Source organism: Streptomyces poriferorum, assembly GCF_019399235.1.
Taxonomy (GTDB): Bacteria; Actinomycetota; Actinomycetes; order Streptomycetales; family Streptomycetaceae; genus Streptomyces; species Streptomyces poriferorum.
On the sequence record NZ_JAELVH010000002.1, the window covers coordinates 57,672 to 114,790 of the forward strand.

The 57,119-nt window shown below is 71.4% G+C and carries 49 protein-coding genes and 2 pseudogenes (2 of these 51 cut by a window edge); 20 read left to right on the forward strand and 31 right to left on the reverse strand.

What is annotated here, in order from left to right; genetic code table 11:
* The 3 genes from JGS39_RS00580 to JGS39_RS00590 all read left to right on the forward strand — a co-directional run.
* Positions 1-395, forward strand: the 3' portion of a protein-coding gene (locus tag JGS39_RS00580; protein WP_219566502.1) for a bifunctional glycosyltransferase/CDP-glycerol:glycerophosphate glycerophosphotransferase. The gene continues 3,430 nt to the left of window position 1, outside the view; 395 of the gene's 3,825 nt are visible here — the last part of the coding sequence; the start codon falls outside the window, past its left edge; the stop codon is at positions 393-395.
* 90 nt (positions 396-485) lie between these two features.
* Entirely contained in the window at positions 486-2,486 is a 2,001-nt protein-coding gene (locus JGS39_RS00585; protein ID WP_219566504.1) for a glycosyltransferase family 4 protein, read from the forward strand.
* Between the two features lie 53 nt (positions 2,487-2,539).
* Positions 2,540-4,090 (forward strand): hypothetical protein, encoded by a 1,551-nt coding sequence (locus tag JGS39_RS00590; RefSeq protein WP_219566506.1) that lies wholly within the window; start codon positions 2,540-2,542, stop codon positions 4,088-4,090.
* A gap of 27 nt (positions 4,091-4,117) precedes the next feature.
* Here the strand turns inward: JGS39_RS00590 and JGS39_RS00595 are convergent, their stop codons facing one another.
* The 6 genes from JGS39_RS00595 to JGS39_RS00620 all read right to left on the reverse strand — a co-directional run bounded on the left by JGS39_RS00595 (position 4,118) and on the right by JGS39_RS00620 (position 11,720).
* Entirely contained in the window at positions 4,118-4,942 is an 825-nt protein-coding gene (locus tag JGS39_RS00595) for an endonuclease/exonuclease/phosphatase family protein (RefSeq protein ID WP_219566508.1), read from the reverse strand.
* Between the two features lie 215 nt (positions 4,943-5,157).
* Positions 5,158-7,299, reverse strand: a complete 2,142-nt coding sequence (locus JGS39_RS00600) for a 3-hydroxyacyl-CoA dehydrogenase NAD-binding domain-containing protein (protein WP_219566510.1) — start codon at positions 7,297-7,299, stop codon at positions 5,158-5,160.
* A complete protein-coding gene (locus JGS39_RS00605; RefSeq protein ID WP_219566512.1) occupies positions 7,296-8,516 on the reverse strand; it encodes a thiolase family protein in 1,221 nt (406 codons plus the stop codon). Before JGS39_RS00605 ends, JGS39_RS00600 begins: the two co-directional genes overlap by 4 nt.
* A gap of 244 nt (positions 8,517-8,760) precedes the next feature.
* Positions 8,761-10,035, reverse strand: coding sequence for an HRDC domain-containing protein (locus tag JGS39_RS00610; protein WP_219566514.1), 1,275 nt, complete (start codon positions 10,033-10,035; stop codon positions 8,761-8,763).
* Between the two features lie 115 nt (positions 10,036-10,150).
* A complete protein-coding gene (locus JGS39_RS00615) occupies positions 10,151-10,813 on the reverse strand; it encodes a helix-turn-helix transcriptional regulator (RefSeq protein WP_093899280.1) in 663 nt (220 codons plus the stop codon).
* A gap of 247 nt (positions 10,814-11,060) precedes the next feature.
* Positions 11,061-11,720 (reverse strand): DUF3000 domain-containing protein, encoded by a 660-nt coding sequence (locus JGS39_RS00620; RefSeq protein ID WP_219566516.1) that lies wholly within the window; start codon positions 11,718-11,720, stop codon positions 11,061-11,063.
* Between the two features lie 92 nt (positions 11,721-11,812).
* Between JGS39_RS00620 and hemE the strand changes: the two genes are divergently transcribed.
* The gene (gene hemE / locus JGS39_RS00625; protein WP_219566518.1) at positions 11,813-12,886 is read left to right on the forward strand and encodes a uroporphyrinogen decarboxylase; all 1,074 of its coding nucleotides are present in this window, start codon (positions 11,813-11,815) and stop codon (positions 12,884-12,886) included.
* Positions 12,887-12,911: 25 nt separating this feature from the next.
* Here hemE and JGS39_RS00630 read toward each other — a convergent pair whose 3' ends face one another.
* Positions 12,912-14,294, reverse strand: coding sequence for an FAD-dependent oxidoreductase (locus JGS39_RS00630; protein WP_219566520.1), 1,383 nt, complete (start codon positions 14,292-14,294; stop codon positions 12,912-12,914).
* 84 nt (positions 14,295-14,378) lie between these two features.
* Positions 14,379-15,341 carry a DUF4349 domain-containing protein gene (locus tag JGS39_RS00635; RefSeq protein ID WP_219566522.1) on the reverse strand — a complete coding sequence of 321 codons (963 nt, stop codon included), beginning with the start codon at positions 15,339-15,341 and terminating at the stop codon, positions 14,379-14,381.
* Positions 15,342-15,468: 127 nt separating this feature from the next.
* Between JGS39_RS00635 and hemG the strand changes: the two genes are divergently transcribed.
* Both hemG and hemQ read left to right on the forward strand, forming a co-directional pair.
* Entirely contained in the window at positions 15,469-16,968 is a 1,500-nt protein-coding gene (gene hemG / locus JGS39_RS00640) for a protoporphyrinogen oxidase (protein WP_219566527.1), read from the forward strand.
* A gap of 4 nt (positions 16,969-16,972) precedes the next feature.
* Positions 16,973-17,707, forward strand: a complete 735-nt coding sequence (hemQ, locus tag JGS39_RS00645) for a hydrogen peroxide-dependent heme synthase (protein WP_219566529.1) — start codon at positions 16,973-16,975, stop codon at positions 17,705-17,707.
* A gap of 134 nt (positions 17,708-17,841) precedes the next feature.
* Here the strand turns inward: hemQ and JGS39_RS00650 are convergent, their stop codons facing one another.
* The 5 genes from JGS39_RS00650 to JGS39_RS00670 all read right to left on the reverse strand — a co-directional run bounded on the left by JGS39_RS00650 (position 17,842) and on the right by JGS39_RS00670 (position 23,068).
* A complete protein-coding gene (locus JGS39_RS00650) occupies positions 17,842-18,648 on the reverse strand; it encodes a TIGR04222 domain-containing membrane protein (RefSeq protein WP_219566531.1) in 807 nt (268 codons plus the stop codon).
* Between the two features lie 64 nt (positions 18,649-18,712).
* Positions 18,713-19,774 (reverse strand): TIGR04222 domain-containing membrane protein, encoded by a 1,062-nt coding sequence (locus JGS39_RS00655; RefSeq protein WP_219566533.1) that lies wholly within the window; start codon positions 19,772-19,774, stop codon positions 18,713-18,715.
* 6 nt (positions 19,775-19,780) lie between these two features.
* Positions 19,781-21,100 carry an MbnB/TglH/ChrH family RiPP precursor modification enzyme gene (locus JGS39_RS00660; protein ID WP_219566535.1) on the reverse strand — a complete coding sequence of 440 codons (1,320 nt, stop codon included), beginning with the start codon at positions 21,098-21,100 and terminating at the stop codon, positions 19,781-19,783.
* 123 nt (positions 21,101-21,223) lie between these two features.
* Entirely contained in the window at positions 21,224-21,961 is a 738-nt protein-coding gene (locus tag JGS39_RS00665) for a DUF4142 domain-containing protein (protein ID WP_219566537.1), read from the reverse strand.
* A gap of 339 nt (positions 21,962-22,300) precedes the next feature.
* Positions 22,301-23,068 carry a peptidyl-tRNA hydrolase gene (locus JGS39_RS00670; RefSeq protein WP_219566539.1) on the reverse strand — a complete coding sequence of 256 codons (768 nt, stop codon included), beginning with the start codon at positions 23,066-23,068 and terminating at the stop codon, positions 22,301-22,303.
* A 71-nt stretch (positions 23,069-23,139) separates the two neighbouring features.
* Between JGS39_RS00670 and JGS39_RS00675 the strand changes: the two genes are divergently transcribed.
* The 4 genes from JGS39_RS00675 to JGS39_RS00690 are packed head-to-tail and all read left to right on the forward strand — an operon-like array spanning position 23,140 to position 25,560.
* Positions 23,140-23,817, forward strand: coding sequence for an AIM24 family protein (locus tag JGS39_RS00675; protein WP_219566541.1), 678 nt, complete (start codon positions 23,140-23,142; stop codon positions 23,815-23,817).
* A gap of 11 nt (positions 23,818-23,828) precedes the next feature.
* Positions 23,829-24,686, forward strand: coding sequence for an ATP-binding cassette domain-containing protein (locus tag JGS39_RS00680; protein WP_219566594.1), 858 nt, complete (start codon positions 23,829-23,831; stop codon positions 24,684-24,686).
* Positions 24,683-25,354, forward strand: coding sequence for an ABC transporter (locus JGS39_RS00685; RefSeq protein WP_219566543.1), 672 nt, complete (start codon positions 24,683-24,685; stop codon positions 25,352-25,354). Before JGS39_RS00680 ends, JGS39_RS00685 begins: the two co-directional genes overlap by 4 nt.
* A 14-nt stretch (positions 25,355-25,368) precedes the next feature.
* Positions 25,369-25,560, forward strand: coding sequence for a hypothetical protein (locus JGS39_RS00690; RefSeq protein ID WP_219566547.1), 192 nt, complete (start codon positions 25,369-25,371; stop codon positions 25,558-25,560).
* Between the two features lie 16 nt (positions 25,561-25,576).
* On the opposite strand, the gene JGS39_RS00695 is transcribed toward JGS39_RS00690, so the two are convergent.
* From JGS39_RS00695 to zapE, 6 genes and pseudogenes are all read right to left on the reverse strand, one after another.
* A complete protein-coding gene (locus tag JGS39_RS00695) occupies positions 25,577-26,440 on the reverse strand; it encodes a polysaccharide deacetylase family protein (RefSeq protein ID WP_219566549.1) in 864 nt (287 codons plus the stop codon).
* A gap of 245 nt (positions 26,441-26,685) precedes the next feature.
* On the reverse strand, positions 26,686-28,059 hold the full coding sequence (locus tag JGS39_RS00700; RefSeq protein WP_219566551.1) for an alkaline phosphatase PhoX: 1,374 nt from the start codon (positions 28,057-28,059) through the stop codon (positions 26,686-26,688).
* A gap of 81 nt (positions 28,060-28,140) precedes the next feature.
* Complete coding sequence (locus JGS39_RS00705) at positions 28,141-28,596, reverse strand: sensor histidine kinase (protein WP_219566553.1); 456 nt, start codon at positions 28,594-28,596, stop codon at positions 28,141-28,143.
* A gap of 14 nt (positions 28,597-28,610) precedes the next feature.
* Positions 28,611-29,222: pseudogene (locus JGS39_RS00710) on the reverse strand (VTC domain-containing protein); the annotation flags it as partial.
* A 204-nt stretch (positions 29,223-29,426) separates the two neighbouring features.
* Positions 29,427-29,852 (reverse strand): OsmC family protein, encoded by a 426-nt coding sequence (locus tag JGS39_RS00715; protein WP_148021515.1) that lies wholly within the window; start codon positions 29,850-29,852, stop codon positions 29,427-29,429.
* 85 nt (positions 29,853-29,937) lie between these two features.
* Positions 29,938-31,032, reverse strand: coding sequence for a cell division protein ZapE (gene zapE / locus JGS39_RS00720; protein ID WP_219566555.1), 1,095 nt, complete (start codon positions 31,030-31,032; stop codon positions 29,938-29,940).
* 35 nt (positions 31,033-31,067) lie between these two features.
* Here zapE and JGS39_RS00725 point away from each other — a divergent pair, with 35 nt between their 5' ends.
* The 4 genes from JGS39_RS00725 to msrB all read left to right on the forward strand — a co-directional run bounded on the left by JGS39_RS00725 (position 31,068) and on the right by msrB (position 34,283).
* Positions 31,068-31,838: a pyrimidine reductase family protein gene (locus JGS39_RS00725; RefSeq protein WP_219566557.1), complete on the forward strand. Its 771-nt coding sequence runs from the start codon at positions 31,068-31,070 to the stop codon at positions 31,836-31,838.
* 142 nt (positions 31,839-31,980) lie between these two features.
* Positions 31,981-32,433 carry an indole-3-glycerol phosphate synthase gene (locus tag JGS39_RS00730; protein WP_219566559.1) on the forward strand — a complete coding sequence of 151 codons (453 nt, stop codon included), beginning with the start codon at positions 31,981-31,983 and terminating at the stop codon, positions 32,431-32,433.
* A 40-nt stretch (positions 32,434-32,473) separates the two neighbouring features.
* Complete coding sequence (gene murC / locus JGS39_RS00735) at positions 32,474-33,868, forward strand: UDP-N-acetylmuramate--L-alanine ligase (RefSeq protein ID WP_219566561.1); 1,395 nt, start codon at positions 32,474-32,476, stop codon at positions 33,866-33,868.
* A 10-nt stretch (positions 33,869-33,878) separates the two neighbouring features.
* Positions 33,879-34,283: a peptide-methionine (R)-S-oxide reductase MsrB gene (msrB, locus tag JGS39_RS00740; protein WP_148021520.1), complete on the forward strand. Its 405-nt coding sequence runs from the start codon at positions 33,879-33,881 to the stop codon at positions 34,281-34,283.
* Between the two features lie 48 nt (positions 34,284-34,331).
* Here the strand turns inward: msrB and JGS39_RS00745 are convergent, their stop codons facing one another.
* From JGS39_RS00745 to JGS39_RS00760, 4 genes are all read right to left on the reverse strand, one after another.
* The gene (locus JGS39_RS00745) at positions 34,332-34,793 is read right to left on the reverse strand and encodes a hypothetical protein (RefSeq protein ID WP_219566563.1); all 462 of its coding nucleotides are present in this window, start codon (positions 34,791-34,793) and stop codon (positions 34,332-34,334) included.
* A 99-nt stretch (positions 34,794-34,892) separates the two neighbouring features.
* A complete protein-coding gene (locus tag JGS39_RS00750; RefSeq protein WP_219566565.1) occupies positions 34,893-37,340 on the reverse strand; it encodes a GTPase-associated protein 1-related protein in 2,448 nt (815 codons plus the stop codon).
* A 239-nt stretch (positions 37,341-37,579) separates the two neighbouring features.
* Complete coding sequence (locus JGS39_RS00755) at positions 37,580-38,485, reverse strand: hypothetical protein (RefSeq protein ID WP_219566567.1); 906 nt, start codon at positions 38,483-38,485, stop codon at positions 37,580-37,582.
* A 12-nt stretch (positions 38,486-38,497) separates the two neighbouring features.
* Positions 38,498-40,324, reverse strand: coding sequence for a hypothetical protein (locus tag JGS39_RS00760; RefSeq protein ID WP_219566569.1), 1,827 nt, complete (start codon positions 40,322-40,324; stop codon positions 38,498-38,500).
* A 344-nt stretch (positions 40,325-40,668) separates the two neighbouring features.
* On the opposite strand from JGS39_RS00760, the gene JGS39_RS00765 reads away from it, so the two are divergent.
* The 3 genes from JGS39_RS00765 (at position 40,669) to JGS39_RS00775 (ending at position 46,700) form a co-directional block, all read left to right on the forward strand.
* A complete protein-coding gene (locus JGS39_RS00765) occupies positions 40,669-41,589 on the forward strand; it encodes a LysR family transcriptional regulator (RefSeq protein WP_219566571.1) in 921 nt (306 codons plus the stop codon).
* A gap of 444 nt (positions 41,590-42,033) precedes the next feature.
* Positions 42,034-42,654: a hypothetical protein gene (locus JGS39_RS00770; RefSeq protein WP_219566573.1), complete on the forward strand. Its 621-nt coding sequence runs from the start codon at positions 42,034-42,036 to the stop codon at positions 42,652-42,654.
* Positions 42,655-42,881: 227 nt separating this feature from the next.
* Positions 42,882-46,700 (forward strand): S8 family serine peptidase, encoded by a 3,819-nt coding sequence (locus JGS39_RS00775; RefSeq protein ID WP_219566575.1) that lies wholly within the window; start codon positions 42,882-42,884, stop codon positions 46,698-46,700.
* A gap of 153 nt (positions 46,701-46,853) precedes the next feature.
* Here JGS39_RS00775 and JGS39_RS00780 read toward each other — a convergent pair whose 3' ends face one another.
* The 5 genes and pseudogenes from JGS39_RS00780 to JGS39_RS00800 form a co-directional block, all read right to left on the reverse strand.
* Positions 46,854-47,624, reverse strand: coding sequence for an SDR family oxidoreductase (locus JGS39_RS00780; protein WP_219566578.1), 771 nt, complete (start codon positions 47,622-47,624; stop codon positions 46,854-46,856).
* Between the two features lie 136 nt (positions 47,625-47,760).
* Positions 47,761-48,078 carry a DUF397 domain-containing protein gene (locus JGS39_RS00785; RefSeq protein WP_219566580.1) on the reverse strand — a complete coding sequence of 106 codons (318 nt, stop codon included), beginning with the start codon at positions 48,076-48,078 and terminating at the stop codon, positions 47,761-47,763.
* 26 nt (positions 48,079-48,104) lie between these two features.
* Positions 48,105-48,515 carry a RidA family protein gene (locus tag JGS39_RS00790; RefSeq protein WP_219566582.1) on the reverse strand — a complete coding sequence of 137 codons (411 nt, stop codon included), beginning with the start codon at positions 48,513-48,515 and terminating at the stop codon, positions 48,105-48,107.
* 80 nt (positions 48,516-48,595) lie between these two features.
* Entirely contained in the window at positions 48,596-49,216 is a 621-nt protein-coding gene (locus JGS39_RS00795; protein WP_219566583.1) for an L-threonylcarbamoyladenylate synthase, read from the reverse strand.
* A gap of 120 nt (positions 49,217-49,336) precedes the next feature.
* Positions 49,337-49,885: pseudogene (locus JGS39_RS00800) on the reverse strand (MFS transporter); the annotation flags it as partial.
* A gap of 171 nt (positions 49,886-50,056) precedes the next feature.
* Between JGS39_RS00800 and JGS39_RS00805 the strand changes: the two are divergent.
* Positions 50,057-50,503, forward strand: a complete 447-nt coding sequence (locus JGS39_RS00805) for a MarR family winged helix-turn-helix transcriptional regulator (RefSeq protein ID WP_219566584.1) — start codon at positions 50,057-50,059, stop codon at positions 50,501-50,503.
* A gap of 75 nt (positions 50,504-50,578) precedes the next feature.
* Here the strand turns inward: JGS39_RS00805 and JGS39_RS00810 are convergent, their stop codons facing one another.
* Complete coding sequence (locus tag JGS39_RS00810; RefSeq protein WP_219566585.1) at positions 50,579-52,570, reverse strand: RICIN domain-containing protein; 1,992 nt, start codon at positions 52,568-52,570, stop codon at positions 50,579-50,581.
* Positions 52,571-52,850: 280 nt separating this feature from the next.
* Between JGS39_RS00810 and JGS39_RS00815 the strand changes: the two genes are divergently transcribed.
* On the forward strand, positions 52,851-53,687 hold the full coding sequence (locus tag JGS39_RS00815) for an alpha/beta fold hydrolase (RefSeq protein ID WP_219566586.1): 837 nt from the start codon (positions 52,851-52,853) through the stop codon (positions 53,685-53,687).
* A 3-nt stretch (positions 53,688-53,690) separates the two neighbouring features.
* Here JGS39_RS00815 and JGS39_RS00820 read toward each other — a convergent pair whose 3' ends face one another.
* A complete protein-coding gene (locus JGS39_RS00820) occupies positions 53,691-55,481 on the reverse strand; it encodes a flavin-containing monooxygenase (protein WP_219566587.1) in 1,791 nt (596 codons plus the stop codon).
* Between the two features lie 180 nt (positions 55,482-55,661).
* On the opposite strand from JGS39_RS00820, the gene JGS39_RS00825 reads away from it, so the two are divergent.
* Positions 55,662-56,681: an SMP-30/gluconolactonase/LRE family protein gene (locus JGS39_RS00825; RefSeq protein ID WP_219566588.1), complete on the forward strand. Its 1,020-nt coding sequence runs from the start codon at positions 55,662-55,664 to the stop codon at positions 56,679-56,681.
* A 21-nt stretch (positions 56,682-56,702) separates the two neighbouring features.
* Here the strand turns inward: JGS39_RS00825 and JGS39_RS00830 are convergent, their stop codons facing one another.
* Positions 56,703-57,119, reverse strand: partial view of a TetR/AcrR family transcriptional regulator gene (locus JGS39_RS00830; protein ID WP_219566589.1) — the 3' portion only. The gene runs 174 nt beyond the window's last position; only the last 417 of its 591 coding nucleotides appear in the window; its start codon lies beyond the right edge, outside the window — the gene reads right to left on this strand; the stop codon is at positions 56,703-56,705.

Consider the following 57,119-nt stretch of genomic DNA (forward strand, 5'->3'; position numbering starts at 1 on the left):
CCAACAGCGCGCCGGGTCCGCTGCTGTACGAGTCGGCCGAGTTGATCTCCGCGATCCGCGACGTCGACCGCATCCAGGCCGTCTACGCCGAACGCTACCGCTGGTTCCAGGGGGAGTTCTGCGATCTCGACGACGGTTACGCCTCGGCGCGTCTGGCGGACCGCATCCTCGTCGCCGGCGGGGACCTGGCACCGGACCGGGCGCAGGCCCCTGCCGTCGGTACGGTGCCCGTCCACCACGGCGCGACGACCAGGGCCATGCTCCCGCAGGGGCCGGCCCCCCGGCGCGAGGAGTCCCCGTACTCCGCGCAGGGCCAGGGCAGGGCGCTGCAAGGAATGCAGCAGGGCATGGGGCATTCCGGCGGCGACCGCGTCTACGAGGGCGTGATCGTGTGAGGCCACAGCCGCCGGCCGCGGCACGCCGACGCCGTATCGAGCCCGCCTCGCGCGCGACACCCGCCGCCTGACCATGGAGACCGAACGACTGTGAAGATCGCCTTCCTGCTGCACGACGCCTACGGGATCGGAGGCACCGTCAGCGCCACCCTGAACCTCGCGGGTGCGCTGGCCAAGCGTCATGAGGTCGAGATCGTGTCGGTCTTCCGCACCCGTGACACTCCGCAGGGGAACCTGGAATCCGGCGTCCGGCTGACTCCGCTCCTCGACATCCGGGCCAACAGCGCGGACAAGGATCATCAGCTGTCGCGCCAGCCGTCCGTCGTGAGCCCCCGCAGCCCGTCGTTCTCACCTTTGTACAACGCGCTCACGGACCAGCGGATCGGTCAGTACCTGGACCAGACGCTGGCAGACGTCGTCATCGCCACGCGGCCGGTGCTGCTGATGTACCTGGCGCACTTCGGCGAGCGCGCGTATCTCAGGATCGGCCAGGAACACCTCACGCACGATTCACAGATTCCCGAGCAGCGTGAGCGACAGAACCAGATCATTCCGGACATGGACGCGTTCGTGACGGTGTCCCACGCGGATGCCGAGATCTACCAGCGGGTCCTGCCGCACGCGGCCTCCCGCATCCTGTCCATCCCCAACCCGGTGACCCCGCCCAGCTCCATGCCGGCCCAGAGCGGTCAGCGGATCGTGGTGGCGGCGGGGCGGCTTGTGAAGGTGAAGCGGTACGACGTACTGGTGCGCGCCTTCGAACAGGTCGTCCGCGTCCGACCCGACTGGTGTCTGCGCATCTACGGCTCGGGCAAGGAGGAGCAGGCGCTGCGCGAGCTCGTGATGGAGCGCGGACTGTACAACCACGTACGCCTGATGGGGGCCCACGCACCCATGGAGACCGAGTGGGCCAAGGGTGACATCGCGGCCGTCACCTCGGACAACGAGTCCTTCGGTATGACCATCGTCGAGGCGATGCAGGCCGGCCTTCCGGTGGTCAGCACGGACTGTCCCCTGGGCCCACGCGAGATCATCCAGCACGGGGCCGACGGCTTTCTCGCGCTGCCCGGGGACCCCGACTCCGTGGCCCAAGCGCTGCTCGCGGTCATGAACGACGACCAACTGCGTCACCGGATGAGCGAGGCAGCCCGGCAGAACTCGTACCGTTTCGCGCCCGAGGTCATCGCCCAGCGCTACGAGGAGCTCTTCGCCCGGCTGGGGAACGGCCGGGTGCACCGCGAAGTGGTTCCAGCGTCCCGGATCCTGGCGCAGGGACGTCTCATGGCCGAACCCGGCGGGATGTTCAGGCTTCGGCTGAAGGTCATCGGCGAAGCAACCGCGGGCTACGAGGTGGCGGTCAAACTCCGCGACAGTCCGGAGGTCCGCACGGTTCCGGTGATCCCCGGTGGGCTCACCAAGGATGCCCGCGACCAGTTGTGGACGGACGTCGTCATCGATCCGCGCCTGCTGCGCCCGCACGAGGGCACCTGGGATTTCCGGCTCCGCACCCCGGAGGGACTGGACGAGCGCATCGTGGCCGAGGGTGTGGAAACGCAGCACCTCAGCGGCCAGTCCCCCTGGTTGGACGGACAGGGGGTCTCCTCCGCGATTCCGTACCGGACCATGGACGACTTCATCGCCATCCGTACGTGGTACAGGGCGGCCCACGCGGAGATAGGCCAAGTCGTCGTCGACCAGGGCGGTACCGGTTTCCACGTCGGTCTGCTGTTGCCGCAGCCCGCTCCGGCGGGGACCGCTCTCCAAGCGGTACTGCGGCACCGGAGCGACAGGTCCGTCGAGTTCGCTGTCCCGGTCCAGCCGACCGGTGGGGCCGGAGTCGCGTTCACCGTTCCGCACCGTGAGTTCCTGCTGCGCCGCATTGCCGCGACCGACATCTGGGACCTGTGGCTCAGAGTCGGTGCCGGAGGCCCCGAGGCGAGGGCCGGACGCATCGGCGGCGACATCATCCGCCGCAAGCACACCGACCGGTTCCCCTCGTCGCTCGACCAGTCGGACCAGGGCGTCGCGCACCGGACCGTCGCCTATGTCACCGACGACAACGACCTGTCCTTCTCGGTGAAGCATGCGTGACAGCAGGCCCGCACGTCGGGCGGACGGATCCCGTACCAGATTGGAACCGACGAGTGGCGACTAAACCAGCCCCGGGCCGCACCCTTCACACGGGAATCGACACGACCGGGACGTTCCCCGTCGAGTACCGGTTCGCACATGCACGAAACGGCAATCAGCACCTGGTGGTCGTGTTCGCCAACTTCTCGGTGCCCAACGACTACGGATGGTCGAACGGCGTCTTCGATACCCTCCGGTCCAACGTCCTGTGGATCCGCGACCGGTTCCACGGCAAGAACAGCTATTACCTGTGCAAGGACATGGACTTCGGCCTGGAGAGGTCGGTCGCCACCCTCATCTCCAACGTGCTGAACTCACTGGGGCTGACGCCCGATCAGTGCACCATGTGGGGTGGTTCCAAAGGCGGCAGCGCTGCCCTCTACTTCGGTCTGAAGTACGGCTTCCGGAATATCGTGTCGATGGTTCCCCAGTTCCGGATCGGGACCTATGTCTCGCAGTACCCCTCCATAGCCCAGCACATGATGGGTGAGGCCACCGAGCAGAACATCCAGATCATCGACGACGCAATTCCCTCGCTGGTCCGGGCCGGCGCGAACCGCACGGCCAACATCTACTTGCTTTCGTCGCCGCAGGACGAGCAGTTCGAGACACAGGTCGAACCGTTCCTCCCGCTGTTCGTCGGCTACGAGAACCTCAACTTCATCTTCAGCGACTCCCCCCACATCGTGAATCACGCCCATGTCACCGGCAGGAACCTGCCGATGCTGATGGGGCTCGTCAACTTCCTCATCGACGGGATGGCGCCGAGAATCGGGTTCGTGCGCAGCGGCGGTGAACTGCCCGACGCCGACCGTTCCGCCATCGACGCCTACCTCAAGGCCACGTCCGAGGTGCAGGAGGACTTCGCCGCACCGGTGATCCACGCGCCCGCGGCCGGGGAGACGGTCTCCGGGCAGACCGTACGGTTCACCGGTTCCGCACCGGGCGCGGCACGCCTGAGCATCTGGGAGCACGGCAAGTTTCTCGGGGCGCCGGAAGTCGCCGCGGATGGCTCGTGGACCTGGGAACTCGGGCGGTCCTGGAGTGTGGGCAAGCACGCGGTCCGCGTGCTCGGCGTCGACGCGGCCGGCTTCCAGTCCCAACGGTCCGAAGCCGTCTTCACCGTTGCCGCGGCGGCCGAAACCGCGGCAGACCAGCCGGCAGGGCCGGTGCCCTCATGGGCGGCACAGCCCGCACCGGAGGCACGGACAGCGCCGCCGTCACAGCCCGCGACCCCCACCGCGCCGTACCCGCCGGTGGTCTCCGCGCCCGCGCAGGGCCAGCAGATTCAGGGCCCGTCGGTCGGGATCATGGGCTACGCGCAGGGCGCGGCACGCGTGGAGTTCGTGGAGGACGGCATGCGGCTCGGCATGGCCCAGGTGGCACCCGACAGCAGTTGGTCGTGGGAGTCCGGCTGGTCGTGGACCGAGGGACCGCACACGGTCGAATGCCATGCCGTGGACATGAACGGGCAGGGCTCGCCGCGGACGACCGTCACCTTTCAGGTGGCGTACGCCCAAGCGCCGACCTCCCCCGAGCAGCACTCCGCGGCCCCTCGCTACTGAGGGCACGCGCCGCCGGCAACCGCCCTGTCAACCGGTCTTCGTTCGCAGGACCAGCGCATAGTGGTCCGACGCCCCGGTGTCGTGCACGGAACAGCCCGTGCGCGGCAGGGCGGTGAACAGGTAGTCGACCTTGTGGCCGGAGGCAAGCGTGGCCCTGCCGCCGCGAGAGGACGGCGACGCCTGGTCGCACTCCTGGAAGCGGCGGAAGAAGCCGCGCGGCCAGATCCAGCCGCTCCTGTTGCGGGCCGAAGGCGGCGCGCTGTTCAGATCACCGCCGAACACCGTCCGCCCGTCCGCCGCACCCATGAGTGATTCCAACTGGTCGTCGCGGAACTCCCAGCCGGGGTGGGCGGGGTCACTGCCGGGCAGGCTCAGATGCGCGTTGCACACCCGCAGGCGGTGAACCGCGGCCGTGGCACAGATGATGCCCCGCCGCAGTCCGGCCGAAGGCTGCTGGGCGGGCACCTCCGTGACCCGTGACAGTGGCGACGAGGCGAGGATCGCGATGCCCGCCGTGCCCTGGCCGTGCGCCGCGCAGCGGACTGCGGTGCCACGGTTGTGCGCGTCCCGGTGAACGTACGCGGTGAACGCGCTGTGCCAGTTGCTGCCGAGCCGCGAACGGGCCGCGGCGAGATCCCCCGCACAGACCTCCTGGAGCAGGAACACCCGTACCCCGTCGACACCGGCCAGCCGCTCCAGCGCCCGCACCTTCCGAGAACCGTCCCCGGTGTCCTGGCAGTTCCACTGCCGCACGCCGCACATGTTCCAGGTTGCGACTCTCACCTCTCCCGGTGCGAGGGCGGCGGCGCCCTCCCGGGTGGTGGGCCACGAGACGGACGCAGCGACGAGCACAGCCAGGATCCCGGCAGGCAGGAGCTGCCGCGCCCGGCGGCGCCCGGGGGAGCGGGGTCCGCGAAGCGGCCTCGTACGACGCAGCATGAGCCGGGTTTCTCCTTCTCGGAACGCGACGGGGGCCGTACGGGACATGATCCCGTACGGCCCCCGTCGCACCGCGACCGGCCGCCTACGAGCTGCGGTGGCCCGGCCGCGGCCCGTTCAGCGGCAGGCTACGCCGGAACGCTCGCCACGCCCTGTGCAAGGAACGGCTTCCCGTTGACCCGCTCGGACACGCCCTCGCGGTCCAGGTACGGCGTGATGCCGCCCAGGTGGAAGGGCCAGCCCGCGCCGGTGATCAGGCAGAGGTCGATGTCCTGGGCCTCGGCGACGACGCCCTCGTCCAGCATCAGGCCGATCTCCTGCGCCACCGCGTCCAGGACGCGGTCACGGGCCTGCTCCTCGGACAGGACGGTGTCGCCCTGCTTCAGGAGCGCGGCGACCTCGGGGTCCAGCTCCGGCTTGGCAGGATTCTCCGCGGAGTAGACGTAGAAGCCGCGCTTGCCGGCCTTGACGACCGCGGCCAGGTTCTCGGAGACCGTGAAGCGCTCCGGGAAGGCGCGGTTCAGGGTCTCGGAGACGTGCAGGCCGATGGCCGGGCCGACCAGCTCCAGGAGGACCAGCGGCGACATCGGCAGGCCGAGGGGCTCGACGGCCTTCTCGGCGACGGCGACCGGGGTGCCCTCGTCGATGATGTTCTGGATCTCGCCCATGAAGCGGGTCAGGATGCGGTTGACGACGAACGCCGGGGCGTCCTTCACCAGCACCGCGGTCTTCTTCAGCTTCCGCGCGACGCCGAAGGCCGTGGCCAGCGAGGCGTCGTCCGTCTGCTCGCCGCGGACGATCTCCAGGAGCGGGAGGATCGCGACCGGGTTGAAGAAGTGGAAGCCGACGACCCGCTCGGGGTTCTTCAGCTTCGACGCCATCTCGGTGACCGAGAGCGACGAGGTGTTGGTGGCGAGGATCGCGTGCGCCGGGGCGACCGCCTCGACCTCCGCGAACACCTGCTGCTTGACGCCGATCTCCTCGAAGACGGCCTCGATGATGAAGTCGGCGTCGGAGAAGCCCTCAGCCTTGTCCAGCACACCGGAGACCAGGGCCTTGAGGCGGTTGGCCTTGTCCTGGTTGATGCGGCCCTTGCCGAGCAGCTTCTCGATCTCGGCGTGGACGTAGCCCACGCCCTTGTCGACGCGCGCCTGGTCGATGTCGGTCAGCACGACCGGCACCTCGAGGCGGCGCAGGAACAGCAGGGCGAGCTGGCTGGCCATCAGGCCCGCGCCCACCACGCCGACCTTGGTGACCGGACGGGCCAGGGCCTTGTCCGGGGCACCGGCCGGGCGCTTGGCGCGCTTCTGGACCAGGTTGAACGAGTAGATCCCGGAGCGCAGCTCGCCGCCCATGATCAGGTCCGCCAGGGCCTGGTCCTCGCGGTCGAAGCCGGCGCCCAGGTCGCCGTCCTTGGCCGCGGCGATGATCTCCAGCGCGCGGTACGCGGCCGGGGCGGCGCCGTGCACCTTGGAGTCGGCGATGGTCTTGCCGCGGGCGACGGCCTGGTCCCAGGCGTCACCGCGGTCGATCTCGGGGCGCTCGACCGTGACCGTGCCGTTCAGCACGTTCGCGGTCCAGATCAGCGACTGCTCCAGGAAGTCGGCGCCCTCGAAGAGGGCGTCGGCGATCCCGAGCTCGAAGACCTGCTTGCCCTTGAGCTGACGGTTCTGGTTCAGCGAGTTCTCGATGATCACCGAGACCGCGCGGTCGGCGCCGATCAGGTTCGGGAGCAGCGCGCAGCCGCCCCAGCCGGGGACCAGACCGAGGAAGACCTCGGGCAGCGAGAACGCGGGCAGCGCCTTGGAGACGGTGCGGTACGAGCAGTGCAGACCGACCTCGACACCGCCGCCCATCGCAGCGCCGTTGTAGTACGCGAACGTCGGGACCGCGAGGCCCGACAGCCGGCGGAAGACGTCGTGGCCGCCCTTGCCGATGGCGAGCGCGTCCTTGTGCTCCTTCAGCAGCTCGACACCCTTGAGGTCGGCGCCGACCGCGAAGATGAACGGCTTGCCCGTGATGCCGATACCGGTGACGGTGCCTTCGGCCGCCTCCTTCTCGACCTGGTCGATCGCGGCGTTCAGGTTCGCCAGCGACTGCGGCCCGAAGGTGGTCGGCTTGGTGTGGTCCAGGCCGTTGTCCAGCGTGATGAGGGCGAAACGGCCCGCACCGGCCGGAAGGTCCAGGTGGCGTACGTGCGCCTGGGTGACGACCTCGCCGGGGAACAGCTCGGCCGCACCCTTCAGAAGCTCAGTGGTGGTCGTGCTCACTTGTTGCCTCCGTCGAAGTGCGGGTTCTCCCAGACGACCGTCGCGCCCATGCCGAAGCCGACGCACATGGTCGTCAGGCCGTAGCGGACCTCCGGCTGCTCCTCGAACTGGCGGGCCAGCTGAGTCATCAGCCGGACGCCGGAGGAGGCCAGCGGGTGGCCGTACGCGATCGCGCCGCCGTACTGGTTCACGCGGGCGTCGTCGTCGGCGATGCCGTAGTGCTCCAGGAAGGCGAGCACCTGCACGGCGAACGCCTCGTTGATCTCGAAGAGACCGATGTCCGAGATGGACAGGCCGGCCTTCGACAGGGCCTTCTCCGTGGCCGGGATCGGGCCGTAGCCCATGACCTCCGGCTCGACGCCCGCGAAGGCGTAGGAGACGAGGCGCATCCTGACCGGGAGGCCCAGCTCGCGGGCGACGTCCTCGGCGGCGAGCAGCGAGGCGGTGGCGCCGTCGTTGAGACCCGCGGCGTTACCGGCCGTCACGCGGCCGTGGGCGCGGAACGGGGTCTTCAGACCGGCCAGGGACTCCATCGTGGTGCCCGGACGCATCGGCTCGTCGGCGGTGACCAGGCCCCAGCCCGTCTCACCGGCCTCCGGGTTGGTGCGGCGCACGGAGACCGGCACCAGGTCCTGCTGGATCTTGCCGTTGGCGTACGCCTTGGCGGCCTTCTCCTGCGAACGCACCGCGTACTCGTCGGCGCGCTGCTTGGTGATCGTGGGGTACCGGTCGTGCAGGTTCTCCGCGGTCATGCCCATGAACAGGGCGGACTCGTCGACCAGCTTCTCCGATACGAAGCGCGGGTTCGGGTCCACGCCCTCGCCCATGGGGTGACGGCCCATGTGCTCGACGCCACCGGCGACCACGACGTCGTACGCGCCGAAGGCGATGGAGCCGGCCGTCGAGGTGACGGCGGTCAGGGCGCCCGCACACATGCGGTCGATGGAGTAACCGGGGACGGACTGCGGCAGCCCGGCCAGGATTCCGGCGGTGCGGCCGAGCGTGAGGCCCTGGTCACCGATCTGCGTGGTCGCGGCGATGGCGACCTCGTCGATCTTCGCGGGGTCCAGGTCCGGGTTGCGGCGCAGCAGCTCCCGGATGGCCTTCACGACGAGATCGTCGGCGCGGGTCTCGTGGTAGATGCCCTTCGGGCCCGCTTTGCCGAACGGGGTGCGGACGCCGTCGACGAAGACGACGTCCCGGATGGTACGAGGCACGGTGGCTCTCCTCCAGGGTGCGGGATGGCACTGCTGCGGGGCACGCCCGTGAGCGCGCCGCCACCCTCATGCTACTTGCGGGTAACCAGACTGCCCAGTCCTTGTGGCGGGAGCGGCGAAGGTCACATGCACGAAATGGCCCGGACAGCCCCGAAAGGGGGCCGTCCGGGCCATAGGGAGAACGGATCGAGTGGCCGCGGGCCCGCCTGAACCTGGCGTGAATACGACCCTGTCACATGCCTTCTCAGGCCTCCGAAGCGAGCGCGCGCAGCAGGATGGGGGCCACTTGTTCGATCTGCCAGCGCCGCGCCCCGTATCCGGCGAGTGCGTCCTCCACCGTGTCCGGCGTCAGTTTCTTCGGCGGTTCCCAGCACACCCGGCGCACGGTGTCGGGGGTGATGAGGTTCTCCTGCGGCATCTTCAGCCGCTCCGCGAGCTCGGACACGGCCGTGCGGGCGGCCGACAGCCGGGCCGCGGCGGCCGGGTCCTTGTCCGCCCAGGCGCGGGGCGGCGGCGGTCCGGCCAGCGGCTGGCCGGGCTGCGGGAGCTCCGCGTCGGGCAGTTCCTTCGCCCGGTCCACGGCGGCCTGCCACTGCTCCAGCTGGCGCCGGCCCATGCGGTGGCCGAAGCCGGGCAGGGCCGTCAGTGCGTGGGCGTTGGGCGGGAGCGTGAGGGCGGCCTCCACGATCGCGGCGTCGCCGAGCACCTTGCCCGGCGAGATGTCGCGGCGCTGGGCGATCTGGTCGCGCATGGTCCACAGCTCCCTGACCACGGCCATCTGCCGGCGCCGGCGGACCTTGTGCATGCCGGAGGTGCGGCGCCACGGATCCTGGCGCGGGGGAGCGGGCGGCGCCGAGGCGATGGCGGAGAACTCCTCCCGCGCCCATTCCAGCTTGCCCTGCCGGTCGAGCTCCTCCTCCAGGGCGTCGCGGAGGTCGATCAGCAGCTCGACGTCGAGTGCCGCGTAGCGCAGCCAGGGGTCGGGCAGCGGGCGGGTCGACCAGTCGACGGCCGAGTGGCCCTTTTCCAAGGAGTAGCCGAGCACGCTCTCGACCATCGCGCCGAGGCCGACCCGCGGGAACCCGGCCAGCCGCCCGGCCAGCTCGGTGTCGAAGAGCCCGGTCGGCGTCATCCCTATTTCGCGCAGGCAGGGCAGGTCCTGGGTCGCCGCGTGCAGGATCCATTCGGCGCCGCGCAGCGCCTCGCCCAGCCCGGACAGGTCGGGGCAGCCCACCGGGTCGACGAGCGCGCTGCCCGCGCCGTCACGGCGCAGCTGTACGAGATAGGCGCGCTGCCCGTACCGATAGCCGGACGCGCGCTCGGCGTCCACGGCCACCGGGCCGGAGCCCGCGGCGAAGGCGGCGATCACCCCGGCCAGGGCGTCGTCGGAGGCCACCACCGGTGGAATGCCCTCGCGAGGTTCGAGCAAGGGGATCGGCGCCGGGGCGACGTCGTCCGGGGGGGCGCCCCCGGTGGTTCGCAGTGAAGTGTCTGCTGCGGTCTCTTGGGCGTCGGTCACGTATCAAGGGTATCTGTGTATGCGCGGCGCCCGTCGACGGAATGATCCGTCGGCGGGCGCCGATGCATGTAATCCAGCCGGATCCGCATTTCTGCACACCGGCGGGGGTGCGGAATCAGTGGATGATGCCCGTCCGCAGGGCGACGGCGACCATACCTGCGCGGTCTCCGGTGCCGAGCTTGCGGGCGATTCGGGCGAGGTGGCTCTTGACGGTGAGGGCGGACAGCCCCATGGAGACGCCGATGGCCTTGTTGGACTGCCCTTCGGCGACGAGCCGCAGGACCTCCACCTCGCGGCCGGACAGTTCGCGGTAGCCGCCCGGGTGGCTCGGGGTGCCGGGGGGCCGGCGGTGCATACGGGCGGCGGTGGCGCCGATGGGTGCGACGCCGGGACGGGTGGGGTGGCCGATGTTGGTACGGGTGCCGGTGACGACGTAGCCCTTCACGCCGCCCGCGAGGGCGTTGCGTACCGCGCCGATGTCATCGGCGGCGGAGAGGGCGAGGCCGTTCGGCCAGCCGGCGGCTCGGGTTTCGGACAGCAGGGTCAGCCCGGAACCGTCGGGCAGGTGGACGTCGGCAACGCAGATGTCGCGCGGGTTGCCGACGCGGGGGCGGGCCTCCGCGATGGACGACGCCTCGATGACGTCACGTACTCCGAGTGCCCACAGATGGCGGGTGACGGTGGAACGGACGCGCGGGTCGGCCACGACGACCATGGCCGTCGGCTTGTTCGGGCGGTAGGCGACCAGGCTTGCGGGCTGCTCGAGGAGAACGGACACCAGGCCTCCTGGGGAGTGGCGGGACGGGCCGGCTCGGGGATGAAGCCGGGGCGAACCGTGCTTGAAGGGTCATTGACTCCTTCGGCAGCAGACCCCTGCTCCTTTAGAGGAAGATCACGATTTGGTGAGTAACAATTCGGGCAAATAGGACGCGCGATCGATTGTACGAAAAGAGAGCCGGTGGCTGTACGAGGTTTTGTGACGCAGCGTCACGAAACCTGGAGCGGCGCGAAACGCGGAGAGCGTCCTACGAGACCTGCGGCCCGCGCCGCTGCGGCAGCGTGACCACCGCCGCGTCCACCGGCTCCGAGGGCGGCAGGCCGGCGATCTGGCACAGCAGGTCGCCCCACGCCATCAGGTGCGCCGCCGTGTCCGGCACACCGCCACGGCCCTCGCGCGGGGTCCACGACGCCCGGATCTCGATCTGCGTCGCCGGGCGCCGGGTCGCCAGCTCACCGAAGTAGTGCGAACTCGCCCGGGTGACCGTGCCGCCCGCCTCCCCGTACGACAGACCGCGCGCCTCCAGCGCACCGGTCAGCCACGACCAGCACACCTCCGGCAGCAGCGGGTCGGATGCCATCTCCGGCTCCAGCTCGGCGCGCACCAGCGTCACCAGCCGGAAATTGCCCTGCCAGGCCTCGTGCCCGGCCGGGTCGTGGAGCAGGACGAGCCGGCCGTCGGCAAGATCGTCCTCGCCGTCGACGACCGCCGCCTCCAGTGCGTACGCGAACGGAGCCAGGCGTTTCGGTGGCCGCGTCGGCTCCACCTCCAGCTCGGGCCTCAGCCGCGCCGAGCGCAGCGCCTCCACCGCCGAACGGAACGCGGGCGGGACGGAACCACCCTCCGCACTGTCCGTGCCGTCAGCACCATCGGATTGATCGGAGAAGTGTCCCTGCGCCGGAGCCATGCGGGGAAGAGTAGGCGGAACCGGAGCCGCGCGCGCGAAAGGACACCCGTGCGGGGCGGGGCTCATTCCCCGTGCGTGCGAAGATTCTGTGTGTGAGCGCCATTGACCGCCCTTCGGGCCACCAGACCAAGACCTCTGCCACCCACGACTCGGTGTTCCTGAAGGCGTGCCGCCGCGAGCCCGTGCCGCACACGCCGGTCTGGTTCATGCGCCAGGCGGGGCGCTCGCTGCCGGAGTACCTGAAGGTGCGCGAGGGCATCCCGATGCTCGAATCCTGCGCGATGCCGGAGCTCGTCGCAGAGATCACGATGCAGCCCGTCCGCCGCCACAAGGTCGACGCCGCCGTGTACTACAGCGACATCGTCGTGCCGCTCAAGGCCGTCGGCATCGACCTCGACATCAAGCCCGGCGTCGGACCGGTGATCGCCGAGCCGATCCGCACCCGCGCCGACCTCGCCCGGCTGCGCGACCTCACGCCCGATGACGTCCCGTACGTCACCGAGGCCATCGGCCTGCTCACGGCCGAACTCGGCTCCACCCCGCTGATCGGTTTCGCGGGCGCGCCGTTCACCCTCGCGAGCTACCTCGTGGAGGGCGGCCCGTCCCGCAACCACGAGCACACCAAGGCCCTGATGTACGGCGACCCGGAGCTCTGGGCCGACCTGCTCGACCGACTCGCCGAGATCACCGGCGCCTTCCTCAAGGTCCAGATCGAGGCCGGCGCCTCCGCCGTGCAGCTCTTCGACTCCTGGGTCGGCGCCCTGGCCCCCGCCGACTACAGCCGCTCGGTGCTGCCCGCCTCCGCGAAGGTCTTCGACGCCGTCGCGTCGTACGGCGTCCCGCGCATCCACTTCGGTGTCGGCACCGGTGAACTGCTCGGCCTGATGGGCGAGGCCGGCGCGGACGTCGTCGGCGTCGACTGGCGGGTCCCGATGGACGAGGCGGCGCGCCGTGTCGGTCCCGGCAAGGCGCTCCAGGGCAACCTCGACCCCGCCGTGCTCTTCGCACCGACCGCCGCGGTGGAGGCCAAGACCCAGGAGGTGCTGGACGCCGCCGCCGGTCTGGAGGGCCACATCTTCAACCTGGGCCACGGCGTGATGCCGAACATGGACCCGGACGCGCTGTCGCGGCTCGTCGAGTACGTCCACACGAGCACCGCACGCTGAACGACGGGCAGGCGGGCGCCGCTCCTCAGGCGGTGCCCGCCTTCCGCAGCACCGTCACGGTCTTGCGAGCCGCCACCAGGACCGGGTCCCAGACCGGGGAGAACGGCGGCGCGTAGCCCAGGTCGAGCGCCGTCATCTGCTCGACCGTCATCCCGGCGGTGAGCGCCACCGCCGCGACGTCGACCCGCTTCGCCGCCCCGTCCCGGCCGACGATCTGCACGCCCAGCAGCCGCCCCGTGCGGTACTCCGCGAGCATCTTCACCGTCATCGGCCGCGCCCCCGGGTAGTAGCCCGCCCGGCCCGTCGACTCGATCGTCGCCGTGACGAAGCGCAGGCCCGCCGCGTGGGCGTCCTTCTCACGCAGTCCCGTGCGGGCGATCTCCAGATCGCAGACCTTGCTCACCGCCGTACCGACCACGCCCGGGAACGTCCCGTAGCCGCCACCGACGTTGGACCCGATGATCTGTCCGTGCTTGTTGGCATGGGTGCCCAGCGCGATGTGGCGGGTGCGGCCCGCCACCAGGTCGAGGACCTCGACGCAGTCGCCGCCCGCCCAGATGTTGTCGTGGCCCACGACCCGCATCGACAGATCGGTGAGCAGCCCGCCGTGCGGGCCGACCGGCAGCCCGACCGCCCGGGCCAGCGTCGTCTCCGGCTCGACGCCGATGCCGAGCACCACCACGTCCGCCGGGTAGGACGCGCCGGCCGTCTCGACGGCGGCGGCGCGGCCGTCCGCCCCGGTACGGATCGCGGTGACCGCGGCTCCGTTCACCGTCGTGATCCCGAGCCCGTCCATCGCGTCGTGGACGAGACGTCCCATGTCCGGGTCGAGCGTCGCCATCGGCTGCTCGCCCCGGTTGAGCACCGTCACCTCGAAGCCGCGCTTCAGCATCGCCTCGGCCATCTCGACGCCGATGTAGCCGGCGCCGACGACGACCGCGCGCCGCCCGGTCGCCCGGTCCAGGGTGTCCAGCAGGGCCTGCCCGTCGTCCAGGTTCTGCACGCCGTGCACCCCGGCCGCGTCCATGCCGGGCAGCGCGGGCCGCACCGGGCGGGCTCCCGTCGCGATCACCAGCTTGTCGAAGCCGGTCCAGGAGGTCTCGCCCGAGTCCCGGTCCAGGGCCCGTACCCGCTGCCCCGCGACATCGATCTCCGTCACCTCGGTGCGCATCCGCAGGTCGATGGCGCGGGCCCGGTGCTCCTCGGGGGTGCGGGCGATCAGGTCGTCCCGCTGCTCGACGTCGCCGCTGACCCAGTACGGGATGCCGCAGGCGGAGTACGAGGTGAAGTGGCCCCGCTCGAAGGCGGTGATGCTCAGCTCGTCCGGGCCCTTGAGGCGGCGCGCCTGGGACGCGGCGGACATGCCCGCCGCGTCACCGCCGATGACCACCAGTCGTTCCGCCGCCATGCCAGGTCCCTTCGACGTCCCTGCGAAAGGCCCACGCTACGGCGCCGCGGACCCCGGGGGCGCGGCGGCGCCCCCGGGGAACGCTCACTGGCCCGCCGGAGGCCGCTGCCCCGCCTTCCCGCCCCAGCGGCGCGCCGCCAGCCGCCACAGGACCAGCAGGACGGCCGCGGCGGCCAGGAACGGGGCCGCGGCACCCACCGCCATGCCGAGCCACCGCAGCATCGTCACGAAGGCGTGCCAGCCGCCGCTCAGCGCGTCCAGGAACCCCGGGTCCTCATCGGCCTCGGCCGCGGTCTCCGGCTCCGTCAGGTCGAGCGTGATCGTCGCCAGCGTCGTACGGTCCCTGAGCGAGGCCTGCTGGGCGAGCAGGGACTCCAGCGACGCCTGACGGCTGCTCAGTTCGCCTTCCAGCGTGACGACGTCGACGAGCTTGTCGGCCCGCTCCATCAGCTTGCGCACCCGCGCCACGCTGGCACGCTGGGTGGCGATCCGGCTCTCGACGTCGACGACCTGGCCGGTGACGTCCTTCGCGGTCGACGAGCGGGAGAGCAGCTTTCCCGCACCCGAGAGCTCTCGCAGGACGCTGTCGTACTCGTCCTGCGGCACCCGCAGGACGAGGTGCGAGGAGTCGTGCGTGTCGTCCACCTGCTCGGTCGACTCGTCGGCGACCAGACCGCCCGCGTTCTGCGCGACCGTACGGGCGGCTGCCGCCGCCCTGGACGCGCTCTTCACCTCCACCAGCAGTGAGGCGGTGCGGATCACGTGCGTGGCGGTCACCGGATTCGGCTTCTTCGACGCGCCCGCCGCGGCCGTGCCTTCCTTCTCGGCCGCCCCTTCCTTGGCGTCCGCGGCGGCCTCCCCGGCGGCCGGATCCGCCTTCTTCTGCCCGTCGGCGGAAAAGGCTCGCTGGTCGGAGGAGCTGGCGCTGTCGTCGGCCGCGCCGCAGCCGCTCAGCGCGAGGACGGCGGTGAGCAGCCCGGCGGCGAGCGCGGTGCGGGTGCGGCGGGCTGCGCGTCTGTGGGTACGGGTGATGGGTGCTGCCTGCATAACTGTCCCCCCAGGACGGGTGATTGATGGCTCCGGTTCGACGCGGGAGGTGGTGGTCCCGGTTTCAGGAACCCGGTTTCGAAGCGGTCACGGTCAGGACTCGGAAGAGGTTTGAGAGAGTGGGGGCATGCAGCGTTCAACACACCGTGCGGACAGGGCCCCCGGCCACGTCGTCGTCATCGGCGGCGGCATCGCCGGACTCGCGGCCGCCCACCGGCTCCTCGGCGCCGGCCTGAGGGTCACCCTCCTGGAGGCGACCGACCGGCTCGGCGGCAAGCTCATGACCGGTGAGGTCGCCGGCGTGCAGGTCGACCTCGGCGCCGAGTCGATGCTCGCCCGCCGGCCCGAGGCGGTCGCCCTGGCCCGTGCCGTCGGCCTCGGTGACCGGCTCCAGCCGCCCGCCACCGCCACCGCCTCGCTGTGGACGCGTGACGCGCTGCGCCCCATGCCCAAGGGCCATGTGATGGGCGTCCCGGGCGACCCGTCGGTCCTCGGCGAGGTGCTGTCGCCCGAGGGCCTCGCGCGCATCGCCCAGGAACGCGATCTGACCCCGACCGCCGTCGGTGACGACGTGGCCGTCGGCGCGTACGTGGCGGACCGGCTCGGCCGCGAGGTCGTGGACCGGCTGGTCGAGCCCCTCCTGGGCGGGGTGTACGCGGGCGACGCCTACCGGATCTCGATGCGCGCCGCCGTACCGCAGCTCTTCGAGGTCGCCCGGCAGGCGGGCTCCCTGCTCGACGGCGTCACCCGCATCCAGGAGCAGGCCGCCGCCCGGCAGCAGACCGGGCCGGTCTTCCAGGGGATCGCCGGAGGCCTCGGAACCCTGCCGGGCGCCGTTGCCGACGCCGTACGCGCCGGGGGCGGGGAGATCCTCACCGAGACGCCCGTGCTGGGCCTGACCCGTAGCGCCGAAGGCTGGGACGTGCGCACCGACGCCCGGGTGATCACCGCCGACGGCATCGTCCTCGCCACCCCCGCCTGGTCCGCCTCCACCCTGCTCGCCGCCGAGTCCCCGGCAGCCTCCGCCGAGCTCGCCGGCGTCGAGTACGCGTCGATGGCCCTGGTCACCATGGCCTTCCGGCGCTCCGACGTGACGGGTTCCAAGGCCTTCGAGGGCCGCTCCGGCTTTCTCGTGCCCCCGGTCGACGGCCGCACCATCAAGGCCGCCACCTTCTCCACCCACAAGTGGCAGTGGGTCGCCGACGCGGCTCCGGACCTGTTCGTCCTGCGGACCTCGGTGGGCCGCTACGGCGAGGAGGACCATCTGCACCGCGAGGACGCCGAGCTCGTCGACGTGTCGCTGGGAGACCTCGCCGCGGCGACCGGGCTGGCCGCGAAGCCCGTCGCCACCGAGGTCACCCGCTGGATCGGCGGACTGCCCCAGTACCCCGTGGGCCACCTCGGCCGCGTCGCCCGGATCCGCGAGGAGGTCGCGAAGATGCCCGCGCTGCGCGTCTGCGGCGCCGTCTACGACGGGGTCGGCATCCCCGCCTGTATCGCGAGCGCGCACCGCGCGGCGGACGAGATCGTCCGGGACGTCGCGGGAGGGAGCGGCGGGGAGAACGACGGAGAGATCATCGCCACTCCGACCCTGGTTCAGGGCACACAGAGCGAGGCGGGACAATAGCCGTATGAGTGCTCCTGAGAGTGTGACACCAAGCAAGGCCCCCAACGCCGGCAAGAAGGCGAAGGACCTCAACGACGTCGTCCGCTACACGCTGTGGTCCGTCTTCAAGCTGCGCGACGTGCTGCCCGCCGACACGGACCGTGCGGCGTACTCCGGTGAGGTCCAGGAGCTGTTCGACCAGCTCGCGGCCAAGGACATCACCGTGCGTGGCACCTATGACGTCTCCGGCCTGCGCGCCGACGCCGACGTCATGATCTGGTGGCACGCCGAGACCTCGGACGCGCTCCAGGAGGCGTACAACCTCTTCCGCCGCACCCGCCTCGGCAAGAGCCTCGACCCGGTCTGGTCGAACATGGCGCTGCACCGCCCCGCCGAGTTCAACAAGGCGCACGTCCCGGCGTTCCTCGCCGACGAGACGCCGCGCGACTACATCAGCGTGTACCCCTTCGTGCGCTCCTACGACTGGTACCTGCTGCCCGACGAGGACCGTCGCCGCATGCTCGCCGACCACGGCAAGATGGCCCGCGGCTTCCCCGACGTGCGCGCCAACACCGTGGCCTCCTTCTCCCTCGGCGACTACGAGTGGGTGCTGGCCTTCGAGGCCGACGAACTGCACCGCATCGTCGACCTCATGCGTCACCTGCGGGCCTCCGAGGCGCGGATGCACGTCCGCGAAGAGGTCCCCTTCTACACCGGCCGGCGCAAGTCGGTCGCAGACCTGGTGGCCGGGCTCGCGTAGCGAGCGGGTTCCGACCACCCCAACCCGGAAGATCAGACGGCGGAACCCCCGGCACCCTGTGCCGGCCGCCGTTCCAGCGACACCGGGTTCGGCTTCCGGTGCGGCGCGCTTCCAGCGCGCCGCACCGGCGTCTTTCACCGCACGTTCCGCGCGCCCCGGCCGCCGAGCGCGGCCCGCAGCGCCGGGTCGGCCACCGCGCGCACGCCCCGCACGGCGACCGCCACCAGCACATCGCCCTCCGGGCCGTCCGCGGCGGCCGTGCGCACGTCCAGCAGTCGCTGTCCGGCGGGGGAGGCCCAGGAGCTGTACGGATGCACCTCCATCCGGGCGATGGCCAGAGCGCCCAGGGTCAGCACGAGCGGCAGCCCGAACCAGACGAGCATCGGTACCCCCGAGCCGCCCGTCCCCTGCTCCCGGCCGGGTGTGAGCAGCGCCGCGGCGCCCATCGCGGCCACCAGCAGCGCGGCCCCGCGCACCGCCCGCACCGCCGGTACGAGGTCCGGCCCCGCCCCGCCCGGCAGCGCCAGCCCCGCGGCGACCAGCCTGTCGGCGAGGGCGCGCACGGCGTCGGCGGCCGCCGCGGCGGCGCGGACCGGCGCGATGGGGGACTGGCCCTGCGGGCCGATGGCACGGATCACCGTGCGCTCCACGTCGTCGCGGCCGTCCGGGTCGACCACCGTCGCCCAGCCGGTGTGCGCGAGCAGCAGCCGGCGGCGCAGATGCATGGTGACGAGCGCGAGATCGGCGACCCGGTGCGGGCCGCCGGCCAGGAACGCTGTCTCGTACAGCGTGAGTTCAGGACCGTCCGCCGCGCGCCGGGCCTGCCTCGCCTCCCTGGACGACGCGCCCGGATCACCGAGGCGGGCCGCCGCGAGGCAGAGCCGTACACAGGAGATGGCCGCCGCACCCCATGCGACCAGCAGAAACAGAACCCAGAGCATGCCGGATTTCTATGCGAGAGAGACCCGGAGCGCCACAGGATTCCAGGATGCGGACGGCGACCGCTCAGGAACTGCTGCCGCAGCTGGAACCCGAACTGCTGCCGCAGCTGGAACCCGAACTGCTGCCGCAGCTCGATCCGGAACCGCAGCTCGATCCGGAACCGCAGCTCGACCCGGAACCGCAACTGGATCCCGAGCCGCAACCGGACCCGGAACCCGACCCGCACCCGGAACCGCCCCCGCCTCCGCCGGTGTTCCCGGCGGAGCTGCCGCAGCCGCCGTCGCCGGGGCTCGACCCCGCACACCACACCGTCGGTACGAGCAGCAGCCCCGAGGAGTCGGAGGAGTGGTGCGAGGACGAGGGCACGGGCGGTCCCGCCGGCCGCATCCGGGCCGCCGTGACGAGATGTGTCCGCAGCGCCGGGTCGCCGAGCGCCCGCGGTCCCGCCACCGCCACCAGATGGGCCGCGCCCGTCCCGGACCCGTAGGCGATCCGGAACGCCGCCGCGGCTCTGCGGCCCGCCTTGGTGATCCGGGCGCGGGCGGCGCCCGCGACGGCCAGCCCGACGACGGCCCCGCCGAGCAGCGCCGGGAGCCCCTTGACGATGAACGGCGCGGGCGTCTCCCCGAGGCTGTCGGCCGAGGTGAACTGGGCGATGGTCAGCACGAAGGAGACCGGCAGACCGAGCAGGCAGATCACCGCCTGCGTCATGCCCCAGCGACGCCACGTCCGGTTCGCCCCGGGCACGTTCAGCAGACCGCGCCCGGCCAGGCCGTCCCCGACCTCCTGCACGGCGGGATGGCGCATCACCGCGTTCCGCAGGGTGTGCAGGGCGCCGCTCGGAGCGGCGGCCTGCTCGTGGAGCACGGCCCGCTCCACCGGGTCGTGGGCGACCGGCCGCTGGACCGCGACGATCCCCGGACCGCCGACGAGCAGCCGGCCGTCCTCCAGCATCGCGGCGAGTGCGGTGTCCACCACACGGCCGGGCCCGCCGTTCAGGAACGCCACCTCGGACAGGTCGTGGACGACGCCGTCCGTACGGGGACGGGCGCGGCCCGCCCCCACGATCAGCAGCGTCGAGGAGACCACCACTGCCAGTGTCAGGACCAGGGCGAAGATGTTCATGCCCCGTCACCTCCCTGCGAGTACGGAACGGGCCGCCCGGACCAGCCGGGTGGTGCGGCGGGGTGGCCGGGGAGCCGTCCGGTCCTGCCACCAGCGGGTCAGCCGGCGGCGGGCCGCCTCGTCGGCGGGGCGCCCGGCGATGAGCAGCTGTTCGGCGAAGTCCAGGGCGTCGCGCCGGTATCCGGCGGACATCGGGCGGCTCCTGGCGTACGCGAGGAACGCGTCCCGGTAGCCGAGGCCCAGGATCTGCGGGAGTTCGGGGGCCACCTTGGCGACGACGTCGGCGCGCTTGGCGGCCAGGGCCCGGCTCTGGACGCCGAGCCGGCGGTGGTCGAAGCCCTCGGGGGCGGGCGTGCCCGCGACGAGGGCGGACAGCAGCGAGGTCTGCGCGACCGCGACCCGGTCACGCAGCGCCTCCGGGTCCTCCGGCCTGCGCGCCGGGGGCGTGGGCCTCGGCGCGCGGCGGACGGGCTCGCGCACGCCGTCCCGGTCCGCGTCCGCGTGTGCCCGCGCTTCGAGCGTGGCGCGGATCGTGTCCAGTTCGCCCGCCAGCTCGGCGGCCGGCGGGAAGTCGTCGTCGCGCTCCAGCAGGACGCCGGGCGGCGCGATACGGGAGCGGAGCTCGGCGAGGACGCCGAGCACCGGAGCGGTGACCGGGTGGGCGTGTGTGTCGTGCCAGACGCCGTCCTTCTCCACGCCGCCCGCCACGTGGACGTACGCGATGGCCTCCACGGGCAGTTCGTCGAGGGCCGTGGCCGGGTCCTCGCCCCGGTTCACGTGGTTCGTGTGCAGATTGGCCACGTCGATGAGCAGCCGCACCCCCGTGCGCTCGACCAGCTCCGCCAGGAACTGCCCCTCGGTCAGCTCCTCGTCGGGCCAGGAGATCAGCGCCGCGATGTTCTCCAGCGCCAGGGGCACCGGCAGCGAGTCCTGCGCCACGCGCACGTTCTCGCACAGCACGTCCAGCGCCGCCCGGGTACGCGGCACGGGCAGCAGGTGACCCGCCTCCAGTACCGGCGACGCGGTGCGCGCCCCGCCCGCCCGGACGAACGCGATGTGCTCGGTCACCAGGGGCGTGCCCAGCAGGGTGGCCCGCGCCGCGAGGCCGGCGAGCCGGCCGGGGTCGGGGCGCTCGGCGCCGCCGAGGCCCAGCGAGACGCCGTGCGGCACCACGGTGACGCCGCGCGCCCGCAGCCGTACCAGGGAGGCGGGCAGATGATCGGCGCAGAGGTTCTCCGCGACCGCTTCCACCCAGTCGATCCCTGGCAGCGCCTCCACCGCGTCGGCGATCTCCGGCCGCCAGCCGATCCCGATTCCCAGCTCCATGGTGTCCCCCTCCGCCGCTCTGTGCAGGGGTCATGACCCCGCCGCACAGCGCTGAATCCGAAGAGGGGGACGTTCAGAGCTCGATTTGAGGTTCCCGTCGCTCCGCCGGGCGGGTGCGGTCTCTCAGGGCATCGGGGCCGTGGAAGGCCGCGAGGTGAACGACTGGTCCCCGGTCGGTGCCGCCGGAACCGGCTGCGGCAGGACCGAGCCGCTGGGCGCCGCCGGAGGCCCGGTCGGGCTGGCCGTCGCCGCTCCCGCCGCCTCGCGGGCCAGGGCGTCGAAGTCGACGAAGCCGGTGCCCTCCAGCATGGTGATGTGGTCGAGCACGGTCACGTTGGCGTCGGTCGCCAGCTGCCGGATCAGCGAGTTTCGGGTGGTGTGCCGGACCTGGGCGATCAACGCGAAGACCTTGCCGTGCGCGTTCCGCAGCAGGTTGGTGAACTCCCGCTCGTACTCCTGGCCGCTCGCCGCCGTCATCTCCCGCAGCCAGCCCTGCTGCTGCTCGGTCGGCTGGTTCGGCAGCTCCACACCCAGCTTGGCGGCGACATCACGCGACCTGCGGTCCAGATCCGTGTGCCCGACGACCAGATGGTCCCCGGCCGCCTTGATCGCCTCGGTCGGGGCCCGCTCGATCGCCTGCTGTCCGGCGGGCAGCTCCCAGAGCCCGGCCAGGCGGACCTTCACCAGGAAGTCCCGGTCCGTCGCCGAGAGCGGACCCCACTGGGTCGAGGTGGTCGACGCGTCGAGGTTGGCCTCCCCGGTGCCGGAGCGGTCGGCGTACGACCAGACCGGGTAGGCGAGGGCGCCGAGCGTGGCGACGAGCGCCGCGATGATGAGGGCCGTTCCGTTGATGCGTCGCACAGAGGATTCTCCCGGGCCGAGGCGTGACGGCGTCCAATCAACCGCCGGTCCGAACGGCCGGGCACTGACCGGCCGTTCGACCTACTGGGCAGTATTGCCAGTGCGGCGGTGTCAGGAGATACGTATCGGCGGACCGGGTTGTTCAACGGCCCGGGGCGAATCCGCGAACGAGGCACGCGCGCGGCGCCGGGCCGTTTCCGCCGAGGAGGCGGGCACCCGGGCGCCGGCCCGATTCCGTGGAGGAGCCGGGTGCCCGGGCGCCGGTCGCTTCGGGTTGCGTGCGGAGGACCTCGCGGGTTCCCGCGCAGGAGGCCGGTACCGGGCCGGGCCGCCCGCCGGTCAGCGGCGCAGGGCCGGATGGTCGGCGACCACCGTGCACGAGCCCGGGGCGATCTCGGTGAACCCGGCGTCCCGCACCACCGGCAGCCCGCTCACCGTGAGCTCCCGCCAGCGGTCCGCGTCAGGGGTGGCGACCGCGAGCGGGAAGCCCGCCTCGCTCCAGGCCTTGCGCTCCGTCTCCGACAGCTCCCACCAGGCGAGCTGGGCCCCGTGCCCGGCCTGCGCCATCTCCTTGCCCGCCGACATGCCGAGCTCCGGGTTCAGCCAGAGGACCGGGCCGGTGAGGTCGGGCGCGGCGGGGGGTTCGGGGTCGTCCAGATCCGTTCCCGAGACCTGGAGCTTGGCGAGCTCCTTCGGCCAGCCGTCGAGCGGCACCGGCGGGTAGACCCGCACCTCGGCCTCCTCGCCCGTGACCGTGATCCCGGGCAGCGCGTAGGCCTTCCGCCACTCCGCGCCGCGCGCCCGGCGCACCACCTTCCGGATCCGGGCGTCCTGCCAGTCGCGCATCACCTGCGCCCACTCGCCCTCACCCGTCGACCGCTCGTCGGAGAGCATCACCAGTACCGCCCGGGCGGCCGTGCACAGGGCGTCGGTACGGGCCGGGGGTGCCGTCTTCTCGATGTGCACCACCAACGGGAGTACGTATTGGGGTGCTTCGTCCCGGTTGGTCCGCTCCGTATGGAAAGGGCTGTCCACCGGCGGACCGGCGGGAACGGACGGCGACTCGGCGGGGACGGTCGGGGACGCGGGGATGTCGTTGCTGCTCACCCGTCCAGTCTGCCAGCCGCCCCGAAACGCGTTCTTGGCGGAATGAAACCCTCCGGGTGAGGATGCATCGCATGAAGAGCGATCTCTTTTCCAGTGAGCACATGGCGCAGCAGGCCACCGCCCCCGGGATGACCCTGCAGAACGCCAAATCCATCAAGTACGCGGTCAACGGCGAAATGCACGCACGCCAGGGATCGATGATCGCCTTCCGCGGTGACCTCCAGTTCGAGCGCAAGGGCCAGGGCCTCGGCGGCATGCTCAAGCGCGCCGTCACGGGCGAGGGGCTGCCGCTGATGGCGGTGCGCGGGCAGGGCGAGGCGTGGTTCGCGCACGAGGCGGCCAACTGCTTCATCGTGGAGATGGAGCAGGGTGACGTCCTCACCATCAACGGCCGCAACGTCCTGTGCTTCGACGCCACGCTCGCGTACGAGATCAAGACCGTGAAGGGGGCCGGGATGACCGGCGGCGGGCTCTTCAACAGCGTCTTCAGCGGCTACGGGAAACTCGGCCTGATGTGCGAGGGGCATCCCATAGTGATCCCCGTCACGCCCCAGCAGCCGGTGTGCGTCGACACGGACGCGGTCGTCGGCTGGAGCGCCCACCTGAACACCTCGCTGCACCGCTCGCAGAGCGTCGGCTCCATGCTGCGCGGCGGCTCGGGCGAGGCCGTCCAGCTGCGGCTGGACGGCGAGGGGTTCGTGATCGTACGGCCCAGCGAGCTCAAGACCGAGAAGGCGTCGTCCAACTGAGCACGGACCTCCTGAGGCTGAGCGGGGTGGGCCGCCGGTACGGTCTCGCCGGACCATGGGTGCTGCGCGGGGTCGACCTCGGGCTGCCCCGGCGCTCGCTCGTCCGCGTCGAGGGAGCCAACGGCACCGGCAAGTCGACCCTGTTGCGGCTCCTCGCCGGGATCGACGCCCCCACCGAGGGCCGGATCGTGGGCAGGCGGCCGCGCACGGCGTACGTCCCCGAGCGGTTCCCGGCGGCGCTGCCCTTCACCGCCGCCGGCTACCTGGTCCACCTCGGCCGGATCCACGGACTGCGCAGGACCGAGGCGGCCGGGCGTGCACAGGAGTGGCTGAGCCGCTTCGGGGCCGCGGAGCACGCCCGCACGCCGCTCGCGGAGCTGTCCAAGGGCACCAGCCAGAAGGTCGCCGTGGCCCAGGCGCTCCTGGCCGAACCGGAGTTGCTGGTCCTGGACGAGGCCTGGACCGGCCTGGACACCGCGGCCCGCGGCGAACTGGACCGGGCCGTGACCGAAAGCGTCGCCGCGGGCTCCACGGTGGTCTTCGTCGACCACGACCCGCGCCGCCTGGCGGGCGCGGCCGATACGGCGCTGCGCGTCGAGGGGACCGGGCTCGTCATGGCATCCCCCGCCCCCGCCGGGGCGTCGGCCGGCCCCCGGGTGCGGATCGAGGTCGCGGGCCCGGCCGGCACGAAACTCCCCGCCGGCCTGCCCGGCGCCCCCGTCCGGGCCGCCGCCGGGGACGGAGCCCTGACGCTCACCGTCGCATCCGCGCACTCGGACGCCCTGCTGGGCGCCCTGCTCACGGCCCGCCCGCCCTGGCACATCAGAAGCCTCTCGGCGGTGCCCGGCGACCACGACGAGGCCGCATGACGGCACTGCTCCGCTACCAGGCCGCCCTCCTGCTGCGCTCCCAGCGCTGGCTCGCGCCCGTGCTCCTGTACGTGGCCTTCCTCGGGGTCGGCGTCCGCTCCGGCCAGCCCGTGCTGGACTCGCTCGGCTACTCAGCCGCCGGGCTGCTTCCCGTCACCGCCTGGATCGTGCAGGTCTGCGTCACCCAGGAACCGCCCGCCGCCCGGACGGTCGTCGCCGCGGCCGCGGGCGGGCGGCCACGGGCCCATCTGGCGGCCCTGCTCGCCGCGTCGGGGTGCGCCGGACTCCTGGGTGCGGCAGCCACCGCGGTCGTGCTGCTGATCAGCGAGCCGGCGAGCACGGACCACAGGGTCGAGGTCCCGCTGCCGTCCGCCGGACTCGCCGGGCTGCTCGCTGCCGCCTGCTGCGTCCTGCTGGGGGCGGCCGTCGGGGCGCTCTGCACCCGGCCCCTGCTGCACCGGCGCGGCTGGTCCCTCGTGGCGACCGTACTCGCGGCGCTGCTTGCCCTGGTGACGGGCGGGTCACCCGCGAAGTACGCGGTGACGGGGCTGGTCACCGGCTCGCACACCGGCACCGTCCACGTGCCGGTCCTCCCGCTGCTCGGCGCGGTGGCCGTGACGACCGCGGCAGCCGCGCTCGCCTGCAGGCTCACGTCGGTACGCGGCTGAGTAGGCTCGTCCGCATGAACGAACCCGCGAACGAGTCGTCCCGCGCGACACCGGCCGTTGCGACGCCCGGCACCGCCGAAGGCCCTCCGTACGCCGAGTGCGTGCTGTGCCGGAAGCCGACCGAGTACGCCGAGACCGTCAAGGGCATCACGCTCTGCCCGGTCTGCGAGTGGCAGGAGGCCCAGCGCACGGCCTGTTCCGGCTGAGGCGCGCCGTTCGAGGTCAGCCGGCCATCAGCTCCGACACCTTCACGAAGCGGTATCCACGCTTCCGCAGCTCCGGAACCACCTGGTCCACCGCCTCGTCCGTGACCGGGGCCGCGCTGCGGGTGCAGTGCATGACGACCAGCGATCCGGGCCGCACCCCGTCCAGCACCTGCTGCGCCACCGCGTCCGCGTCCGTCGCGAAGGCATCACCGCTGACGACGTCCCACTGCACAGCGGTCACCTTCTCCGGTGCGAGCGCGCGCAGCGTGGCGTCGTCGTAACAGCCGCCGGGGAAGCGGAAGTACGGCACGACATTCCGGGCGCCGGTCTTCCGGATCGCTCCGAAGCCCCGCTCCACCTCGTCGTGGATCGCGCCCTCCTCCACGGTCGGCAGCCCGTAGCAGGGCGAGGTGAAGGCGTAGTGGCTGTACGAGTGGTTGCCGATCTCGAAGAGCGGGTCCGTGCCGATGGAGCGGGCCTGGGAGGGGTACTCCTCGGCCCACCGGCCGGTCATGAAGACGGTCGCCGGCACCTTCAGCCGGCGCAGCAGCGCGATCAGCTCCGGATTGTCGAAGTGCTCCCCGGCAGCCGCGCGTGACCCCTCGTCGGCCGTCATGTCCGCATCGAAGGTGAGCGCCACGACCTTGTCCGCGTGCTGCGGCCCGCGTTCGAGGACCGGGGTGAGACCGGCGGGGCCGGGCGCCATGGTGGGCGGCTTCTTCGCGGGCCCGGGCGTCGCCGAAGGCGCGCGGGCCGGGGCGCGGGCGGCGGCGGTCGTACGGTCCGCGTCCGTGTGCCGGTCTCCGGGGGAGTCGTCCGAGGCCGCGCAGGCGGCGAGCCCGCCACCGAGGACCGCTCCCAGAACGGCCATAGCCGTCATTCTCCGTACAAAGTTGGTCACTAGCGGAAACTAGCTGATTAACTGACCGGGATCGGTCTGCGCCGTGAAGCATTCGGCCGGGCGGGTGGCGCTGCCCGGGTGGTCCTGCGCGCGGGTGGCCCTGCGTGCAGGCGCACGGGCGCGCCCACGTTGGTCGGACCCGATCGAAACCACGATGCCGTCCGCATCGGGAACGGGGCGCGCCGCCTCTGTGCTCAGCCGGCCGGTGCCGGTGCGTCAGTGCGTCAGCGCCATGGACCCGTCACCGCGAACGTCGTCCCCGGCGTGTAGCAGTTGACGAACATCGTCTCCTGGTCCGGTGCGAACGTGACCCCGGCGAACTCGCCCCACTCCGGTTCCTCGGCCGTCCCGATGTTCTGCCGGCCGCGCGCCATGGCGTACACCTCGCCGCCCCGCGTCAGGCCGAACACGTGCTGCGCTCCGCCGCCGTCCTCGCACACCATCAGTCCGCCGTCGGAGGCGAGACAGATGTTGTCCGGGGACTCGCCCGGCAGCTGGATGTCCGTGTCCGGGCCGAAGGCGATGACCAGCGTCAGCCGGCGCCGCTTCGGCTCGTACCGCCAGACCTGTCCGAAGTGGTCGGCGGCCGAGCCCTCCGCGCTGTGCGCGAAGCTGGAGACGAAGTAGACCGAGGAGCCGCCCCAGTAGCAGCCCTCCAGTTTCTGGCCGTGGGTGATGCCCTTCGGCCCGAAGTCCTGGAAGCGGATGGCCGTTTCGGCGGCCAGCGGATCCGGTACAGGTACCCACTCGACGCCCTCGAAGCTCGTCCCGGTCTCCTGGACCGCGGAGAGGTCGGGGACGCCCGGCACCCGCATGGCCTCCAGTCGGCCGCCGGCCCGCAGCGAGCCCGTGCCGCCGAGCGGCTTCTCCGGAAGGAAGCGGTAGAAGAGCCCGAACGGCTTCTCGAACGCGTCCTCGGTCTCGTACACGATCCCGTTGCGCGGATCGACCGCGATCGCCTCGTGCTGGAAGCGGCCCATCGCGGTCAGCGGTACGGCGCCGGTGCGGTGCGGATTCGCGCCGTCGACCTCGAAGATGAAACCGTGGTCCTTGGTGTAGCCGTTGGTGCCGGCCTTGTCCTCGGTCTCCTCGCAGGTGAGCCAGGTGTCCCAAGGGGTGCGGCCACCGGCGCAGTTCACCGCCGTACCGGCGATGGCGACGCGTTCGCCGAGGACGTGGTTACGGCCGTCGAGCTCCAGGGCCGTACAGCCGCCCTTGCCCATCGGGTCGTACGTGAGCCCCTTGACGGTCGGTACGGCGATGTCAGCGGTGACCCGGTTCTCGTGGTTGCGTACGAGCGTCACGTGTCCGCGGCGGCCGGCGAACGCCGCCATGCCGTCGCAGTGGCTGGGGACCGGGCCCTCGCCGGAGCGGAGCGGGTCGCCCTCCCGGGACAGCACCCGGTAGCGGAAGCCCTTCGGGAGATCGAGCAGTCCGTCGGGGTCGGGCACCAGTGGGCCGTAGCCCGCGTGGCCCCGGGCGGCGGCCGTCCCGGCGAAGAGTTCGGTGAAGGCTCCGGTGAAGGCGATCGCGGCGGCGGCGCCGCTCGTGGCCAGGACCTGACGGCGTGTCGCGGAAGGTCGGGATGCGGTTGACATGTGGCAACTCCCTGTTGGCGGACAGGTGACATGGCATTGTCAAAAGCAGGCCTGCCCGTTCGAGGCCCCCGGTGAACGTTGTCACGGCCGAGTGGCCGGTCCTGCCCCGACGCTCCGGGGCAGAAGCAGACGGAAGGTCGCCCCCGCGCCCGGCCGGGTGTCGAGTTCGAGCCGGCCCCGGTGCGCCTCGGCGATGGTGGAGGCGATGGACAGGCCGAGACCCGAACCTGGCTCGCGGCCGCTCGCGCCCGTCGAGGGCCCACGGTAGAAACGTTCGAACACCTGCCGGGCGGTGTCGGCCGGCAGCCCCGGACCGTCGTCCGCGATCTCCACCACGCACGCCGGTACGTCCGGGGGCAGCGCTCCCGTGGCGCTGCTGCGGCCCGGCCGGTCGGTCCCCCCGGTGTCCGGACCGGTCCGTACCGTGCCGACCCGCACCTCGACACGCGCCTCGGGCGGGGTGTGGACGCACGCGTTGGCCAGCAGGTTGGCGATCACCTGCGCGAGCTGATGGGGGTCACCCAGCGTCTCGACCACGTCGAGTGCGTCCCCCCCCGGATGCTGCGGTCGAAGGTCACGCGCAGGCCGGTGTCCGAGCCGCGCCCGACCAGCGCCTCGCGCTGGTAGCCGGTGATCGCGGCCGGCCGCAGGTTCAGCCGTACCACCAGGTCGAGCACCTCGTGGATGAAGGCGCGTTCCTTCGGCGAGTGCTCCACCAGCTCCCGCCCGTCGCAGAGCTGACGGGCCGTGCCGTACGGGAGGGTGATGCGGCGCTTCTGCGTGACCCGGTTGACGCGCTGCTTGATCTCGACGCACACCGGCGAGGCGTCCGAGACGCCGTCCGGCTCGCCGTAGTGCCGGATGCGCAGCTTGCGGCGGAACTTGAGACCCTCGATCTTCTCCCAGTAGAACCGGAGCTCCGGTGAGTCGTAGTAGAGGCTCCATACGCCGTAGCCGCCGGCCGGACTGTTCAGGTCACGGTCCATCCGCTCCCCGAGTTCGTCGCGGAGTTCTGCGGCCAGGTCCACGGGGACCAGGTACTTGAGCTCGTATCTGTTGAACGCGTGCAGCCTGCTCGCGACGTGCAGCGGTGGGGGATCCTCGTCGTCCTCGGGGCGCCCCTGGGCGGGCTCCCGGAACGGAGCCGTGTCGGGTTGCGACACCGTGCGCCTCCTTCGTCGTCCGTGCCGGACCGGCCGGCACGCGTCACGCAACCAACGACGGATGAGGAAGCGATGAGAAACCCGGGTGTATTGCAGGAGGATTCACGATGGCCGGAAGGTGAACACGGCCGTGCTCGCGCCGGGGCGGACAGCACTGTCCCCGGGCGGCAGGTGCCGGCCCGGGGACAGTGGGGGAGAGGGCGGTCAGGCGAGCGAGGCGCTCAGCGTGATCGTCGTGCCCGTCAGCGCCTGGCTGACCGGGCAGTTCGCCTTCGCGTCCTCGGCCGCCTTGACGAAGCCCGCCTCGTCGAGACCGGGTACCTCGCCCTGGACGGTGAGGTGGATGCCGGTGATGCCGGTGCCCGGCTGGAAGGTGACCTCGGCCTGGGTGTTCAGCCGGGTCGGCGGGGTGCCGGCCGTGGCGAGACCGTTGGAGAGCGCCATCGAGAAGCAGCTGGAGTGTGCCGCGGCGATCAGCTCCTCCGGGCTGGTCTTGCCGTTCGCCTTCTCCGCGCGGGACGGCCAGGAGACCGGGTACTCCCCGATCCCGGAGGAGTCGAGGGTGACGACACCCTTGCCCTCGATCAGGTTGCCTTCCCAGACCGTGTGCGCCTGACGCGTGGTAGCCATGCTGGTTCCCTTCAAACGGAATGCGCGGTTGTACGGGGGTGGCGAGGCACTCCGTCGTGCCCGGCCGTTTGTTACGTCCCCGAACCTACTGCGCCACCAGACCCTTTGCGTCACGCGCCAGCGCCGTCAGCCGGGAGATTGCCCGGAAGTACTTCTTCCGGTACCCGCCGTTCAGCATCTCCTCGCTGAACAGGCGGTCGAACGGCATCCCGGACGCGAGTACCGGAACCTCCCGGTCGTACAGCCGGTCCGCGAGCACCACGAGCCGCAGCGCGGTCGACTGGTCGGGCACCGGCTGCACCTCGGTGAGGCACACCGCCCGGACGCCGTCCGTCAGCGCGCCGTACCGGCTCGGATGGACGCGGGCCAGATGGTCGAGCAGCGCGGGGAAGTCGTCCAGGCTGGCGCCCTCGGTCGCGTACGCCGCCCTGGTGACCTGCTCCTCGGAGTACGGCGGCGGGGCGTCGGGCAGGCCGCGGTGGCGGTAGTCCTCGCCGTCGATGCGCAGCGGGCGGAAGTGCGAGGACAGCCCCTGGATCTCCCGCAGGAAGTCGGCCGCGGCGAACCGGCCCTCGCCGAGCTTGCCCGGCAGCGTGTTGGAGGTCGCGGCGAGCGCCACCCCCGCCTCGACCAGCCGGCTCAGCAGCGAGGAGACGAGGACGGTGTCGCCCGGGTCGTCGAGCTCGAACTCGTCGATGCACAGCAGCCGGTGCCCGCTCAGCGTCCGCACGGTCTGCTGGAAGCCCAGCGCGCCCACCAGGTTCGTCAGCTCCACGAAGGTGCCGAACGCCTTCAGCGAGGGCGCTGCGGGCGTGGCGTGCCAGAGCGAGGCGAGCAGATGGGTCTTGCCGACGCCATAGCCGCCGTCGAGATAGACCCCACGCGGGCCGCTGGGGGCCGCAGCCTTCTTGCCGCCGAACCACTTGCGCTTGCCCGCGCCCGTCGCGTGCGCCCCGCCCAGCCCGGCCGCGAAGTCGGAGAGGACCTTGACGGCCTCGATCTGGCTCGGCTGGTTCGGGTCGGGGACGTAGGTGTCGAAGCGCACCGAGTCGAAGCGCGGCGGCGGCACCATCTCGGCGACCAGACGGTCGGCGGGGACGTGCGGCTCGAGGGCGCACAGGGACAGCGGGGCCGTTTCGGCTATGGGGCTGGACCCCGGCACGGCGGTGGAGGAGGACACAACTCCCCAGCTTAGGCCGTGCCAGACTGCGGAACATGCGACGCCTGTTCCCTGTGACCGACCTGACAGCGGCCGACGACCGAGGCGAGTGGAGCCTGGACGCCCTCGCCGACGCCTACGCCTACCCCGAGACGGACGGCGCCTGGCTGCGCGCCAACATGGTGTCGACCCTCGACGGCGCCGCCCAGCACGACGGCCGCTCGCAGCCGATCTCCTGCGACAGCGACATGCGGATCTTCGGCACCCTGCGGGGTCTGGCCGACGTGGTGATCGCGGGTGCGGAGACGGTACGGCTGGAGGGCTACCGCCCCGCCCGGGCCCGGGAAGCCTTCGCGGCGCGCCGGGAGGCCGCCGGACAGGGCCCCGCGCCGGCGGTCGCCGTGGTGAGCGGCAGCCTGGACCTGGACTTCTCGCTGCCGCTCTTTGTCTCGCCGCTGGTGCCGACGCTCGTGCTCACCGGTGCGGGCGCGCCGCCCGACCGGATCGAGACGGCCCGCAAGTCGGGCGCCGAAGTGGTGATCGCGGGGGAGGGGTCCCGGGTGGACCCCTCCCGTGCCGTGCGGGAACTGGCCGACCGCGGGCACCGTCGGCTGCTGACGGAGGGCGGGCCCCGGCTGCTCGGGCAGTTCGTGGCGGCGGACGTGCTGGACGAGATGTGCCTGACCCTGGCACCCGTGCTCACGGCCGGTGACGCGCAGCGGATCGCGGGCGGTCCGGCGGTGGCCGTGCCGGAACGATTCGCCCTGGCATCACTGCTGGAAGAGGCCGGGTTCCTCTTCTCTCGGTACCGTCGGATCCGACAATGAGCGGAATTTCCCGTTCCGCTTAGCGTTCGGTGGGCAGAATGGATCTCGCAGACCCCGTGCGAGCACGGGGAAGGATGGTTTCCGCAGTGACCGGCGACGGTCACTGAAGCAGAAGGGCCCTGTGGTGTTCACCAGCGTTTTGATGATCGAGAAGCCCCTCACTTCCGAGGACGTCGAGTTCGTCACCACCCTGCACGGGGAGGAGCAGATCTCCTTCGTCGTGCTCATGCAGCCGCGTGGTGACCAGGCGGATGTGCTGTTGCGGGCCATCGACGACCTGGCGATGGGCGAACTGAAGGAAGCGGCGCGGGAGAGCGAGGAACCGGAGGGCAAGAACGCCAGACAGTCCGCCGAACTCGCGCTCGAAGTGTCCCTGGAGGCGCTGCGCCAGGCCGGCTCGGAAGCCGTCGGACAGGTGATCGAGAGCCACCCCCTGGACAAGCTCAAGTCCGTCGTCGACGAGGCGGAGGCCGACGAGGTCATCGTCCTGACCGCGCCGCACTACGTGGAGGAGTTCTTCCACCGCGACTGGGCGTCCCGCGCCCGGCACAAGGTCGGCGTACCGGTGCTCAAGCTCTTCGCGCACAGCGAATAGGCTGGGAGCCCCTACCCGTACCACCCTGGGAGACACACGCATGGCACCCGGTATTCCTGCCGCCATGGAACGGCCGCACTTCATCGGCATCGGCGGCGCCGGAATGTCGGGCATCGCGAAGATCCTCACCCGGCGGGGTGCGGAGGTCGCGGGCAGTGACTCCAAGGAGTCCGCCACGGCCGAGGCGCTGCGCGCGCTGGGGGCGACCGTCCACATCGGGCACGCCGCGGATCACCTGGCCGACGACGCCACCTGCGTGGTCGTCTCCAGCGCCATCCGCGCCGACAATCCGGAGCTGGTGCGCGCCGGGGAGCTCTCCATCCCCGTCGTGCACCGCTCCGACGCCCTCGCCTCCCTCATGCAGGGGCTGCGGTCCATCGCCGTCGCGGGCACCCACGGCAAGACGACCACCACGTCGATGCTGGCCGTCGCCCTGACCGAGCTGGGCCTCGACCCCTCGTACGCGATCGGCGGCGACCTCGCAGGACCCGGCACCAACGCCACGCACGGCGAGGGCGCGATCTTCGTCGCCGAGGCCGACGAGAGCGACCGGAGCTTCCAGAAGTACGACCCCGAGGTCGCGATCGTCCTCAACGTCGAGCTGGACCACCACGCGAACTACGCCTCGATGGACGAGATCTACGACTCCTTCGAGACCTTCACCGGCAAGATCGTCCCCGACGGCACCCTGGTGATCTCCGCCGACCAGTCCGGCGCCGTCGAGCTGACCCGCCGGGTCCGCGACCTGTCCGCGCTCAAGGTCGTCACCTACGGCGAGTCCGAGACGGCGGACGTCCGCGTCCACAAGATCACCCCGCGCGGTCTGACCAGCGAGGTCACGGTCGTCCTGAACGGCAAGTACCTCACCTTCACCGTCTCCGTCCCCGGCCGCCACTACGCGCTGAACGCCGTGGCCGCCCTCGCCGCGGGCGTCGCCCTGGGCATCCCCGCGCACAACCTCGCCTCGGCCCTCGGGAAGTACACCGGGGTCAAGCGCCGCCTCCAGCTCAAGGGCGAGGCGGCCGGCGTCCAGGTCATCGACAGCTACGCCCACCACCCGACCGAGATGACGGCCGACCTCGAAGCGATGCGCGGCGCCGCCACCGACGCCCGCATCCTGGTCGTCTTCCAGCCCCATCTCTTCTCCCGCACCCAGGAGCTCGGTACCGAGATGGGCCAGGCCCTCGCGCTGGCGGACGCCTCCGTGGTCCTGGACATCTACCCGGCCCGCGAGGACCCGATCCCCGGCATCACCAGCACCCTGATCATCGAGGCCGCGAAGGCCGCCGGCGCCGATGTCACCGCCGTGCACGACAAGGCGACGGTCCCCGGGGTCATCGCGGGAATGGCGAAGCCCGGCGACCTCGTTCTCACCATGGGGGCGGGCGACGTCACTGACCTCGGCCCGCAGATCCTGGACCACCTGTCGAGCTGAGGGAGCCACCGTGCCGTACGACATCGAGAAGCCGGACGAGCAGTGGCGGGAGGAACTGTCCCCCGCCGAGTACGCCGTCCTGCGCAAGGCCGGCACCGAGCCCGCCTTCGTCGGCGAGTACACCGACACCAAGACCACCGGCGTCTACTCCTGCCGCGCCTGTGACGCGGAGCTGTTCCGCTCCGACACGAAGTTCGAGTCGCACTGCGGCTGGCCGTCCTTCTACGACCCGAAGGACACGGACGCGGTCGAACTGATCCAGGACCGCAGCCACGGCATGGTCCGCACCGAGGTCCGCTGCGCCCGCTGCGGCTCGCACCTGGGCCACGTCTTCGAGGGCGAGGGCTACCCCACCCCGACGGACCAGCGGTACTGCATCAACTCGATCTCACTGCGGCTGACGCCGGACGCCTGAAAATCCGGAGGCCTGAGAACCGGACCCGAAGAGGACTGACGCGCCGCGTCAGTCCTCTTCCGGCGTCTCGGGCTTCAGCAGCGGGTGCACCACACCGGGGAAGACCCGGGCCCGCACGACCTCCTCGGCCGAGCCGCCCTGGATCACGGTCTCCGCGACGCCCCAGGGCCGGTCCGGCAGCTGGACGATCAGCGTGTACGAGGCGGAGCAGCCGGTGCACTCGTACCGGTCCACCCACGTCTCCACCTCGGTGGCGCTTCCCGGGTACCGCGCCACGTGCCGGTGCCGGGCGTGGCAGCGTTCGCACGTCTCGCCGGGCTCGCACGTCCCGCCGCACGGGCAGGGCACGTCGAACGACTCGGCCGGACGCCAGCGCTGCGTGAGGACGGCGTCACGCGTGGCGCCCATGTCCTTCATCGCCTTGAGGTTGCGGGCGGCCACGTTGTACGACTCACCGGTCGCCGCCATCCGGTCGCGGATCACGTCCTTGCGCCCACGGTTCGTCGTCATCCGTTGCTCCTCCTGGGGTTCACGCAGCCCGCCAGGAGCCCATGAGATCGTTGTGCCCCAAAGGTACCCGGCGGACGGCGCCCCCGACGACTCGCACGGTCAGCCCCGGCGCACGCGGCCCGCGATCCGCCGGCTGATCCGCCCCAGGGTGCCCCGGCCCCGGCGGTTCCAGTCGTGGAAGGCCTCCGCCCGGCCACTGCTCCCCGAGCGCCCCACGGCCTCCTCCACGGCCGCGACCTCGTCGGCGGAGAGCGTGCGCACGGCGGGGCGCAGCACCTCCTCCAGCAGGGCGTCCGCGGTGCGGCTCCACTCCGCCCCGGCGTGCGGATGCGCGGTCCAGACGGCGAAGCAGTCCGCGGCGTACGCCGGTTCCGCCTTCAGGCGGGAGCGGACACCGGCCTCGCGCGCGGCCCGGTCGTACGCGGCGACGAGATCCGGGTCGCCGCTGTGCACCAGGGCGTACAGCTCGGCCTCCGGCCGGTCCGGCGCGAGCAGCCGCGTGGCAAGCGCCCCGTACGCATGGCCGAGCACCTCCGGTTCCACCGGCTCGGCGCCCCTGCGCAGTGCGCGTGCCCGCTCCGCCCACTCCGGCGCCGCCGCGTCCGACCGGATCTCGCGGGCGAACTCCAGGAGCAGCAGCGCCCCGCGGTCCCGGCCCGCGATCTCCTGCGGGAAGCCGCGCAGCAGGTCATGGGCGAGCTCCGGCGCCTCCTCGTCGGTGGCGGGGGCGCCGAGCGCCGCGGCGACCAGGTGCGACCAGGTGCCGGCCGTCCGGTGGGCGTCCGAGGTGGCGGCCTCCAGCAGCAGCCGGGCCTCTCCCGCCGTCACCGTGCCCTCCTCCCACACCAGCCCCACGGCCGTCCGCAGCACCAGCGGCTCCGCGAACGGCGACATCCCGGCCGCCCGGAGCACCCGTTGCACCGCGCCCACCCGGTCCGCCCCGCAGCCGGCCTTGGCCTCCGGCGCCTCGGCGCACATCCGCAGATGCGGCAGCGACTGGGTGCCGGTGAAGGGCAGCGGGACCCGGCACAGCAGCCGCTCGACCCCCGACGGGTCCTGCGGCGCGATCCGGTCCAGCGCACCGAGCAGGGCCGTACGGACGTCGAACTGCTCGTCCATCAGTTCCAGCAGCGCGGGCGCCCAGCCCGGCTCGCCGTCCCCGGGCTCCAGCAGCGCGGGCGCCAGCCTGCGGACGACCGCCGGCAGCAGCTCCGCGCAGTCCACGCCGAGCAGCCGGGCCACCCGCAGCAGCTGGACCGTCCTGGCCACGTCGAGGCCGACGCCCGCGCCGCTCAGCTCGGTCAGGATCTCCGGGCCCAGCACCGAGGCGACGGCCGCGCCCTCGGGACCGCTGAAGGCGGTACGGCCGGGCAGTTCCACGGAGCCGTTGCCGCCGCGGACCGCCTCCGTGACCAGCATCGCGGCCAATGGGGCCGTGGTCGTCGCGGGGGAGCGGCCGTCGAGTGCGGCGAACAGCCTTCCCGCGGCGTCGAATTCGGGACCGGTGCGGTCGTCGACCCCGGGCGCGGTCAGCGCGTCGACGAGTTGCCGGGTGCGCTTCGCGTCCAGCGCGTAGGGCCGCTCGGCGGCCCAGCCGGCTGCGGCGGCGCGCCCGCCCGTGCCCAGCGCGATGCCCGCGCACAGGGCCGTCACGGCCACCGGTCCGGCGGCGAACGGCTCCCCGGGCAGCTCGGCGGCCTCCCGGAACAGTTCCGGTGCGCGGCTGCGCCAGATCCGGGCGGCCGTCTCGGCCCAGGCGTCGGCCACGGTCCCTTCCGGGCGCGGGCCGGTGCAGGTGTGGACGTGGAAACCGGGAGCCGTCAGCTCGTGGGCGTCCTGCGGCAGCACTCCGACGATCTGCTGCGGGGCGCGCCGCGGGTGGCGGGTGTACGTGGTGAACGTCAGCCGTTCGGCGAGTTCGCCGGGCAGTGCGACGCAGGCCAGCGCGATCCACCGGGCCACGTCCGCGCTCTGCCGCTCGACGAGCACGACCCGGCCGGAGCCGTCGTGTCCGTACAGCCGGCGCAGGTCGGCCAGCACACCGGCGAGCCAGGGCCCGCGGGAGACGGCGAAGTCGTTGAGCCCCTCGCGGTCCCGGGCGTGGCCGGTGGCGGGCGGGGCGGCGAGGGGGCCGGGCAGCATACGGTCCGGTGTGGTGGCGGCCCAGCGGGCGGACCGGCAGGCGGTGATCGGGAGGGCGCCGCCCGGCAGCCGGGTGCCGGCGGGGAGGTGGACCGCGTGCGCGTGGAAACCCACGTCGGAGCCGGGACCGGGCCGGACCGCCACGGTCCTGGCCAGCAGATGGCTGCCGTCGGTCAGGACGCTGAAACTCAACGCCTCGGGCAGTGCGCGCAACGCGGCGTCCGTGAGCCGGGGTTCCATTTCCGCGGGCGTCCGGTAGGCCAGGAGCGGACCCGCCTCCGTGAGCACGGACGCGGGTATCGCGGCGTCAACTGCGGTGAAGCGGGCCGGTATCGGTTCGGCCTCGCCGGTGCCGGGACCGTCCCCGCCGGTTGCGGAGGTGTAGTGCAACTGCGCGAGGCTCATGCGTCGGCTCTCTTCGTCCCTGCCGTGAAGGTCCCCCTGCCACCCGCACCCGCCGTCGCGTGGTGGCAGCGCCGTCCCGGCAGAGCGACGACCCCGGCGGGGAGTGGTCCGCAGTCGCTGGGGCGACGCTATCAAGGACCGGGGGCCCCCGAGGCCGCGAAGACGGGGCCGGGGCGCACGGCCCCGGCCCCGTCCTCGCGTGCCCCGTACGCCGGGCGCGGCCGCGTTCCGACGAGTGCTCAGCTGCCGTGCAGGAGTACCGCTATGCCGCCGACCGGTCGCTCGTCCCTGTACTGGGCGATCTGGAAGGGGACGAAGGACCCGCTTCCCACCTCGTCGGTCACGACGACCAGCAGTTCCATCTCGCGCTGCTCCCGCGGTCCGAGCGTCACCGTGTGGGTCACGGCGTCCTGGCCCTGGACCTCCTCGCCACCGGCCGTGCTGGTCAAGGACAGCCACGCCGAAGCGGGCGTCGGGCGGAGCCGGTCATCGGTGGGCAGATTCCCCCACAACTCCCGCGGCATGGGCCGGACGTCGATCTGGTACGTGACTTCCTGGTCCGCCGGGTTCGTCGCCAGGAACGCGAACGGCTGGGGCGGCGAGGCAGGCATGGCGGTCAGGTTGTGCTGCGCCCAGTGCCTGTCGTTGACGGGATCCGCCAGTCCTCCGGCGGCCACGTTGTCCAGTGGGTGCCAGACCTTGGCCAGCAGGCATATGTGGTTCCCCGCACTTGCGCCGATTCTCGCGGTGACGGGCGAGGTTTCCGCCCGGCCGCCATGAGGAGGAACCTCGACCGGCGAGAATCCGATGAACTTGGAGGCGTCGGGGATGACGGGTCCGCTCACCGGCTTGGACCACCACACCCCGACGTAGGCCAGCGAAGCACTGTTCCCGCCCTGCCAGTTCCCGACGGACACCTGGACCGTCAGATCGTGTCCGGGCTCGAACCGCGTCAACGGCTGGATGCCGGAGCACAGATACCAGCAGACGGAACCCGGCACGGGCCGCTCACCGATGTCCTCCTCCGCATGGGGAAGAACGGGCGGCGGGTAGCTGTGGATGTACAGGAACGGCCGGTCGTTTCCCTCGCCGTGTGGCTGTTGACTGCCGTTCGGCTGCTGATCGCGGCCTCGGTCCACGTCCATGACTGTCGTTCCTCACTGGTCCGGGTAGGCGAGGATGTCCACGCCCACCGGGTCGTCGTCGATGGAGCCGACGGTGGACCAGCACGGATGGGCCACACCCCGGTCCGCGTCGAGGTCGAGGTTCACGGCACCGGGCGAGCCGTCGGCGATGTCCTCCCATTCCTGTACGCAGTCGGAGACCGATACGGCGAGAAATCGCCCTGGGTCGGCGCCGACGGGAACGGGTGCGGAGAAGTCCACCGGGTTCTCGAGCTCGGTCCGCGGATACCGGTAGAACGTTCCGACGTCGTCCGGTTCAGGGCGATGCGGCTGCACGGTGTCGTTCGGGACCGCGAGGAACTGACGGTAGAGGGGGAATTCCAGACGCCCCTCCGGATAGATGAGTCCACACCCGGAAAGGAAGGCGCTCGCCTTGCCCAGGGCCTCCCACAGACGAACCTGAAGGTCGAACAACTGGGAGACGAGTTCATCTATTTGTGGAACTCCCGCCGCGGCGGCGAAATTGTTCGCCGTGAGAGGCTGGTTCTGTGCGGCCAACGCATCCTTCTCCTCCTGGCTGAGATCGATGGTGAACGCGTTCCTCCAGTTCTCCGCAACATGCTTCTCCCAGAAGGTGCAGGACTTTCCGTCGGCCCATTCTCCCCAGCAAGGTCCTCCCAGCAGGCCGGCGAAGGCCAGGAATGCCAGTACGGCGAGGCAGAAGCTGCCGCAGGCGCTCTCGCTGTCGGCGGTACTGTCCGTGGCAGTGGGCGGCGGCTTCTGCCCGTAGCCGAATCCGGGGCCACCGGAGTACGTGGTCGGCACCACGCCGGGCCCATGGGCGTACGGCGGTGTGGCCGTTTCCGGTGTGGTGGGCGACTGCGGCGGATGCGCCGGGTCGGAGAACATCTTCGTGATGAACTGGGGGGCGGGCAGGGCCGGAGGCGCCGGCTGACCGAAGGTGTCGAGCAGTTCCAACTGTGTGATCAGCCGCTCGTAACCTTGCCCCAGGTCGGGCACCGGGGTCAGCCGCGGCAGGTCGTACGTGGCCGCCAGCGTCCGGTTGATGAAGTCGATCGCGTCACCCGGCAGTGCCCCGTCCGGTACGCCGGTGAAGCGGAGCGATTCCGCCATCCCGCGACAGCTCCTGACGTCCGGGTAGCGTTCGCCGAACCACGACCCGACCGCGTTCCGGGCTATGCGGTCCCGGAACCGGTGGGAACGGCGAGGTCCGCCGACAACCTGTGTGAGATACGTCGATCCGTGGGCGTTCGTCGCATAGCCGGAGAGGATTCCGAAGGCCATGGCCCGGGTCTCCGCCGTGCCCGCCTCGCTGAACGCGGCGCGGGCGAGCGCATCGGTTCTGCGGGCGAGGAAGACGTCCCCCCAGCCCCACTCGGACAGCGGCTCGTCCTCCTGCCTCGGATGTCGCGGGATATGGGACATCTTCCGCAGTCTCTTTCCGAGACTGTCCATCTCGGTGAACGTGTCCTTGGCGTGGTCCATGAGCTGACGGAAGCTCAATGTGGCATCACAGAACCTTGATGCGGAACCCGGGTTCGACGGATCGACCAGTGCGGACTCGATCTCACTACGGATTCTGCCGACCTCGGTATAGAGACCGAGGCCTTCCGTCCACATTTTCGACGCTTCCTTGAGCAGTTCGAGCTCCGACCCGTCCGAGGCCGCGTGGTGCAGCACGTGGTCGAGCAGGGCCCCCAACCGTGCGTACGCGCGGTGCTCCGCGCAGTCGCCCACGAGTTGATCCCGCGCCGCCGCGAGTCGGGGGTGAACGGGCGCGGCGGCCAGCATGTCGATCTGCTGAGAAAGTGCGACGACATGGGTTCGAGCGTCAATCATGACGCGCATCCCCTTTGAGATGTCGGTGACTAGGTCCCCCGGGCAGAAGTCCGCAATCCGCAACGTGTGTACCGGCGCATGGGCACCACCCATATACGGTGCCGGGCCTTCGATCACACATCGCGGGTTCCGCGAAACGACCTGTGCCACCAGCATCGCGCCGATCCACCCGTGCGGCAACTCAGTCGAGGAGCGGCTCAGGGGGGAGAGTTGGCGGATCTCGTGGTGCACCCGACGGAATAGACGAGGCACCTTCCACGATGTAACGGCTGTCAGTAACAGCTGTCAGCACCATGACGGCCGCGGCGTGGACCGCGGCCCATCGCCGGAGGAAACGGGAGCAGATGAGCCTTCGCCAGTTCGAGTACGCCCTGGCAGTCGCCGAGGAGGGCTCGGTGACGGCGGCGGCGCAGCGGCTGCGCGTGGCTCAGCCCTCGGTGTCCCAGCAGATTCGCGGCCTGGAGCGCGAGCTCGGCGTGGAGCTGTTCGCCCGGACCCCGGCCGGACTCGTCGCCACGGCCGTCGGCCGCGAGTTCCTGCGCGAGGCGGAGGTCGCGGTGAGCGCGGCGCGGAAGGCGAGGGCGACCGCGCGTGCCGGTGCCGACGAACTGGTGGGTGAGCTGGTGGTCGCGGCGCAGATGGGCTTCGGTACGCGGCAGTTGCCGGGCGCGCTGGCCGCGCTGCGGCGCCGCTACCCGCGCCTGGAGGTGACCGTCTTCGAGGAGCAGAGCTCCGCGGAGCTGGAGCGGCTGTGCCGCCGGGGCGTCCTGGACCTCGCCCTGATGGCGGCGTGCGAGCGGAGCCCCGCCGACGCCCACCGCCTCGGCGACGAGGAGTTCGTCGTGGTGCTCGGTGCCGACGACCGGCGGCTGGCCGCGGACCGGGTGGACCTGCGCGAGATGGCGGGGGAGCCGTGGGTGAGGTTCGACCGCGACAGCGCGCTCGACGGCGTCCTGCTGAGCGTGTTGCGGGACAACGACCTGACCCCGGCCACCACCGCCCGTGTGTCCCAGACCGCGACGGCCGTGCGCTGGGCCGCCCACGGGCTGGGGGCGACGCTCGTCCCCGCCTCCGCGGTGCCGCAGGGCTACGAACACCTCGTCCGCCCCGTGTCCCCGGCCGTGTCCCAACCCGTCATCGCGGTGCTCCGGCAGGGAGCCGGCCCGGGCGAGACGGCGCTGCTCGAACTGCTGCGCCGGGAGACGTGGACCGAGTCGTCGCAACACGAGTACTCCGACAGCGACGCCCCAAGCGCGACCACATAGTTTCTCATCGGCAGGTGAGCGGACACCGCGGCCGGTTGCCCGGTGCGAGCCCGGCCCACACCTCCACAGCCTGCTCAAACGTGCAATCGATCACGCCCGAACCCGCCGGTAGCCCATTGCCAGAATCCGGATAAGTTCTCAAGATTCGGAATAGTCCCCGGCGAGGAACCGGGGCCGGGCCGCGCGCGGCCGAACGCGGAAGTGGGTGCGGACGTGGAGGCGATCGGGCCGTCGGAAGAGGAAGTGCGCCTGTCCGGCGAAGCGGTGCGTGAGGGGCCCGGCGGGTTACCCCGGCTCGCGGCTCGACTGGGGCTGACCCCCCACCGTTTTGAGCGGGCTCTGGAGGGTTTCGTGCGGCAGGCGCCCGCTGCCGGGCAGGCCGGCGACCGCCCGCCCACGCCCGCGCCGGCCTCCGGCGCGGCCCCGCAGCCCCCTGGTCGTGTGATGTCGCCGCGGGACAGCCTGCTGCTCCGGGCACGGCACGAGGTGCTCCACTTCGACGTGCCGCCGTACCTGTCCGTGGACAACGGCACCCAACTGGACCAGCTCGCCCGGGGGGTGGTCTACCGGACCGTGTACGGACAGCGGGCTGTCGAGTACCCGGGGGCCATGGCCCGTATCGATCAGTGTCTGGAAGCCGGCGAGAAGGCGCGGGTCACGGCCCGCCTTCCGATGAAGATGATGGTCGTCGACCGTGAGCGGGCCGTCCTGTCCGCCGCCGCCGACGTGGCACTGAGGCCCGGCACGGCCGTCGTCATCACCCACGGGCCCCTGCTGGACGGGCTCATCGAGCTGTTCGAACGAGTCTGGGCCGAGAGCGTGCCCCTGGACCCGGCCGGCGCCGCCGTCGGAGCCCGGGACGACGAACTGAACCCGGAGGAGGCGCGATTGCTGGCCCTCCTGCTCAGTGGACTCACGGACGACGCGGTTGCCCGCCATCTGGGCATCGCCAGGCGCACGGTCGTGCGCCGGGCACGCAGTCTCATGGACCGGGCCGGGGTGGCGACCCGCATGCAACTGGGCTGGCACGCGGCGCGCCGCGGCTGGATCGAGGTACCGGGCTGAGGGGGATGCCATCCGGTCCCCTCGGCCCCGCGACCTGTTCCGCCGACGTTCACAGGTGGCGCATATGCGACACCTCAGGAGCCTCACCGGTGGACCTGACGGGTTATAGCCTCCGAATGCGCGTTGATCATCCGGCCGGATCTCGTTGATTCCAGGCGTTGATTCCAAGCTGTCGTGCCCGGAGTTCGGCGTGCGGTCTTTCCCCCTCCCCACCCAAGGAGACGTACGTGCACAGTCCCTCTCGCGGCAGACGTGGCAGACGGCTGATCGCCGTCGCCACGGTGATCGCCACCGGAGCCCTCATACCCGCGGTCGGCTCCGGTACCGCCGCCGTTGCCCAGCCCGCCGCACCGCAGGGCGGCTCCCTGCCGGCGGCGGCCAAGCCCGTCCAGGTCACCCTGGTCACCGGCGACCGGGTCTCGGTCACCACGGCCACCGACGGCCGGCAGTCCGCCACCATCACCCCCGCGCCCGGCAACCCGAAGAACTTCCAGACGGTCACCGACCCCGACGGCGACCTCCACGTCTATCCCGCGTCGGCCCTCTCCGGCCTCGGCGCCAAGACCCTGGACCGCAGGCTGTTCAACGTCTCCCAGCTCATCAGGGACGGCCAGTCGGACAGCAGGGGCGACTCGCTTCCCGTCATCGTGTCCTACGACGACAAGCCGTCCCGGTCCACTCTGGGCAAGCGCGCCGACCGGCTTCCGGGGAGCGAACGCGGCCTCGTCCTGGACCGGGTGGACATGGCGGCGCTGCACGTCGACAAGAGCGAGGCGGCCTCGTTCTGGAAGGCCGCCGCACCCCGTACGGCAGACAACGGCCGTGCGGCGGCTGCCGGTTCCGCAGTCGCCAGGATCTGGTACGACGCGCCGGCGAAGGTCTCCCTCGACAAGAGCGTCCCGCAGATCCACGCCCCCGAGGCCTGGGCCGCCGGCTTCGACGGCACCGGAACCAAGGTCGCCGTCCTCGACACCGGCATCGACCTGAACCACGCCGATGTCAAGGACCGCGTCGTGGGCTCCAAGAGCTTCGTCGGTACCGCCACCGTCCAGGACGGCCACGGCCACGGCACCCATGTCGCCTCGACCATCGCAGGCAGCGGCGCCGCGTCCGGAGGCCGCCTCAAGGGCGTCGCGCCCGGGGCGGAGCTCCTCGTCGGCAAGGTGCTGGCGGACAGCGGGTCGGGCGCCAACTCCGGTGTCATCGCCGGTATGGAGTGGGCGGTCGAGCAGGGCGCCGACATCGTCAGCATGAGCCTGGGCGACGACGCGGGCACCGCCGACGACCCCACGTCCCAGGCCCTTGAGCGGCTGAGCGCCACCAGCGACTCGCTGTTCGTCGTTGCCGCGGGCAACACCGGGCCGGGTGCCTCCACCGTGGGCAGCCCTGGAGCGGCCCCCTCCGCCCTGACCGTCGGTGCGGTCGACCGTGCCGACGCGCTCGCCGACTTCTCCAGTCGCGGCCCGGTCGGCGAGAACCAGGCCATCAAGCCGGACATCACCGCCCCCGGGGTCGACATCGTCGCGGCCAGGGCCGCCGGCACCGCCATGGGTACCGTCGTCGACGCCGACTACACCTCGGCGAGCGGTACGTCGATGGCCACGCCGCACGTCGCCGGCGCCGCGGCCATTCTCGCCCAGCGCCATCCCGACTGGCCGGGTGCGCGGATCAAGGCGGAACTCACCTCCCACACCACGCCGTCCGCGGACTACACGGTTCAGGAGCAGGGCAACGGCCGCGTGGACGTGGCTGCTTCCCTCGACGCGAAGGTCGACCTGTCGAGCCCCGTCGACTTCGGCATGATCTGGTTCCAGAAGGACCGGCCGTACGACAAGCAGACCCGCACCCTCACCGTGAGCAACCCGACCGACACCGCCACCACGGTGAAGCTGTCCGCACACGCGTCGACCGGAACGCTGACCGAGGGTGCGCTCACCTTCGACAAGGACGCCGTCACGCTGGCCGCCGGCGGCAGCACGGAGATCACGGCCACGCTCGATCCCAATCTGCTCGCCCCCGCCACGTACTCGGGGCAGATCACGGCGACGACGGACGGCGGAGCCACCGCCACCTCGGCGCTCGGCTTCACCAAGGAGACCGAGAGCTACGGACTGACCGTCGGTCTCCACGGCCGCGACGGCGCCGCCCCCGACAACGGTCTGATCGTCGTCATGGGTGTCGACAACGACTACTACGAGTCCTTCCCCGTCGGCCGCCAGAGCAGCCTGAAACTGCGGGTGCCCCAGGGCTCCTACGCGCTCTTCGGTGCGATCGGCACCGGCGACATGGGCTTCCGCGGCGGCTTCTCCGACGCGTTCGACCTCTTCAGTCTCCCCGACGTGAAGGTGTCCGACGAGCCCGTCGAGGTCGCTGTCGACGCGACCAAGGCAACGGACTTCCGGATCGACGTAGCCGGTGACAAGCGCCCACGCGTGAACTCCGGTTACGCGCACACGCTCCGGCGGACCGCCGGCGGCCGCAGCGCGGGGGTCTCCCTCGAGGGCGACGCGTTCATGACCAGCGGTCACCTCGGTGCGATCCCGGCCGGCAAGCCCTCGTCCGGCAAACTGGTCACCTCCTTCTACCACCGGGAGCGGGCTCCGCTGATGACGGCGGAGGTCACCGGGCGCGGAGGCTTCACGCTCATCCCGCGTACCTATGAACAGTTCGCACGCTTCGACGGCGACAGGCGCCTGACCCTCGTCGACGTGGGCAGCGGCAGTCCGGAGGAAATCGCCCGCGCGGACGTCAAGGGCAAGGTCGCGCTCGTCCACGACGACGCTCACTACATCATCGAGGCCGCGGAACTCCTGGAGCAGGCCGGCGCCGCGGCGATCCTCAGGGCGCCTGTCACCGACCGCCCGGTGTACGCCGTGCTCGGCGAGGGCCTGACCATTCCCCTCGCGGTGCTCGACCACAAGGACGGCACCAGGCTGGCCGACCGGCTCGCCGAGGCGGGCAAGTCCCCCGTCCGGGTGACGCTGCACGGCGACAAGGAGTCCGCGTTCGCCTACGGCGGGCAGTGGGACTTCGAGAACACCATCCCGGCCGACCTGACGGTCAGGGCCCGGCGCGCCGACTTCGCCAAGGTCACGAACCGCTTCCACAGCTACGGCACGGAGCAGGGAAGCTACTACCAGCAGCAGATATGGAGCGGCGCGACCTCCCGGCTCGTCGTCCGGGTGCCGGAGCCCCTCCTGCGGGGCCACGAGCGGGACGACTACGTCTACGCGAAGGCCGGTCAGGTGTACCGCCAGGGGGTGGGTACCTTCCGGTTCGGTCCCGAGATGTTCGGCCGGACCGAGACCTACCGCCCGGGCCGGTCCGTGACCGAGGAGTGGTTCGCTCCCGGACTCCACCCCGCGCCCGTGGGGCATGAGCTCTCCTGCAACTTCTGCAGCACCGATGCCGGGCTCATCCCGTACCCCGGGCGGGCAGGTGACTCCGACCCGGCGCACTACAGTGAAGGCGGGCCGACAGACCAGGGATTCGCCTTCTACCGCGACGGGGTCGAGGTGCCGGCCAGTACCCCCTGGATCATCAAGGACAAGGCCGTCTACCGGCTCGACCTGGACATGACCTACGAGGCGGCCGGCGGCTTCGCCGACTCGACGAGCCACAGCGAGTACACCTTCCCCGCGGACGCGCCTCAGGGCATGAACGAGGCGGAGTGCAAGGACTTCGTCGGCATGGTCGCCTCCTGCGAGCCGATGGCGGTCATCCTCCCGCACTACGGCATGGAGACCGACCTGCTGAACCGGGTGAAGGCGGGCAAGAAGCACACGTTCACCCTCGACGGCTACCGCGCGAGCGGCTGGACCGGCACGAAGAAGCTGGCCGGCGCGAAGGTGTCGCTCAGCTACGACGGCGGAAAGACCTGGAAGGCGGCCGACGTACGGCGGCTGGACAGTGACTCGTTCCGGGTCTCGGCCGAGCACCCGAAGCTCGCGAAGACGAACGGTCACGCGTCCGTCAGGGCCGAGCTGTGGGACGCGGCGGGCAGCCGCACGGTCGAGACCATCGACTGGGCCTACGGCCTGAAGTAGGGATCGATCGGCAAGCAGGGATCGATCGGCCTCACATCCCCGGCCCCGGACGCCTCGCGTCCGGGGCCGGTTCCTGTCGGGCCGGCGAGGGTGATTCATTCCCGGGAGCCCGACGGCGGCCATTCAATTCCGCGTCCCGGAATTCCGTGCGCGTCAACTCCGGGGGAATTCACCGCCGTCCACGGTGAGAATGTTCCCGGTCACCCAGCTCGCCCGGTCGGAAACGAGAAACAGTACGGCGTCCGCGATGTCGTCGGGCCGGCCGATCCGCCCCAGCGGCACACCGCTGTTGTCCGCGCCGGACCCCGGGAGCATGCGCGCCCACTCCGCCCGCGTCGCCTCGCCGCCGGGGGTCTCGGTCCTTCCCGGGCTGACGATGTTGACCCGGACGCCGGACGGCGCCAGCTCCTGGGCCAGCCCCCGGCTGTAGTTCTCCAACGCGGCCTTCGCCGCCGTGTAGTGCAGGAACGGCGGGGGCGTGAACGGCGTCGCGGCCGACGACACGTGCACGATCGCCCCCGAACCCTGTTCCCGCATCCCCGGCGCCAGCAGGGCGTCCAGCCGTACGGAGGCCAGGTAGTTCAGGTCCAGCTGGTTCCGCCACTCCTCGTCCGGGATGTCCGCGGTCTTCAGGAACGGCCCAGCCCCACCCGCGTTGTTGACCAGGATGTCCACCCCGCCGAGCGTCCTCTCCGCGGCCTCGGCGATGGCCTCGGCCCCGGCCCGTGTCCGTACGTCGGCCTCGACGAAGGTGACCCCCTCCGGTACCGTGCCCGGCGCCGACCGCGCGGTGGTGAGCACCTCGGCCCCTGCGTCGCGGAGCTGGCGCACTATGGCCGCTCCGATTCCACGCGAGCCACCCGTGACCAGGGCCCGCTTTCCGGCGAGTTCCCGCGTTCCTGATCCGTATTCCGTCGTGCTCATTGCCGCTGTTCCTCTCGGTCAAGTCGTACGCTTCCGCGTTGTTTTGAAGGTACGACCGGGAGAGAACGAGAGGCAAAGACCAAATGTCAGCAGGCGCTATAGGGGATTCCTATAGCGCCTGGGGTGAGCCGCGTGATCAGCCTTGGACCGCGTACGCGACGAATTGTGTCCAGGTGGTGGGGGAGAGGGCGAGTTGGGGGCCCTCCTCGACCTTGGAGTCGTGGAGGTGGACGGTGGTGGGGCAGGTGGCAACCTCCACGCAGTCGTCGCCGGAGCTGCCGCCGGCACCCGGGGCGAATGCCGGCCGCCGGGCCGGGGAAGTGGTGGCTCCGCTGCCCGGGTCGGACAGCGGGCACGGACTGCCGCTGGTCGAGGCGTTGGCGGACCGGTGGGCGGTGCTGGAGCGCGTACCACCGGGGTGGCCGGGGAAGACGGTCCGCGCGGAGCTGGACATGCCGTACTGATCAGCCCCCGGCGCCGTCAGGCGTCGAGGACCGCGGCGACGGACTCGATCTCGACGAGCTGGTCGTGGTAGCCGAGCACGGTGACGCCCATCAGGGTGCTGGGCACGTCATGGTCACCGAACGCGTCCCGGACCACCTCCCAGGCGGTCACCAGGTCCTCCTGCCGGGTGGAGGCGACGAGCACGCGGGTGCTGATCACGTCCTCCAGGGACGCGCCCGCGTCCTTGAGCGCGGTCCGCATGTTCTCCACGGCCTTCGCCGCCTGGCCCGCGTAGTCGCCGACCGCCGCGGTGGATCCGTCCTCGTTCAGCGGGCAGGCGCCCGCGAGGAAGATCAGCCGTGCCTCGGCGGGGGCCGTGGCGGCGTAGGCGTACTCGGCGACGTCGGACAGGGCGGCGGAACGTATCAGGGTGACGGCACGAGGCATGGTCGGTCAGGTCCTCCGGTGTGAGGGGTCAGGGGAATCGGGCCCGGCGGGCCGGGAGGGTGGACCCGGCCCGCGCCCGTCTACTCGAAGCGGGAGGGGTCGCCGGCTCCGCGTCGTACGATCTCCAGCTCGCCGCTGGAGAAGTCGATGACAGTGGTCGGCTCCGTGCCGCAGTCGCCGGAGTCGAGGACGGCGTCCACCTCGTGGTCGAGGCGTTCCTTGATCTCCCAGCCCTGGGTCATCGGCTCCTCCTCGTCGGGCAGGAGCAGGGTGCTGGAGAGCAGCGGCTCGCCGAGTTCCTCCAACAGGGCCTGGACGACGGCGTGGTCGGGGATGCGGACACCGACGGTCTTCTTCTTCGGGTGCAGCAGCTGGCGCGGTACCTCCTTCGTCGCCGGAAGGATGAAGGTGTACTGGCCGGGGGTCGCGGCCTTGATGGCGCGGAACACGTCGTTGTCGATCTGTACGAACTGCCCGAGCTGGGCGAAGTTCTGGCACATGAGAGTGAAGTGGTGACGGTCGTCGAGGTTGCGGATCGTGCGGATGCGGGAGATGCCGTCACGGCTGCCGAGCTGGCACCCGAGGGCGTAGCAGGAGTCCGTCGGATACGCGACGAGTGACCCGGAGCGGATGCTTTCGGCCACGGTGGTGATGGTGCGCCGCTGGGGATTTTCGGGGTGTACGTCGAAATACTTCGCCATCCGGCGAGTCTACGGCCGGGGCGGGGGCCGGTTCGAGGCAAAAGCAGGTTGTCCTGTCCCCGGGAGGGACAGGACAACCGTTTCGGGTGGTGAGGGGCCGCTCAAACCTTTTCGGCCATGTCAGACCTTGGCGGTGGTGACCTCGGACTCGGCGGTTGCCACGGCGAGCGGGTCCTTCCGTGCCGACGCCCGTACGGGGATGAGGACGGCGAGGACCGCGGCGGCGAGGGCGACGCCGCAGCCGATCAGCATCGCGGCGCGGAAGCCGCCCGCCGACGTCAGGGCGTGACCGCCGAAGTCGGTGGTCATCTGGGCCATCACGACGCCGATGACGGCGGCGGAGAGGGAGCTGCCGATGGAGCGCATCAGGGTGTTGAAGCTGTTGGCGGAGGCGGTCTCGGACTGCGGTACCGCGCCCATGATGAGTGCGGGCATGGCGCCGTAGGCGAAGCCGACACCGGTGTTGCAGACGAGGGTCACCGCGAGCAGGCTCCAGGTGGAGCCGCCGTCGATCATCGGTACGGCGAGGCCGTAGCCGAGGGAGATGATCAGCGCGCCGACGGCGAGGGTGACCTTGGGGCCCCGGGCCGCGGAGAGCTTGGCACCGACCGGCGACATGATCATCATCATCAGGCCGGACGGGGCCATCCACAGGCCCATGGCCACGAGTACTCCTGGCTCTGCCGGTCCATGGCGCACTGCGCCATGCATTGCCTATGCATCGTACACGAGAAATGCATGATGCACATCGCATGCATGGTGCATACCTGTGGTATATATGTACAAAAGAGGTCGCCCGCCCCGCGGGGAGGCGAGCCCGGCAGTCGAAGGAAGCCTTGCGTGGACATGCCTGTGGACCGGATCGAGTTCGAGACGATGCTGCTCGGGCGGCACATGAGTCTGCTGACCTCGCGAGGCGGCGGGCGGCTCGACCGGAGCGCCTACATCCTCCTCAGCCGGATCCGGGCCGAAGGCCCGATGTCCATCGGGCAGCTCCGGGACGCCTTCGGGCTCGACACCTCCACACTGAACCGGCAGACGGCGGCGATGCTCCGGGTCGGAGTCGTCGAGCGCATCCCCGACCCGGACGGCGGGATCGCCCGGAAGTTCGCCATCACCGCCGAGGGCGAGCACCGGCTCGACAAGGACCGCGCCGAGAACCGGGACGGTCTCCAGCGTGTGCTGGCCGAGTGGACCCCCGAGGAGGCCGCGCAGCTCGCGGACAGTCTCGCCCGCCTCAACCGCGACATCGAACGCCTCGACGGACGGCCCTGGCCGCGGGACTGAGCAGGGCGGCAGCGACGCGAACGGGGCCGGGCGCCTTCTCGGCACCCGGCGCCGCCTCTGTGTACCGCGGTCCGGTCAGGACAGCTTGGTGAAGGCCCAGGTCTGGACCGCGGTGGTGGAGGGCGCCTGTTGGGTGAGCGGCGCCCCGTTCGTGGTGGAGGCCGCGGTGAGGAGTAGTCCGCTGGACTTGCTCGTCAGCCGGTAGCCCCCGGTCACGGGGGTCGCGCTCCAGCGCTGGTTCGCGTCGCCGCTGCACGCCCACTGGTCGATGGCGGCCCCCGCCGCCTTGGAGTTCTGGTAGACCTCCGCGCACAGGCCGCTGGTCACGTTCTTCAGGGTGTACGTGCCGTCGGTGTTGGCCGTGACGTTCCACCTCTGGTTGTCGCCGCCGTTCCAGAGCCAGCCCACCAGCTGGGTGCCCTGGGCGGTGGAGTGCGCCGGTACGTCGATCGCCTGGGTACCGGCGGAGATCCGGTTGACCCCGGCCGTGGGTCCCGTCGGCTTCACGCAGGTGGTGGACGACTGGTGAGCGCCGCGGTCGGGCACGCAGCCGGCCGCGACCGGGCCGCCGAAGTAGTCACGTGCGCCCGCGTTCGCCACGACCGCGCCGTTGGCCAGGGCGGAGGAGCCCGCCTGCAGTCGGTAGCCGTCGACGTCCGTGCGGGAGGTGGCCGTGCCGGGGGCCGTCAGCTTCGGGTCGGTCGTCACCTTGTGGGCGTCGGCCGGCTCGCCGGCCGGGTGGGCGCCGTAGAAGACGTTCGCGTCGTATCCGAGACCGGCGGCGTTGACGTAGCTCGCCGAGTCCGTCGCCACGTGGAAGATGTTGTTGGTGAAAGTGGCGTTCGCCGCGGTCGAACCGTTCGAGTTGCTGATGATCTCGACCGGCTTGGACAGGTAGAAGGTGTTGTTGTGGATCTGCGTGTTGGTCGTCCTGGCGCAGACCATGTCGAAGAGCTGGCCGCCGTCGTTCTGGCTGATGTTGTACCGGACGATGTTGTCCGCGGTCGTGGACCCGCCGCCGTTGCACAGGAGGATGAAGCCACCCTCGTTGTCGTGGCTGTAGTTGTACTGGTAGATGGTGCGGATGTTGCCCTCGTCGAGGTCGAGGCCCTGCCCGTCGCAGGTGCTCTTGCCGCCGCTCACCTCGTTGAACTGGTACAGCGTGTCCTGGGTGTTCCATCCCCAGAGGCCGGCCGCGCAGTGCGCGGGCTCGCGCTCGCGGAAGCCGTCGACCTTGTTGTACTCGAGGAGCGCGCCCTCGGTGTGATGCGGGACGATCGCGTCGCCGCCGATGTCGGAGACGGTGTTCCCGCGGATGACGACCCGTGTCTGCGGTGTCCAGGCCCCGCAGGTCGTACCGCAGTTGGCGTTGGCGAGTTCGGGGCGCTGCATCCACCGGGTCCAGAAGTGGATCCCGTAACGGTCCACGGCCCGCACGGTGTTGCCCGTCAGGACGACGTCGTCGAACTTCGTGGGCGTCGTGTTGCCCAGGACCTCGAAGAAGATGCCGGCGCTGGCGTCGTCGTCCTTCTTGGTCTGGTTCCCGTTGACGTCATGGACGTCGAGACCCGTGAGCCGGTAGTAGGTGCCGGTGCCCGAGTCGGTCCTGGTGACGTGGACGCCGCGCCGGGTCGCCGCGGCCGGACCCTTGTTGGAGATGTCCAGGTTGCGGACCTCCCAGTACTGCTGGTCCGCGAGACGTACGACGTCGGTGACCTGGCCGGCGCCGGCCAGTGCGGGCTTGGCGCCCGTGCCGTAAGCGTCGACCACGACCGGCGCTCCGGCCGCGCCCGACCCCTTGGGGAACAGCGTCTGGCCGGTGCAGGTCGAACCGCGCCTGAGGAGGATCGAGTCGCCCGGCTGGAAGGTGTGGGAGTTCACCGGGGCCAGTGCGTTCCAGGGTGTCGCCTGGGTTCCGTCGCCCGCGGCGGCGGCGCCGCAGTCGACGTAGAAGGACTGGGAGGCGGCCGGTGCGGCGGCCTGTGCCGCTGCGGTGGGGGTCGCGGTCAGAAGAGATGCCAGCGGTAGCGACAGGGCCGCGAGGAGCAGGGTTCGTCTTCCGGTCATGGAACGACTCCATTTTCTGAAAACGGACAGCAGACGTCTGATGCCCGCTCACATTAGGGAGCTGTGGCGTCAGTGGTCAAGACCTGTTCATGTCAATCGCTGGGTGGACGGCGGCGTCTGGACGTCCGCGTGGCCCCACCGTTCTGACGCCCGCTGCCGGGTCCGCTTCCCGGGACCCGTCGCATCGGTGTGAGCCGGAGAGGCGTGAGCCGGAGCGTCCCTCCCCGCTGCTGAGTACGGTGGGGCGACGAGCTGAGGATCCGTCGAAGAGGAGTACCGCATGGCCGAGTTGGAGCTTTCCGCAGGTGTCGTGGAGTACGAGGACACCGGCGGGAACGGACCGGTCGTGGTCCTGCTCCACGGTGTGGCGATGGACGGTTCTCTGTGGCGGCACGTCGTCGCGGATCTGCGGGACGGCCATCGGTGCATCGTGCCGACGCTGCCGCTCGGCGGTCACCGGCGGCCGATGAGGCCCGACGCCGACCTTTCGGTCCTCGGCGTGGCGCGGCTGGTCGCGGAGTTCCTCGAAGCGCTCGACCTCACCGATGTCACCCTGGTCATGAACGACTGGGGTGGCGCGCAGGCCCTGGTCGCGGACGGCCGCGACCAGCGCATCGGCAAACTGGTCATCACGTCCTGTGAGGCCTTCGACAACTTCCCGCCCGGACTGCCCGGCAGCAACCTGTACGCCTCCGCCAAGATGCCCGGCGGCCTGAACGTGGCCTTCACCCTGTTGAAGTTCAAGCCGATGCGGCGGCTGCCGATGACCTGGGGCCGGATGAGCAGGCGGCCGGTACCCGACGCGGTCATGGATGCCTGGTTCCGGCCGCTGTGGACCTCGCCGGACATCCGCCGGGACCTGCGGAAGTACGTCCTGGGCGTACCGCCGAAGGCCGAACTCCTGCGCTGGGCGGAGGCATTGCGCACCTTCGACCGGCCGGCGCTCGTCGCCTGGGCCGCGGAGGACAAGGTCATGCCGCCGGAACACGGCCGCCGGCTGGCCGGAATGCTGCCCAAGGGCGAGCTGGTGGAGATCGCGGACAGCTACACCCTGATCCCCGAGGACCGGCCGGAGGAACTCGCGCGGCACCTGCGGGAGTTCCTCCGGCACGGCTGAGGGCTATGTGCTGAGCACCTCGTCCATCGACTCCTCCCGCCAGCGGCGCAGGAGTTCGTGGAAGGCGGTGGCGCCGTGCGGATACGCGTGGGGGCCGTTGGGGCGGCCGCGGCCTTCGCGGTTGTAGTAGCCGGGAGTGCACTCGGCGTGGAACCACTCGTGATCCGGGGCGCCCTGCGCCATGGTGGCGAGCCAGGCGTCCTCGGCCGCGCGGGAGGGCTCCAGGAGCGCGCCCCGGTCCTCGGCGGCTGCGACGAGGGCGGCGGCGTGCACGGCCTGCTCGTCGAGGATGTGCGTGTAGTTGACGCTGCTCGCGTTCTGCAGTGAACCCATCTGGATCAGATTCGGGAAGCCGTTGCAGGTGAAGCCGTGGAGGCTCCGGATGCCGTGCTGCCCCCAGGCGTGCAGCAGTTGGGTGCCTCCCCGGCCGTGGACGGGCAGCTTGCCGGAGAGGACGCCGGAGGTGCCGACGGAGAACCCGGTGGCGAAGATCAGGCAGTCGAGTGCGTACGCGGCGCCGCCCACCACGACGCCGTCCTCGGTGACGCGTTCGATGCCGTGGGTGTCCGCGGTGTCCACCAGGGTGACGTTGCCGCGGTTGAACGCCGGGTAGTACAGGTCGGAGAAGGTGGGGCGCTTGCAGGCGTAGCGGTACCAGGGCTTGAGCGCCTCGGCCGTCGCCGGGTCGGTGACCGTCCGCTCGACGCGGGTCCGTACCTCGTTCATCTTGGCGGCGTCGGCAGCCTCGTAGGCGGCTTCGAAGTCCGCCCGGTCGTCGGGGCGGCGGAAGCTGGGCAGCAGTTTCTCCAGCAGCGCGGCCGATGACGTCCAGCCGTCCGCCACGAGGTCCTCGTCGAACTCCTCGCCCGCGACGATGCGCAGGAAGTTCTCGCGCCGCGCGCCGGCCCAGCCCTCGCGGTCCGCGCCGACGTCGGCCGCCGTGGTGCGGCGGTTGGCGCGCACGTCCACCGTGGAGGGGGTGCGCTGGAAGACGTAGACGTGGCCGGCGTCCTCGGCCAGCTTCGGAATCACCTGCACACCGGTGGCGCCGGTGCCGACGACCCCCACCCGCTTGCCCGCCAGACCCGTCAGGGCGCCTTCGGGGGAGCCCGCGGTGTAGCCGTAGTCCCAGCGGGAGGTGTGGAAGGTGTGCCCCGCGAACCTCTCGATGCCGGGTATCCCGGGCAGCTTCGGCTCGGACAGGGTGCCGGTGGCGGTGACGACGTACGTCGCCCGGAACGCGTCACCACGATCGGTCGTCACGACCCATGAGCGGGAACTTTCCTCCCAGTGCAGAGCCGTGACGGTGGTCGAGAACAGGGCGTCCGCGCCGAGGTCGTACTTCTGCGCGATCCGTACCGCGTGACGCCGGATCTCCTCTCCCGGGGCGTACTTCCACCGGGGTACGTACCCGGTCTCGTCGAGCATCGGCAGGTAGACGTGGGACTCGATGTCGCAGTGGATTCCCGGGTACCGGTTCCAGTACCAGGTGCCGCCGAAGCCGCCGGCCGTGTCGATGAAGCGGACGTGTTCCACGCCCCGCTGCCGCAGCCGTGCTCCGGCGAGGATGCCGCCGAACCCGCCGCCGACGACGGCGACGTCCACGGTGTCGCGAAGCGGCTCGCGTTCGGCCTGGACCTCCGCGTACGGGTCGGCGGCGTAGAAGCCGAACTCGGCTTCGGTGGCCCGGTACTGGCGGGGGCCGTCGGGCCGCACGCGCCGCTCACGCTCGTGGCGGTAGCGCCGGCGCAGCGCGGATAGCTCGTCGGGGGCCGGTGTCTGAGGCGACGTCATGTGGGGGGCCTCGTTTCCTCGTCGTCGTTCCTGCGTCTGTCCGTCGTGGGCCGGACCGTCCATGTGCTGCCGAACTGCCTTGGAAGCGGGCGGCCTTCCGCACCGTAACAACAACCGGACAGTCTTGTCCGGTTAGGGTGCGGGGGCACGTCGATCTTCGGACAGGAAGAGGAACCCCCCATGCGACGACTCCGGAACCGTTCACTGGCCGTGCTCGCCACCCTGGGCGCGCTGGCTCTGACCGGATGCGGCAGCGAGACGTACACCCCCGGCGGAACGGCGGAATCCTCTGCTTCGGGCCGGACCGTCACCGCCCGTGAGTTCATGCGACTGACCTCGGTGCACGAGGAGACCGGGATGACCCTGCTGGAGGGCCCGGTCTTCGGGGCGGACGGCCAACTGAACGTCGTCGACGTCACCGCGCCCGCCGGGGGCCCGAAGGTGCTGCGCGTCGATGTCCGGAAGAAGACGGTGCGCAAGCTCTTCACCGACAGTCGGGGCGCCTACACCTCGGCGCAGTTCAGCCCGTACGACGGGCGGCTCTATCTGACCGACATCTCCCACGGCGAGATCGTCTCCCTGGCCCCGGACGGCAGCGACCGGCGCGCCTTCTTCACCGGTGAGGTGGACGGCGCCCGGATGCAGCCCGACGACATCGCCTTCGACCCGGACGGTCATCTGTACGTCAGCGACGCCCTCGGCATGTCCGAGGGCCGGGCGCGCGGACGCGTGGTGCGCGTCGACCGCGACGGCGCGCACGCCACCGTTCTGGCCGACGGTCTCGCCGCGACGAACGGCATCTCGTTCGACGTGGACTACCGAGGGCTGTGGATCAGCGAGCTGACGGAGAACCGCATCTCCTACCTCCCCGTCGAACAGCGGCCCGGAATGGCGGGCCGGCACACGGCCGTCCGCGTGGACGGCGGCGTCGCGCAGACCGACTCGATCGCCGTGGACGCCGACGGCAACCTGTACCAGGCCCTGCACGGCCGGCCCGCGATGGCGGTGTACAGCCGGTACGGCGAGCGCCTCGCGACGGTGGAGGTGCCGGCCCGCACCGAAGGGCTGGAGTCGGCGACGAACGTGGCGATCACGCCCGGCGGTACCAAGGCGTACATGACCGTCAGCGGACCGGCCGGCGGCTACCTCTACAGCTTCGACGCGCTCGCGAAGGGCATCCGGCAGTCCAACGGCGGCTGATCCCGTCCGGCCCGCGGCCGCTCAGTCCCGGAGCGGCCGCACCGGTCCCACCGTGACGCCGAGCAGACCCCAGGCCGCCAGCGCCCGGTGCTCACGCTGGGCGTGGGTGGGACCGCCGACGGCTCCGGAGACCATGGAGACGGCGAGCATGAGATCGTCCGGCCCACCCAGCCGGTGGCCGTCCGGCAGGCACTCCCGCAGGGCGTGCTCGACCCGGTCGTGCATGTCCCGGGCGAAGGCGCGGGTGTGCCGCGGGTGCCCGCTCGCCTCGTCGGCGTGCAGGAGGCTGATGAAAGCCGCCGACTGTGCCAGGTGCCAGGTCAGTACCCCCAGGACCTCGGCGAGGGCCGAACCCTCGGCAGCCGCCCGCTCGATCTGGCGCACGTTCTCCTCCAGGACCGCGGCCGCGATGGCGTCCCGGTCGGGGAAGTGCCGGTA

Excerpts from the sequence above, each read along its gene's own strand:
- JGS39_RS00675 (WP_219566541.1), top strand. The coding sequence starts at position 23,140 with ATGAAGAGCGATCTCTTTTCCAGTGAGCACATGGCGCAGCAGGCCACC.
- JGS39_RS00730 (WP_219566559.1), top strand. The coding sequence starts at position 31,981 with ATGATCGAGAAGCCCCTCACTTCCGAGGACGTCGAGTTCGTCACCACC.
- JGS39_RS00810 (WP_219566585.1), bottom strand. The coding sequence starts at position 52,570 with ATGACCGGAAGACGAACCCTGCTCCTCGCGGCCCTGTCGCTACCGCTG.
- JGS39_RS00620 (WP_219566516.1), bottom strand. The coding sequence starts at position 11,720 with ATGGCTCCGGCGCAGGGACACTTCTCCGATCAATCCGATGGTGCTGAC.
- JGS39_RS00630 (WP_219566520.1), bottom strand. The coding sequence starts at position 14,294 with ATGGCGGCGGAACGACTGGTGGTCATCGGCGGTGACGCGGCGGGCATG.
- JGS39_RS00745 (WP_219566563.1), bottom strand. The coding sequence starts at position 34,793 with ATGACGACGAACCGTGGGCGCAAGGACGTGATCCGCGACCGGATGGCG.
- JGS39_RS00685 (WP_219566543.1), top strand. The coding sequence starts at position 24,683 with ATGACGGCACTGCTCCGCTACCAGGCCGCCCTCCTGCTGCGCTCCCAG.
- hemQ (WP_219566529.1), top strand. The coding sequence starts at position 16,973 with ATGAGTGCTCCTGAGAGTGTGACACCAAGCAAGGCCCCCAACGCCGGC.
- JGS39_RS00790 (WP_219566582.1), bottom strand. The coding sequence starts at position 48,515 with ATGCCTCGTGCCGTCACCCTGATACGTTCCGCCGCCCTGTCCGACGTC.
- JGS39_RS00655 (WP_219566533.1), bottom strand. The coding sequence starts at position 19,774 with ATGAACATCTTCGCCCTGGTCCTGACACTGGCAGTGGTGGTCTCCTCG.
- hemG (WP_219566527.1), top strand. The coding sequence starts at position 15,469 with ATGCAGCGTTCAACACACCGTGCGGACAGGGCCCCCGGCCACGTCGTC.
- JGS39_RS00695 (WP_219566549.1), bottom strand. The coding sequence starts at position 26,440 with ATGACGGCTATGGCCGTTCTGGGAGCGGTCCTCGGTGGCGGGCTCGCC.
- JGS39_RS00815 (WP_219566586.1), top strand. The coding sequence starts at position 52,851 with ATGGCCGAGTTGGAGCTTTCCGCAGGTGTCGTGGAGTACGAGGACACC.
- JGS39_RS00690 (WP_219566547.1), top strand. The coding sequence starts at position 25,369 with ATGAACGAACCCGCGAACGAGTCGTCCCGCGCGACACCGGCCGTTGCG.
- JGS39_RS00700 (WP_219566551.1), bottom strand. The coding sequence starts at position 28,059 with ATGTCAACCGCATCCCGACCTTCCGCGACACGCCGTCAGGTCCTGGCC.
- JGS39_RS00825 (WP_219566588.1), top strand. The coding sequence starts at position 55,662 with ATGCGACGACTCCGGAACCGTTCACTGGCCGTGCTCGCCACCCTGGGC.
- JGS39_RS00795 (WP_219566583.1), bottom strand. The coding sequence starts at position 49,216 with ATGGCGAAGTATTTCGACGTACACCCCGAAAATCCCCAGCGGCGCACC.
- JGS39_RS00770 (WP_219566573.1), top strand. The coding sequence starts at position 42,034 with ATGTCGCCGCGGGACAGCCTGCTGCTCCGGGCACGGCACGAGGTGCTC.
- JGS39_RS00755 (WP_219566567.1), bottom strand. The coding sequence starts at position 38,485 with ATGGACGTGGACCGAGGCCGCGATCAGCAGCCGAACGGCAGTCAACAG.
- JGS39_RS00780 (WP_219566578.1), bottom strand. The coding sequence starts at position 47,624 with ATGAGCACGACGGAATACGGATCAGGAACGCGGGAACTCGCCGGAAAG.
- JGS39_RS00635 (WP_219566522.1), bottom strand. The coding sequence starts at position 15,341 with ATGCAGGCAGCACCCATCACCCGTACCCACAGACGCGCAGCCCGCCGC.
- JGS39_RS00715 (WP_148021515.1), bottom strand. The coding sequence starts at position 29,852 with ATGGCTACCACGCGTCAGGCGCACACGGTCTGGGAAGGCAACCTGATC.
- JGS39_RS00785 (WP_219566580.1), bottom strand. The coding sequence starts at position 48,078 with ATGTCCAGCTCCGCGCGGACCGTCTTCCCCGGCCACCCCGGTGGTACG.
- JGS39_RS00660 (WP_219566535.1), bottom strand. The coding sequence starts at position 21,100 with ATGGAGCTGGGAATCGGGATCGGCTGGCGGCCGGAGATCGCCGACGCG.
- JGS39_RS00760 (WP_219566569.1), bottom strand. The coding sequence starts at position 40,324 with ATGATTGACGCTCGAACCCATGTCGTCGCACTTTCTCAGCAGATCGAC.
- murC (WP_219566561.1), top strand. The coding sequence starts at position 32,474 with ATGGCACCCGGTATTCCTGCCGCCATGGAACGGCCGCACTTCATCGGC.
- JGS39_RS00750 (WP_219566565.1), bottom strand. The coding sequence starts at position 37,340 with ATGAGCCTCGCGCAGTTGCACTACACCTCCGCAACCGGCGGGGACGGT.
- JGS39_RS00820 (WP_219566587.1), bottom strand. The coding sequence starts at position 55,481 with ATGACGTCGCCTCAGACACCGGCCCCCGACGAGCTATCCGCGCTGCGC.
- JGS39_RS00765 (WP_219566571.1), top strand. The coding sequence starts at position 40,669 with ATGAGCCTTCGCCAGTTCGAGTACGCCCTGGCAGTCGCCGAGGAGGGC.
- JGS39_RS00725 (WP_219566557.1), top strand. The coding sequence starts at position 31,068 with ATGCGACGCCTGTTCCCTGTGACCGACCTGACAGCGGCCGACGACCGA.
- JGS39_RS00650 (WP_219566531.1), bottom strand. The coding sequence starts at position 18,648 with ATGCTCTGGGTTCTGTTTCTGCTGGTCGCATGGGGTGCGGCGGCCATC.